60 protein-coding genes, 4 pseudogenes and 2 riboswitches (2 of these 66 running past the window's edge) are annotated in these 57,671 nt (G+C 35.0%); of the genes and pseudogenes, 49 read left to right on the forward strand and 15 right to left on the reverse strand.

Annotation, left to right across the window (positions count from 1 at the left end):
- The 9 genes from potA to QRY57_RS08255 form a co-directional block, all read left to right on the forward strand.
- Positions 1-508 carry the 3' portion of a spermidine/putrescine ABC transporter ATP-binding protein PotA gene (gene potA / locus QRY57_RS08215; protein WP_098302167.1) on the forward strand. The gene continues 476 nt to the left of window position 1, outside the view, so only the last 508 of its 984 coding nucleotides appear in the window; its start codon lies beyond the left edge, outside the window; its stop codon occupies positions 506-508.
- Complete coding sequence (locus QRY57_RS08220) at positions 505-1,350, forward strand: ABC transporter permease (protein WP_026591403.1); 846 nt, start codon at positions 505-507, stop codon at positions 1,348-1,350. The genes potA and QRY57_RS08220 overlap by 4 nt, the downstream gene beginning before the upstream one ends.
- 6 nt (positions 1,351-1,356) lie before the next feature.
- Positions 1,357-2,157, forward strand: a complete 801-nt coding sequence (gene potC / locus QRY57_RS08225; RefSeq protein ID WP_208016725.1) for a spermidine/putrescine ABC transporter permease PotC — start codon at positions 1,357-1,359, stop codon at positions 2,155-2,157.
- 41 nt (positions 2,158-2,198) lie between these two features.
- Positions 2,199-3,248 carry a polyamine ABC transporter substrate-binding protein gene (locus tag QRY57_RS08230; protein ID WP_026591401.1) on the forward strand — a complete coding sequence of 350 codons (1,050 nt, stop codon included), beginning with the start codon at positions 2,199-2,201 and terminating at the stop codon, positions 3,246-3,248.
- Between the two features lie 59 nt (positions 3,249-3,307).
- A complete protein-coding gene (locus QRY57_RS08235) occupies positions 3,308-3,955 on the forward strand; it encodes a phosphatase PAP2 family protein (protein WP_286017169.1) in 648 nt (215 codons plus the stop codon).
- 223 nt (positions 3,956-4,178) lie between these two features.
- Positions 4,179-6,374: an MMPL family transporter gene (locus tag QRY57_RS08240; protein ID WP_286017170.1), complete on the forward strand. Its 2,196-nt coding sequence runs from the start codon at positions 4,179-4,181 to the stop codon at positions 6,372-6,374.
- Between the two features lie 345 nt (positions 6,375-6,719).
- On the forward strand, positions 6,720-7,136 hold the full coding sequence (locus QRY57_RS08245; protein WP_026591398.1) for a YodN-related protein: 417 nt from the start codon (positions 6,720-6,722) through the stop codon (positions 7,134-7,136).
- A gap of 100 nt (positions 7,137-7,236) precedes the next feature.
- Positions 7,237-8,151, forward strand: a complete 915-nt coding sequence (locus QRY57_RS08250; protein WP_208016728.1) for an RluA family pseudouridine synthase — start codon at positions 7,237-7,239, stop codon at positions 8,149-8,151.
- A gap of 99 nt (positions 8,152-8,250) precedes the next feature.
- Complete coding sequence (locus QRY57_RS08255) at positions 8,251-8,856, forward strand: DUF1648 domain-containing protein (RefSeq protein WP_208016729.1); 606 nt, start codon at positions 8,251-8,253, stop codon at positions 8,854-8,856.
- Between the two features lie 210 nt (positions 8,857-9,066).
- Here the strand turns inward: QRY57_RS08255 and QRY57_RS08260 are convergent, their stop codons facing one another.
- Positions 9,067-9,867 carry a CAP domain-containing protein gene (locus QRY57_RS08260; RefSeq protein ID WP_026591395.1) on the reverse strand — a complete coding sequence of 267 codons (801 nt, stop codon included), beginning with the start codon at positions 9,865-9,867 and terminating at the stop codon, positions 9,067-9,069.
- A gap of 458 nt (positions 9,868-10,325) precedes the next feature.
- A pseudogene (locus QRY57_RS27110) lies at positions 10,326-10,460 on the reverse strand (glycolate oxidase); the annotation flags it as partial.
- Between the two features lie 373 nt (positions 10,461-10,833).
- Here QRY57_RS27110 and QRY57_RS08270 point away from each other — a divergent pair.
- The 9 genes from QRY57_RS08270 (at position 10,834) to QRY57_RS08310 (ending at position 19,130) form a co-directional block, all read left to right on the forward strand.
- Positions 10,834-11,805 carry a lipoprotein gene (locus QRY57_RS08270; protein ID WP_286017171.1) on the forward strand — a complete coding sequence of 324 codons (972 nt, stop codon included), beginning with the start codon at positions 10,834-10,836 and terminating at the stop codon, positions 11,803-11,805.
- A complete protein-coding gene (locus QRY57_RS08275; protein ID WP_026591393.1) occupies positions 11,802-12,473 on the forward strand; it encodes a response regulator transcription factor in 672 nt (223 codons plus the stop codon). Before QRY57_RS08270 ends, QRY57_RS08275 begins: the two co-directional genes overlap by 4 nt.
- Before the next feature lies 1 nt (position 12,474).
- Positions 12,475-13,875 (forward strand): sensor histidine kinase, encoded by a 1,401-nt coding sequence (locus QRY57_RS08280; RefSeq protein WP_286017172.1) that lies wholly within the window; start codon positions 12,475-12,477, stop codon positions 13,873-13,875.
- A gap of 325 nt (positions 13,876-14,200) precedes the next feature.
- Positions 14,201-14,890 carry a FadR/GntR family transcriptional regulator gene (locus QRY57_RS08285; protein ID WP_255259962.1) on the forward strand — a complete coding sequence of 230 codons (690 nt, stop codon included), beginning with the start codon at positions 14,201-14,203 and terminating at the stop codon, positions 14,888-14,890.
- Between the two features lie 170 nt (positions 14,891-15,060).
- Positions 15,061-15,780 carry a (Fe-S)-binding protein gene (locus QRY57_RS08290; protein ID WP_026591390.1) on the forward strand — a complete coding sequence of 240 codons (720 nt, stop codon included), beginning with the start codon at positions 15,061-15,063 and terminating at the stop codon, positions 15,778-15,780.
- Between the two features lie 16 nt (positions 15,781-15,796).
- Positions 15,797-17,218 (forward strand): LutB/LldF family L-lactate oxidation iron-sulfur protein, encoded by a 1,422-nt coding sequence (locus tag QRY57_RS08295; protein ID WP_286017173.1) that lies wholly within the window; start codon positions 15,797-15,799, stop codon positions 17,216-17,218.
- Positions 17,218-17,928 (forward strand): LutC/YkgG family protein, encoded by a 711-nt coding sequence (locus tag QRY57_RS08300; protein ID WP_286017174.1) that lies wholly within the window; start codon positions 17,218-17,220, stop codon positions 17,926-17,928. The genes QRY57_RS08295 and QRY57_RS08300 overlap by 1 nt, the downstream gene beginning before the upstream one ends.
- 114 nt (positions 17,929-18,042) lie before the next feature.
- Positions 18,043-18,765: a prepilin peptidase gene (locus tag QRY57_RS08305; protein WP_286017175.1), complete on the forward strand. Its 723-nt coding sequence runs from the start codon at positions 18,043-18,045 to the stop codon at positions 18,763-18,765.
- A 53-nt stretch (positions 18,766-18,818) separates the two neighbouring features.
- Entirely contained in the window at positions 18,819-19,130 is a 312-nt protein-coding gene (locus tag QRY57_RS08310; protein WP_208016735.1) for a cyclic-phosphate processing receiver domain-containing protein, read from the forward strand.
- A gap of 32 nt (positions 19,131-19,162) precedes the next feature.
- Here QRY57_RS08310 and QRY57_RS08315 read toward each other — a convergent pair whose 3' ends face one another.
- The 7 genes from QRY57_RS08315 to phaQ form a co-directional block, all read right to left on the reverse strand.
- Positions 19,163-20,014: a formate/nitrite transporter family protein gene (locus tag QRY57_RS08315; RefSeq protein ID WP_090690862.1), complete on the reverse strand. Its 852-nt coding sequence runs from the start codon at positions 20,012-20,014 to the stop codon at positions 19,163-19,165.
- Positions 20,015-20,306: 292 nt separating this feature from the next.
- A complete protein-coding gene (locus QRY57_RS08320; RefSeq protein ID WP_286017176.1) occupies positions 20,307-21,104 on the reverse strand; it encodes a TerC family protein in 798 nt (265 codons plus the stop codon).
- 82 nt (positions 21,105-21,186) lie between these two features.
- Positions 21,187-21,360: riboswitch (yybP-ykoY riboswitch) on the reverse strand.
- A 38-nt stretch (positions 21,361-21,398) separates the two neighbouring features.
- Positions 21,399-22,718 (reverse strand): TrkH family potassium uptake protein, encoded by a 1,320-nt coding sequence (locus tag QRY57_RS08325; RefSeq protein WP_286017177.1) that lies wholly within the window; start codon positions 22,716-22,718, stop codon positions 21,399-21,401.
- Positions 22,719-22,833: 115 nt separating this feature from the next.
- Complete coding sequence (locus tag QRY57_RS08330) at positions 22,834-23,019, reverse strand: alpha/beta-type small acid-soluble spore protein (protein WP_000241213.1); 186 nt, start codon at positions 23,017-23,019, stop codon at positions 22,834-22,836.
- Between the two features lie 171 nt (positions 23,020-23,190).
- Positions 23,191-23,634, reverse strand: coding sequence for a MaoC family dehydratase (locus QRY57_RS08335; RefSeq protein WP_026591382.1), 444 nt, complete (start codon positions 23,632-23,634; stop codon positions 23,191-23,193).
- Between the two features lie 101 nt (positions 23,635-23,735).
- Positions 23,736-24,260: a polyhydroxyalkanoic acid inclusion protein PhaP gene (gene phaP, locus QRY57_RS08340; protein WP_026591381.1), complete on the reverse strand. Its 525-nt coding sequence runs from the start codon at positions 24,258-24,260 to the stop codon at positions 23,736-23,738.
- Between the two features lie 42 nt (positions 24,261-24,302).
- Entirely contained in the window at positions 24,303-24,755 is a 453-nt protein-coding gene (phaQ, locus tag QRY57_RS08345; RefSeq protein ID WP_026591380.1) for a poly-beta-hydroxybutyrate-responsive repressor, read from the reverse strand.
- A gap of 197 nt (positions 24,756-24,952) precedes the next feature.
- On the opposite strand from phaQ, the gene phaR reads away from it, so the two are divergent.
- The 5 genes from phaR to QRY57_RS08370 all read left to right on the forward strand — a co-directional run bounded on the left by phaR (position 24,953) and on the right by QRY57_RS08370 (position 30,191).
- Positions 24,953-25,423, forward strand: a complete 471-nt coding sequence (gene phaR / locus QRY57_RS08350) for a polyhydroxyalkanoic acid synthase subunit PhaR (RefSeq protein ID WP_026591379.1) — start codon at positions 24,953-24,955, stop codon at positions 25,421-25,423.
- Positions 25,424-25,578: 155 nt separating this feature from the next.
- A complete protein-coding gene (locus QRY57_RS08355) occupies positions 25,579-26,322 on the forward strand; it encodes an acetoacetyl-CoA reductase (RefSeq protein ID WP_017152700.1) in 744 nt (247 codons plus the stop codon).
- An 83-nt stretch (positions 26,323-26,405) separates the two neighbouring features.
- Positions 26,406-27,491, forward strand: a complete 1,086-nt coding sequence (phaC, locus tag QRY57_RS08360; protein ID WP_026591377.1) for a class III poly(R)-hydroxyalkanoic acid synthase subunit PhaC — start codon at positions 26,406-26,408, stop codon at positions 27,489-27,491.
- Positions 27,492-27,626: 135 nt separating this feature from the next.
- Positions 27,627-28,820, forward strand: a complete 1,194-nt coding sequence (locus QRY57_RS08365) for an NAD(P)/FAD-dependent oxidoreductase (RefSeq protein WP_286017178.1) — start codon at positions 27,627-27,629, stop codon at positions 28,818-28,820.
- Between the two features lie 21 nt (positions 28,821-28,841).
- Positions 28,842-30,191 carry a TrkH family potassium uptake protein gene (locus QRY57_RS08370; RefSeq protein ID WP_026591375.1) on the forward strand — a complete coding sequence of 450 codons (1,350 nt, stop codon included), beginning with the start codon at positions 28,842-28,844 and terminating at the stop codon, positions 30,189-30,191.
- A 37-nt stretch (positions 30,192-30,228) separates the two neighbouring features.
- Here QRY57_RS08370 and QRY57_RS08375 read toward each other — a convergent pair whose 3' ends face one another.
- The gene (locus QRY57_RS08375) at positions 30,229-30,564 is read right to left on the reverse strand and encodes a DUF3905 domain-containing protein (RefSeq protein WP_026591374.1); all 336 of its coding nucleotides are present in this window, start codon (positions 30,562-30,564) and stop codon (positions 30,229-30,231) included.
- A gap of 173 nt (positions 30,565-30,737) precedes the next feature.
- Here QRY57_RS08375 and QRY57_RS08380 point away from each other — a divergent pair, with 173 nt between their 5' ends.
- From QRY57_RS08380 to cbpA, 4 genes are all read left to right on the forward strand, one after another.
- Positions 30,738-30,890, forward strand: coding sequence for a protein YkzP (locus tag QRY57_RS08380; RefSeq protein WP_026591373.1), 153 nt, complete (start codon positions 30,738-30,740; stop codon positions 30,888-30,890).
- Between the two features lie 434 nt (positions 30,891-31,324).
- Complete coding sequence (locus QRY57_RS08385) at positions 31,325-32,107, forward strand: DeoR/GlpR family DNA-binding transcription regulator (RefSeq protein ID WP_286017179.1); 783 nt, start codon at positions 31,325-31,327, stop codon at positions 32,105-32,107.
- Positions 32,108-32,800: 693 nt separating this feature from the next.
- Positions 32,801-33,430 (forward strand): class II aldolase/adducin family protein, encoded by a 630-nt coding sequence (locus QRY57_RS08390; protein ID WP_208016740.1) that lies wholly within the window; start codon positions 32,801-32,803, stop codon positions 33,428-33,430.
- A 123-nt stretch (positions 33,431-33,553) separates the two neighbouring features.
- The gene (cbpA, locus tag QRY57_RS08395; RefSeq protein WP_208016741.1) at positions 33,554-34,177 is read left to right on the forward strand and encodes a cyclic di-AMP binding protein CbpA; all 624 of its coding nucleotides are present in this window, start codon (positions 33,554-33,556) and stop codon (positions 34,175-34,177) included.
- A 62-nt stretch (positions 34,178-34,239) separates the two neighbouring features.
- Here cbpA and QRY57_RS08400 read toward each other — a convergent pair whose 3' ends face one another.
- A complete protein-coding gene (locus QRY57_RS08400; RefSeq protein ID WP_208016742.1) occupies positions 34,240-35,007 on the reverse strand; it encodes a divergent polysaccharide deacetylase family protein in 768 nt (255 codons plus the stop codon).
- A gap of 530 nt (positions 35,008-35,537) precedes the next feature.
- Between QRY57_RS08400 and QRY57_RS08405 the strand changes: the two genes are divergently transcribed.
- Positions 35,538-35,819 (forward strand): aspartyl-phosphate phosphatase Spo0E family protein, encoded by a 282-nt coding sequence (locus QRY57_RS08405; RefSeq protein WP_026591368.1) that lies wholly within the window; start codon positions 35,538-35,540, stop codon positions 35,817-35,819.
- A 29-nt stretch (positions 35,820-35,848) separates the two neighbouring features.
- Here QRY57_RS08405 and QRY57_RS08410 read toward each other — a convergent pair.
- A pseudogene (locus QRY57_RS08410) lies at positions 35,849-36,868 on the reverse strand (ATP-binding protein).
- A 231-nt stretch (positions 36,869-37,099) separates the two neighbouring features.
- Between QRY57_RS08410 and QRY57_RS08415 the strand changes: the two are divergent.
- The 4 genes from QRY57_RS08415 (at position 37,100) to QRY57_RS08430 (ending at position 40,764) form a co-directional block, all read left to right on the forward strand.
- Complete coding sequence (locus tag QRY57_RS08415) at positions 37,100-37,546, forward strand: MarR family winged helix-turn-helix transcriptional regulator (protein WP_026591364.1); 447 nt, start codon at positions 37,100-37,102, stop codon at positions 37,544-37,546.
- A gap of 470 nt (positions 37,547-38,016) precedes the next feature.
- Positions 38,017-39,711, forward strand: a complete 1,695-nt coding sequence (locus QRY57_RS08420; RefSeq protein WP_286017180.1) for a M3 family oligoendopeptidase — start codon at positions 38,017-38,019, stop codon at positions 39,709-39,711.
- A gap of 140 nt (positions 39,712-39,851) precedes the next feature.
- Positions 39,852-40,385 (forward strand): DinB family protein, encoded by a 534-nt coding sequence (locus tag QRY57_RS08425; protein ID WP_090690889.1) that lies wholly within the window; start codon positions 39,852-39,854, stop codon positions 40,383-40,385.
- Between the two features lie 262 nt (positions 40,386-40,647).
- Entirely contained in the window at positions 40,648-40,764 is a 117-nt protein-coding gene (locus QRY57_RS08430) for a DUF6254 family protein (RefSeq protein ID WP_026591361.1), read from the forward strand.
- Between the two features lie 8 nt (positions 40,765-40,772).
- Here QRY57_RS08430 and QRY57_RS08435 read toward each other — a convergent pair whose 3' ends face one another.
- On the reverse strand, positions 40,773-41,981 hold the full coding sequence (locus QRY57_RS08435) for an ATP-binding protein (RefSeq protein WP_286017824.1): 1,209 nt from the start codon (positions 41,979-41,981) through the stop codon (positions 40,773-40,775).
- A gap of 233 nt (positions 41,982-42,214) precedes the next feature.
- A riboswitch (PreQ1 riboswitch) is annotated at positions 42,215-42,258 on the forward strand.
- Positions 42,259-42,351: 93 nt separating this feature from the next.
- On the opposite strand from QRY57_RS08435, the gene queC reads away from it, so the two are divergent.
- The 4 genes from queC to queF are packed head-to-tail and all read left to right on the forward strand — an operon-like array spanning position 42,352 to position 44,758.
- The gene (queC, locus tag QRY57_RS08440; RefSeq protein ID WP_026591359.1) at positions 42,352-43,014 is read left to right on the forward strand and encodes a 7-cyano-7-deazaguanine synthase QueC; all 663 of its coding nucleotides are present in this window, start codon (positions 42,352-42,354) and stop codon (positions 43,012-43,014) included.
- A complete protein-coding gene (gene queD / locus QRY57_RS08445; protein WP_286017181.1) occupies positions 43,014-43,508 on the forward strand; it encodes a 6-carboxytetrahydropterin synthase QueD in 495 nt (164 codons plus the stop codon). The genes queC and queD overlap by 1 nt, the downstream gene beginning before the upstream one ends.
- Positions 43,501-44,217, forward strand: coding sequence for a 7-carboxy-7-deazaguanine synthase QueE (queE, locus tag QRY57_RS08450; RefSeq protein WP_098302179.1), 717 nt, complete (start codon positions 43,501-43,503; stop codon positions 44,215-44,217). The genes queD and queE overlap by 8 nt, the downstream gene beginning before the upstream one ends.
- 43 nt (positions 44,218-44,260) lie before the next feature.
- Positions 44,261-44,758 carry a preQ(1) synthase gene (gene queF / locus QRY57_RS08455; protein ID WP_026591356.1) on the forward strand — a complete coding sequence of 166 codons (498 nt, stop codon included), beginning with the start codon at positions 44,261-44,263 and terminating at the stop codon, positions 44,756-44,758.
- Positions 44,759-44,806: 48 nt separating this feature from the next.
- Here queF and QRY57_RS08460 read toward each other — a convergent pair whose 3' ends face one another.
- Positions 44,807-44,992 (reverse strand): YkvS family protein, encoded by a 186-nt coding sequence (locus QRY57_RS08460; RefSeq protein WP_026591355.1) that lies wholly within the window; start codon positions 44,990-44,992, stop codon positions 44,807-44,809.
- Positions 44,993-45,229: 237 nt separating this feature from the next.
- Here QRY57_RS08460 and QRY57_RS08465 point away from each other — a divergent pair, with 237 nt between their 5' ends.
- Together QRY57_RS08465 and QRY57_RS08470 are read left to right on the forward strand one after the other, a co-directional pair.
- Positions 45,230-45,388, forward strand: coding sequence for a hypothetical protein (locus QRY57_RS08465; protein ID WP_090690892.1), 159 nt, complete (start codon positions 45,230-45,232; stop codon positions 45,386-45,388).
- A 94-nt stretch (positions 45,389-45,482) separates the two neighbouring features.
- A complete protein-coding gene (locus tag QRY57_RS08470; protein WP_286017182.1) occupies positions 45,483-46,085 on the forward strand; it encodes a histidine phosphatase family protein in 603 nt (200 codons plus the stop codon).
- A gap of 36 nt (positions 46,086-46,121) precedes the next feature.
- Here QRY57_RS08470 and QRY57_RS08475 read toward each other — a convergent pair whose 3' ends face one another.
- A complete protein-coding gene (locus QRY57_RS08475) occupies positions 46,122-46,700 on the reverse strand; it encodes a GNAT family N-acetyltransferase (RefSeq protein ID WP_090690899.1) in 579 nt (192 codons plus the stop codon).
- Positions 46,701-46,917: 217 nt separating this feature from the next.
- On the opposite strand from QRY57_RS08475, the gene ykzS reads away from it, so the two are divergent.
- From ykzS to QRY57_RS08530, 11 genes and pseudogenes are all read left to right on the forward strand, one after another.
- Positions 46,918-47,112 carry a protein YkzS gene (gene ykzS / locus QRY57_RS08480; RefSeq protein ID WP_026591351.1) on the forward strand — a complete coding sequence of 65 codons (195 nt, stop codon included), beginning with the start codon at positions 46,918-46,920 and terminating at the stop codon, positions 47,110-47,112.
- A gap of 24 nt (positions 47,113-47,136) precedes the next feature.
- Entirely contained in the window at positions 47,137-47,454 is a 318-nt protein-coding gene (locus QRY57_RS08485) for a hypothetical protein (protein WP_286017183.1), read from the forward strand.
- A gap of 545 nt (positions 47,455-47,999) precedes the next feature.
- On the forward strand, positions 48,000-48,359 hold the full coding sequence (gene nrdI, locus QRY57_RS08490; RefSeq protein ID WP_026591349.1) for a class Ib ribonucleoside-diphosphate reductase assembly flavoprotein NrdI: 360 nt from the start codon (positions 48,000-48,002) through the stop codon (positions 48,357-48,359).
- Positions 48,346-49,044: pseudogene (locus QRY57_RS08495) on the forward strand (ribonucleotide reductase barrel domain-containing protein); the annotation flags it as partial. The gene nrdI and the pseudogene QRY57_RS08495, both read left to right, overlap by 14 nt.
- A 289-nt stretch (positions 49,045-49,333) precedes the next feature.
- Positions 49,334-50,752, forward strand: a pseudogene (locus tag QRY57_RS08500) (ribonucleoside-diphosphate reductase subunit alpha); the annotation flags it as partial.
- A 172-nt stretch (positions 50,753-50,924) separates the two neighbouring features.
- A complete protein-coding gene (gene nrdF / locus QRY57_RS08505; RefSeq protein ID WP_026591348.1) occupies positions 50,925-51,893 on the forward strand; it encodes a class 1b ribonucleoside-diphosphate reductase subunit beta in 969 nt (322 codons plus the stop codon).
- Between the two features lie 415 nt (positions 51,894-52,308).
- Positions 52,309-53,658 (forward strand): APC family permease, encoded by a 1,350-nt coding sequence (locus QRY57_RS08510; protein ID WP_026591347.1) that lies wholly within the window; start codon positions 52,309-52,311, stop codon positions 53,656-53,658.
- A gap of 208 nt (positions 53,659-53,866) precedes the next feature.
- Positions 53,867-55,165 carry a Glu/Leu/Phe/Val family dehydrogenase gene (locus tag QRY57_RS08515; protein ID WP_432804066.1) on the forward strand — a complete coding sequence of 433 codons (1,299 nt, stop codon included), beginning with the start codon at positions 53,867-53,869 and terminating at the stop codon, positions 55,163-55,165.
- 18 nt (positions 55,166-55,183) lie between these two features.
- On the forward strand, positions 55,184-55,474 hold the full coding sequence (locus QRY57_RS08520) for an SAV0927 family protein (protein WP_026591345.1): 291 nt from the start codon (positions 55,184-55,186) through the stop codon (positions 55,472-55,474).
- Positions 55,475-55,501: 27 nt separating this feature from the next.
- Complete coding sequence (locus tag QRY57_RS08525) at positions 55,502-55,750, forward strand: biotin/lipoyl attachment domain-containing protein (protein ID WP_026591344.1); 249 nt, start codon at positions 55,502-55,504, stop codon at positions 55,748-55,750.
- 137 nt (positions 55,751-55,887) lie between these two features.
- Positions 55,888-57,671, forward strand: the 5' portion of a protein-coding gene (locus QRY57_RS08530) for a sigma 54-interacting transcriptional regulator (RefSeq protein WP_286017184.1). The gene runs 346 nt beyond the window's last position; the window shows 1,784 of its 2,130 coding nt (coding positions 1-1,784); it begins with the start codon at positions 55,888-55,890; its stop codon lies off the right edge, out of view.

Consider the following 57,671-nt stretch of genomic DNA (forward strand, 5'->3'; position numbering starts at 1 on the left):
TGAGCCACTTGGAGCACTTGATTTTAAGTTAAGAAAAGATTTACAACGTGAGTTGAAAAACTTACAGCGTAATTTAGGAATTACGTTTATATATGTAACGCACGATCAAGAAGAAGCAATGAGCATGAGTGATCGTATTGTCGTTATGAATAAAGGGCATATCGAGCAGATCGGAACGCCAAAGGAAATTTATAAAGCGCCAAAAACAATGTTTGTCGCGACATTCATTGGTGAAAATAATATTATAAAGAATGGGGAAAACTACGTAGCAGTTCGCCCTGAAAATGTGAAAATACGTTCGGTTGAAGAACCAATTTTAAAAGAATACCATCTTGGACATATTGAAGATATCGAGTTTGTTGGAAATATGGAGAAGCTTTATGTACGTGATGAAAAAACAGCAGAACTATTAATGGCATACCAAACTGCAGAGGGAGCAGCGCAGTGGAGTATTGGGGATAATGTATACGTAGGCTGGGAGCAAGAGGATGAGGTGACCTTAAATTGAAAAAAGGGAAACTACTCGCATTACCTACAGTTACATGGTTACTAATCTTCTTTTTAATTCCGCTTGTATTCGTATTAGCATTTGCGTTCTTGCAGCGCGGGGCATATGGAACAGTGGAGATGCAATTTACGTTAGATAATATATCTCGTGTGTTTGATCCCTTGTATATGAACACATTATGGGAAACAGTGAAAATTGCAGTGATCACCACAGTACTTTGCTTACTCATTGGTTACCCGTTTGCATATACAATTACAATTGTTGATCGTAAATATCGTTCGATTTTACTATTATTAGCAACGATTCCGTTCTGGATTAACTTTCTTGTGCGCTCGTATGCATGGATTGTTATTTTACGTTCACAAGGGCTTGTAAATACAGTATTACTAAAGTTAGGCGTTATTAATGAGCCACTAAATTTACTGTATAATACACCATCTGTAGTATTAGGAATGGTATATTCTTTACTGCCATTTATGATTTTACCAGTGTACGCAGCAATTGAGCAGCTAGATAAACGTAAATTAGAAGCAGCATATGATTTAGGAGCAACACCGATGAAAGCGTTTTGGAATGTAACATTACCAATGACAATGTCAGGAGTTGCTACTGGTTCGATTTTAGTATTTGTTTCATCTATTGGAATGTTTGTTGTATCAGACGTTATGGGTGGATCAAAGGTAGCGTTAATCGGAAACGTTATTCAAAACCAATTCTTAGGTGCACGTGATTGGCCATTTGGATCAGCGTTATCCATTATTGTCGTTCTGTTCTCTGTTCTGTTAATTTACTTATATTATCGTGCAACGAAAGTATATAAATACGGAAACGGAGGGGAATAGACAAAGATGAAGAAGTTTTTAGTCTCTTATTCTTGGTTAATTTTATTGTTCTTGTATTTTCCAATGATGGTTCTCATGGTATATTCTTTTAACGATTCTCGTATTAACGCGGAATGGGAAGGATTTACGTTCCATTGGTATACTGATTTATTTCAAAAGCAAGATGTTATTGATGCATTTGTAAATAGTATTACAATCGCGATTGTGACGACAATTGTGACAACGGTTCTTGGTGTGATTTTCGCTGTTGCATTACATCGTTATAAATATCGTTTTGAAGGGGCAATTAACGGTCTCGTATATTTACCAATTCTAATTCCTGATATTTTAATGGGATTATCTTTACTTATTTTATTTAGTCAAATTGGCATTGAACTTGGACAAGTAACCATTATTATTGCCCATATTACATTTAGTATTTCATTCGTTGTTGTCATTTTAGCAGCACGTCTTTCTGGAATGGGCCGCGATTTAGAAGAAGCAGCGAATGATTTAGGAGCAACTCCGTGGCAAACGTTTCGTTATATTACGCTTCCTGGAATTGCACCGGGTATTATTTCAGCGGCATTATTAACATTCACACTATCAATCGATGATTTTGTGATTAGTTTCTTCGTATCCGGTCCAGGATCAACAACATTGCCATTATACATTTATAGTATGGTGAAGCGCGGAATATCACCTGAAATTAATGCTCTTTCTACAATTTTAATTGTTGTAATTGTTGGATTAATGGTTGCATCAGAAATCTTCCGTAAAAAAGGTGCAGATGGTGAAGAAAACTCCGGAGGACATCTTCCGCTATAACATAGAGAACAAATTATAAAGAAAGAGGAGGTAATTCATCAATGAAATGGATGAAAACAGTAGCTGGTGCAGCGATTAGCTTCAGCCTTGTTGCCGGCCTATTAGCTGGGTGTGGTGAGAAGAAGGAAGAGCTAAACATTTATAGCTGGGCTGATAATTTTGATGAAGAAGTAATAAAAGATTTTGAAAAGAAATATAACGTCAAAGTTAATTATGATAAATACGCAAGTAACGAAGAAATGCTTGCGAAATTACAAGCTGGCGGTGCAAAATATGATTTGATTCAACCGTCAGACTACATGGTTAAAACGATGGCAAAAATGGATTTACTAGAGCCATTGGATAAAAAGAACATTCCAAATGTGAAAAATCTTGTTTCAAACTTTAAAACACCTCCATTTGATCCAGAGAATAAGTACTCGCTTGTATACACTTGGGGTGTAACAGGAATTGCTTACAATAAAAAGCACGTAAAAGAAGCACCAACAAGTTGGAATGACCTATGGAATGAGAAATATAAAGGCCATGTTACTTTATTAAATGATTCTCGTGAAGTATTAGGAATGGGTCTGAAAAAGAATGGATTTTCAAATAGCACACAAAATGATGCTGAATTGAAGACAGCAGCTACTGATCTGCAAAAGTTACTTCCTAACTTACTTGCGTTTGATACAGATAATATTAAACAAAAATTTATTACAGAGGACGCTTGGATTGGGACAGTCTGGTCTGGAGATGCAGCGTTCATTGCAAAAGATAATAAAGATATAGAGTATGTCGTTCCAAAAGAAGGCGGTACAATTTGGGCGGATACATTAGCAATTCCAAAAGGCGCGAAACATAAAGAACTTGCAGAGAAGTTTATGAACTACTTAATGGATGAAAAAGTAAGTGTGAAAAACTATGAATCCATTGGATATAGTAATCCAAATGAAAAAGCATGGGAACTTCACAGTAAAGAGTATCGTAATAACCACATGATTTTCTTATCGAAAGACGAGTTGGCTCGTACAGAGTGGCTTGTTGATGTAGATAATAAATTAAAAGAGTATGATCGTTACTGGACGGAGTTAAAAACAAAAGGCGAATAAGTATCAAAAATGCGGTTTCTGAATAGAAATCGCATTTTTTCATAATAGGAGGAAAAGGTTTGAAAAGAAAATTACATCGATATGAGCTTGCTTGTATCATCTTGTTGTTGGTTGCATTTGCTCTCATTGCTTGGAGGGTACAAGCAGGTGGTGTGACAACAATTGATTCATATGTGAAAGGGCTTGTAAGAGGATTACAAACAGAAAGTTCACTTTTATTTTTTTCATATTTTACAAAATTGGGATCTGCAATTGGAATTATAGGTACGCTTACGCTTAGTCTTTTCGTTTTTTGGAAGAAGCGCTATTATGTGGCGATGGTTGTTTATCCTATGGCTGTGCTAATCACACATCTTGTGAATAAAGGAATAAAAGAAATAGTGAAAAGAGATCGTCCGAGTTTAAATGAAGCGTTTGATGCCCTTGGATATAGTTTTCCAAGCGGACATGCAATGCTATCAATGGTTACGTATGGGTTTCTCGCTTATATCATTGCTGCAAACGTAAAAAATGTGGCTGGGAAAGTTGTTATTACGATTGCGATGGCATTGCTAATCATATGGATTGGATTAAGCAGAATTATTTTATCTGTACATTATCCGACTGATATTTTAGCTGGTTATTGTTTAAGCGGTATATTATTAATTATTGCTATTTATTTTCATCGTTTGCTTTCTGAGCGATTTGGGGCGAATCAAGAAAGATAAGAAACACCCGGGAATTCCTAGAGTACTGGAATTTTTGGGTGTTTTTTTATTCAGCTATTTGTGGGCAGTAAAAGCTCGATTGATAAGGGCTAATAATCAGTGGGGAATGAAGAAAAAAACTACTGATTAAAGTTTCACTTTATATTATGTGATGCCATTGATTATGGTAAGATGTGCTAAAATATAGTGGGATTCACTAATTATATAAAGTAGGTGAAGATGTGTGAAGACAAATGTACATAAAATAGATAACTGGGGGAAACTAGGTGCTTTTTTTTATCGATTTCGTTATACAGTCATTGCCTCATTAGTCGTGTTAGCAATAGCACTCGGTATTTTCGCACCAAAACTTCCAGGGGTATTAGGAGGCGATGGTTTTCAAACAAAAGGAGACTATCAAACGACAAAAGCAATTTTAGATAAGGATTTTAAACAGTCTCAAGATGCGCTCCTTCTCGTTTTTCAGAAGAATAAAGGAGTTTCAAACGGGGATTTTCAAAAACGAATAGAAGAAATTATAACAAAAATTCAAAAGAAAGAAACATATGATTCATTCCATCATCCATTAGAAAATAAAGAAATGTTACAAGATGATATTGCGTATGCGACGATTTTATTTTCCGGGAAAACAAGTAAAGAACGGAATGAAAAGACATTACAATTTGCAAAAGAAATAAAAAAGGAAAGTAACGATACGTTGAAAGTATCACCAACAGGTTTTCCAAAGATTAATGAAGAAATTAATGAACGCACACAAAATGATTTGAAAGTAGCAGAAATGATTGGACTGCCAATTGCTTTTCTTGTATTACTATTTTCATTTGGTAGCTTGCTCGCTTCCATCTTGCCGATTTTAAATGGGGCACTTAGTGTTATTAGTACAATGGGAATTTTATATTTTATCGGTGTAGATAAAGAATTATCTATTTTTGTATTAAATGTTGCACCTATGATTGGGCTTGCTTTATCAATTGATTTTGCATTGTTATTTGTGAATCGGTTTCGTGAGGAAGTGGCACATCGTACAGTAAAAGAGGCAATAGCTGTTACGTATCAAACAGCGGGTCGTGCGATTGTATTTTCAGGATTATGTGTATTTGTAGGTTTATCCGGTTTATTTTTCTTTGAAATTGATTATATTCAGTCTGTTGCGATTAGCGGGATGATTGTTGTTGTGATGAGTATTTTATTTTCACTTACACTTCTTCCAGCCTTGCTATCGTTAATAGGAAAGCGATTACTGAAAAAGAAACAAACTGCACCTCGCACTTCCAATATGTGGCGTAAGTTTGCTCAATTTGTAATGAAGCATCCTATTATGATGATTGTCGTTGTTACAATGTTTATTCTCATCTGTTTGTTACCGCTTCGTACTGCCAATCTTCAATTTCCTGGTGTAGAAGCATTGCCAGAGAAAAGCGATACGCGAATGGCATATGAGAGATATGAAGAGGCATTTAATAAAATTGTGAAAACGCATGCTGATGTTACCTTGGTACTAGAGACGAAGCAGAAAGTAACTGAGAAAGATAGTCTACAAAAGATAGAAGGTATTATACAGAAGCTGGAAAAAGATAAGCATGTATACAAAGTAAAGAGTTTGTATAGTGAGCTAAATGGAATGACAGCGGAACAGATTGCTACATTATTACAATCACCTCAGCGAACACAAATAACACCTGTATTTGATGCTTATACAAAAGGAAATAAAACAACCATTCAAATTTTCTTAGACACAAAGCCTAAAGCGGAGACTGCGAAGCAATGGGTTCGTGATTTTAAAGACACCTATAAAGATGATGGTATTACATATTATTTAGGTGGTATGACAACATTTCAACAAGAGCTAGAGGATGAAATTAAAGATAAAGTTGTGATTGGTATGTCTGTCATATTCGGCTCTACTTTCTGTATTTTATTATTTGCATTCCGTTCTATACTCATTCCAATTAAGGCGATTGTGATGAATATACTTAGTTTAAGTGCAACAATTGGAATTGTGATTTGGCTATTTGAAGGTGGACATTTTGGATTAGAAGCAAGCTCAGTTTTATTTGTGCTACCGATTTTTATATTCGGTCTTGTATTCGGCTTAAGCATGGATTATGAAGTATTTCTTATTTCTCGTATCCATGAATTGTATGAAGAGACAGGAGATAATGATGTGGCAACGTTAGAAGGGCTTGTATCAACAAGCCGTATTATTACATCAGCTGCTCTTATTATGATTGTTGTAACAGGAGCATTCGCCTTTACTGATATTTTACCAGTAAAGCAGATGGGGCTTGGTGTAGCACTTGCTATTTTTCTTGATGCAACGATTATTCGGCTTATGCTTGTGCCAAGTTTAATGAAAATGTTCGGAGATTGGAACTGGTGGCTGCCGTTTCGAAAGAAAAAAGTAAAATCATTAGATTGAAAAAAATGTTCATCTTGCAGAAAGGTCACTGGAAAACGAAAGTTTTTCAGTGGCCTTTTGTTGATCTATAAGACTTTCCGTATATACTTATTTTAATTTACTGGTATATCAATCGCGGCTAGGAATACAAAAGCAGATCGCTTCGCATTTCCTACCGTTGTTCTCACAAGGTATGGAGCGAAAAAAGGCAATAACCGCCTCTACATGATCGGATACTCTCCCATCCAAAAAGAAAAGTTTTTAGCAGTTTCTCTTATAGATGAGTGCTTTTTTTATGAATAGCATTGTCCACTTTTTGCAAATAGTATGTGGTAAGGACAATACATATAAAAGCAGGTGAAGACAATGTTTCGTTATTTTAAATTTAAGTTAAATGATACTGTACAGTTTGCAGAAAATGATGGGCACATGTATCGCATTGTCGGCTATAGACTCGAAAAAGGATTTTACCCAAAAGATGAATGGACTCATATTATTTATGAATTACTGAGAGAATTTGATGGGTATACAATGGATGCTGAAGAAGAAGAACTTGTGAAAGTCATTCAAGTAGAGGAAGAATATTATAAAATACATGAGATGTCCGGTTATCGATATCCAGTGAAAATGAAATCGAAGCCAAAAGTTTCTAAGGAAGAAACAATAGATAATTTACTGGATGCTTACAACGACTATAGGCGATTAGCAGACTTTTTTAAAGATTTATCTTATGAGCAAAAAGCAGAAGAAATGTTACAAGAAATTAAGAAATTACGTGCTTAGAGGGCAGTCTATTATGTAGACTGTCTTTTGTTTTAAACAATGCATTATCAATCATTTTCCGTTACAATAATAGAATCAATAGAAATAAGGTGGATAAAGCATGGAAATGAAAAGAAAGGGAGAATGGTGTGAAATTACCGTTCCAACTAAATGGAGCGGTATGAGCATTGATTCCTTGTTAAAAGAAGAGTGGAGCGTCCCAAAAAAGCTATTACATCAACTTCGTATGGAAAAAGGCATTATCGTCAATGGAGAACGAAAAGGATGGAGTGAATCTTTACAAGAAGGGGATAAATTGCAAGTTCATATGTTTATCCAGGAGGAGTATGGTGTCCAGCCAGAGTTCGGTGATTTAGAAGTGATATTTGAAGACGATCATGTATTAATTGTAAATAAACCTGCGCACATGGATACGCATCCTTCTAGCAAAGGTGGAACAGGAACACTTGCAAATCTTGTTGCTTTTCATTTGCAAATGCAAGGTGTAGAGACGAAAGTACGTCATATTCATCGATTAGATAAAGATACAACGGGTGGTGTTGTATTTGCGAAACACGCGATAGCGGGTGCTATTATGGATCGATTATTAATGGAACGTAAAATTAAAAGAACATATTTGGCATTGGTAGAAGGAAAAGTAAAAAAGAAGAAAGGAATGATTGACGCAGCGATTGGAAGAGATCGACATCATGCAACGAGGCGCCGTGTGTCTCCAAATGGTGATCATGCGGTAACACATTATAAGGTAGAGGAATATTTTAAAAACAAAGATGTGACGCTTGTAACATTACAATTAGAGACAGGAAGAACTCATCAAATTCGCGTTCATATGAGTCATAGTGGTCATCCGTTAATTGGTGATACGTTGTATGGTGGACAATCCACATATATGTCAAGTCAAGCCTTACATGCTATGCGGATTGCTTTTTTACATCCTATTACAAAAGAAGAGATCACCGTAGAAGTTCCGCTTCCAAATCATTTAAATAGCATTCTGAAATCTTTCCAAAAATAGAACAAGTAAAGTTTTTCTGTTTAGTTGAGAAAGATATTTTTTGCAGGAAATTTTTTGTGAAAATAGAAGCCGTAAATAGAAAAGAGAGGTGAAAATTACTTGGTAAGATATAAATATATGATAGGTATATTTCTTGCTTGTTTTCTATTTACGTTGTTTCTATCTCCATATTTACCGAATTATCTAGCGGTGCACTGGAATCAGGATGGTGAACCAAATGAATATGCAAGGAAACAAGTTGTTATGTTATTTATTCCCTGCCTTATTATTTGTCTTCATGGCCTGTTGTATATCATTTCACATTACGTATATAAGTTCAATGAGAATGATCGCAATATTGTGATGAGATTTAAAGAGAATGTATCTCTATTTTTATTATTTATTCATATGCTTATTCTTGTCATTGGTATCGGAATCGATATACCATTTCAAATTGGCCTTATAATAGGAATTAGTGCGTTTCTTTTTATGGTTAGTAAAGGATTTAAAAAAGGAAGAAAAAAAGAAGAGGAGCCGATTGGGTTACAGAAAATACGTTTGTTTAGTCAACGTATATTTCAATATATGTCGCTTATCATATTAATTTGTTTGTTTTTGAAACTACAATGGGGATTTTATCTACTAATTGGTGTGATTAGCTGTGGATCTATTTCTTTTATGTTTTGTATTTTGTATTCATATATACTAGAAAATTATGAAATATAAAAGGAGTCTTCCGTAACAGGAGATTCCTTTTATATAAATCTATTTTGACTTATCTTTTAACATATTAGTTGTGGCTATGAAGCACACAAGGAGCCCTGCATTCATTGTCTCCTTGCGATTTCACATGACATGAGACAACAAAAAAGGATCCGACCGCTTCTATGTGCAGTCGAATCCTCTCCCCTCTAAAAAGAAAGGTTTTTATTTATATTACTTCGTAATAAATTGTTGTGTCCAGTAGTTTCCGCTTTCCACATAGCCAACACCGATGTGAGTGAAACCGCTATTTAAAATATTTGCACGGTGACCTTCACTATTCATCCAAGCTTGTACAACTTCTTCAGGTGTACGTTGACCTTGCGCGATGTTTTCACCAGCAGATTTATAAGAAATACCAAACTTCTTCATCATATCGAATGGAGATCCGTATGTTGGGCTATTATGATCGAAGTAGTTATTTTTTTGCATATCTTCAGATTTGATACGTGCAACTTTGCTTAATTCAGCGTCAACTTTTAATGCTGGTAAACCTTGTTTTGCACGCTCAGCATTTGTTAAATCAACAACGCGTTGTTCAAATTCGCTTAAAGAACCTTTTGCTTCTTCAGCAGGCTTGTTTTCAGCCGGTTTTTGTGTTTCGTTGTTGTTTGTATTGTTGTTATTTTCAGCAGGCTTTTGAGCCTCTGGTTTTGTTGTTTCTTCAGCAGGTTTGTTTTCAGCTGGTTTTTGTTCTACAGGTTTAGTAGTTTCAATTGGTTGCTGACCAGGAATGAAGCAGTTCCCTTGCTGGAATTGTACTTGATTCCATTGTGCTAGAGACTTAATTCCCATAGATTGTAAGAAAGATTGTAATTCTTGTTGATTCATATGTTGCATAACAACTTTAGTTTGCTGAACATTTTGAACCTTCATTGTAGATGGTTGCATTGTTGCTGCTTCCGCACTAAGAGTAGATGCTCCGAATGTGAATGCAGTTGCTGCTGCGACAGATAATAAAACACGTTTTTTCATGACATGTGTCCCCCTATATAAAAGTTTTGTAACTGTTCTTACACAGATTTGTTTTTAACAGCCTGTCTGACTGACAAATTCATCGTAGCATACAAATTGCCGGAAAAAAGATGGAAAAAAATACATAGACTATAAAATTTCCTATTTTATCCTAGATTTAAATATGGGGTGAACTGAGAGAAAACTAGATTGTAAAAGGAATTTTCAGCATTTTCAGCCTCAGTTATAAATGCATTATTTTGGGTATAATTACCTTTTGAAGAAAGAGAGAAACCATTCCCATCAAGGGTTTTAGTATTTTTTTGAGGAATATAATGGATGCTTTTTAACAAAGCTGTAATCTTTTTGTTGTTCTTTTTTTATATACGGTAACATATTTTTAATCTTGTAGCGCATAAAAAAGCGGCTATCTCTTTACATAGAAGAAGGAGATAGCCGTTTTCATATTGTTACATATATTACGAATTGTATTCAATTGCTTCTAATAATAAGTCTACAATGTAAATGCCTCTCATTTTATGCGAGAGTTTCCCCTGTTCAATACCGAGTTTCATTTGTAGTAATCATCCTGGATTTGCAGTGACAATTGTTGCCCCGTTTTGCAAGTTCTTTTGCGCCACTTTTTCCCCGGTATGATCGTGCAGTGCTCCGTAACAACTTTTCTCTTTGGGAATTACTGGAGGAGTTTCATCGTAGCGTTCTTTGTTTCCAAAAATATCGTATTCATTAAACAACTAGTAATGGTACCTTGTATATTAATAATGATACTATTTTCAGTAATTAGTCTTCAAACCTCACGGACAATTTTGTTTGCTAAGTCAGGAAAAGCATAATTTCCACACCTTTATTTTTATTTGTTGTACATTATATATACAGTTTCATAAAATAGGAAGATTTCACACTTTCCTCACAAATATTTGCTATTTTACAATTATAACGAAATCATTTATAGATGGAGGGAATCTTTTGAAGAAATACTTTTTTCTGCTATGTTCTTTGTTTCTATTAGCAGGATGTCAGGAGAATTCATATACACCGATTGCTAAAAATAAAAATATCATCATAACAACAAATATTAAAGAAGGTAGCGTTAGTTTTATTGATGAAAAGTCGAAAAAGACATTAACAACATGGGAATTAAAAGAACCTATTACAGGAATTGCAATGCTTCCAGGCGGAGACGAGATGCTTGTGTATGGTAAACAATTAGAAGATATATATGTCTACTCGTTAGCAGAAGGAAAGCAAATTAGAAAATGGAAAACTGGGAAAGGGATTACAAATGTTTTAGTATCAAATGATGGAAAACAATTATTTATGGCTGATCAAAATGAACAAAAAGTACGTTTCTTTACGGTAAATGGAAAAGAGACCGGGAGTGTTTCTGTAGGGAAAGGTCCACTAACAATGGTGCAAAATGATAAACAGCTACATGTATTAAATTTTTATGACACACAGCTATCTACAATCGATTTAGAAAAAAAGAAGGTTATACAATCTTTTATGGTACCACCAGCATCAACAGGGGCAATGGTTAGTAGCGATGGAAAGGAGATCTGGATTGGTGGACATGGTGATGGAAAACAAGTGAATGAGAAAGTCTTAGTTTATTCATTAAGTAATGGAGAGATGATTCGTTCTTTACATGCACCATTTATGCCGGTTAGTCTTGTAGGGGATGAAAAGTTTGTATATACATTAAGTCATGGATCAAATACCTTAAGAAAATTTGATACACAAACTTATCAAGAAGTAGGAGCTCTTGAGGTAGGAGCTAATCCGTTTTCTTTTTTGAAGAGTAAGAAAGAGGGATATGTAGCTAGCTATGATAGTAATGAAGTGTATGTAATTGATATTCAAAAAATGAAGGTGAAACAAACGATTGCAGTTGGCAAGGGACCGTTTCAACTAACGCAGCGAGAAGGGGGAGGAAAATGAATAAACATAAGGTGTTACTTGTAGATGATGAAAGTGATATGAGACAACTTGTTGGCATGTATTTAGATAATTTCGGATATGAATGGGGAGAAGCAGAGAATGGAAAAGATGCCCTTCATATGCTTGATACAGAGCATTATGACTTTGTCATTTTAGATATTATGATGCCGGAGATGGATGGTATTTCAGTCTGTAAAGAAATCCGAAAATCATCGGATGTACCGATTATTTTTTTAACAGCAAAAGGTGAAGAATGGAATCGTGTCAATGGTTTACGGATGGGGGCAGACGATTATATTGTGAAGCCGTTTAGTCCAGGTGAACTCATTGCTCGTATGGAAGCTGTATTAAGACGATATACGAAACGTGAACAACAAGAAGAACTTCAATTCGGCCCAATCGTTATTAATGAAAAAAGCCGGCGGATTGAGACGGAAGGGGAATCTATTTCTCTGACTGTAAAAGAGTTTGATTTACTTTATTTTCTTTGTCAGCATAGTGGACAAGTGTTTAGCCGTGAGCAATTGCTTGAAAAAGTATGGGGATATGATTATGCAGGAAGTACGAGAACGGTAGATACACATGTGAAAACGATGCGTTTAAAACTTGGAGAAAGTGGAAACTACATTCAAACGGTATGGGGTGTAGGTTATAAATTTGAGGTGTAACATGTTTACGATGGTACAAAAGCTTTGGCTTACGGTAGTATGTGCAGTATGTGTAACAGTTTCTTTTCTTTATTTCGTGTCCTTATATTCATATGAAAAGTTATATGTTCAAAACATTGAAGATTCATTAGTAATGGAAGGAAAAAGACTTGTATCTCAATATAAAAAGGACGAAGGTACGTTAGCGTTTGGAGAAAAAGTTCAAGCATTTGATCATATTTCGAGTGCGGATGTACTTTTTGTGAGCAATCCTCGTGATTTAAGTGCTTGTTTACCTTTTGATGTACATCATCATTCTCTTATTAGTGAGAATGATAGACAAACATTGTTAGATGGAAAGACAGTTACAAAAGTTGGATATGAAGAGCATTTTGATCGGAATATTATGGGGGTTGTCATTCCGGTTTTAGAAGGTAAGAAATTAGTTGGTATTGTGTACTCATATATTCCATTAAAGAGTATTAAAGATTTAATATACGATATGGGACTGATTTTAGCTCCATTAGCTTTCGTTATGATTTTACTTACAGTTTGGATTGGTAGAAAAATTATTATTACGATTACAAAGCCTCTTTCACAAATGGAACGAGTTGCGAATCATATGGCAACGGGAGATTTTTCTGAACGTATTACTATTTCGTCGGAAGATGAAATAGGTCGTTTAGGAAAAGCATTTAATAAAATGGCAAATTCATTGGAAATGGAAGATACAAAGCGCAAGGAATTTTTAGCAAATGTTTCTCATGAACTGCGGACGCCGCTCAGTTATATTAAGGGGTATAGTGAAGCGATATTGGATGGCGTTGCAAAGGGACAACAACAATCAAAATTTACACAGCTCATTCATAAAGAAGCTGGTCGTATGCAACGTCTTGTTCATGATTTGCTAGATTTGGCGCAACTTGAAGGAGATCATTTTCCATTAAAAAAACAACCGATTGTGTTTGCGCAGCTTATTGAAGATGTGTTAGAAACGTATGAATTAAAATGTATAGAAAAACGGTTGTATATTTCAAAGGATCTTGATCCTGATATTATTGTGATGATCGATGAAGACAGAATGCAACAAGTACTTCATAACTTGCTGGACAATGCGATTCGATATACAAATCAAGATGGTAGCATCTCTATACAATTGAAGAAAAAAGATAGGCAGTGTGAATTGAAAATACAAGATACCGGAATCGGTATTGATGCTGAACATTTAGAGCAGCTTGGCGGACGTTTCTATCGGGTGGATAAAGCGAGAAGTCGTCAGCATGGCGGGACGGGCCTTGGCCTTGCGATTGTCAAACAAATTGTGCATATCCATGGTGGAGAGTGGCGAGTTGAAAGTGAAAAAGGAAAAGGAACGACAGTTATTATAAACTTATATGTAAATGAAGAAGGAAGTATGTTTTAAGTAAAGCATGCTTCTTTTTTATCAAGTTATTTGTGAGTAGTGGAGTTTCTACTGACGATAGTCTACTTTATTTAGATGCTATATAAATAGGAAATAAAGGCGAATCATATAGGAGAAATACCAGATATAAACTATTACTGGTTGAAATATCCATTAATTGGATCCCTATAACAAAAATTTGGCGATTTTATGAACAAAACATTTGTACTTCTTACTAATTCGTTCTAAAATAGTTATGGATGCTATCTTATTTAAGCGTTTGAATTGTTGTTTGGATGATACTGAGGTGATTTAACTGGAGTACAAATCTATCAAACCGAAAAAAATTTACGAAGAGGTATCTGAAGCCATTTTAACAATGATAAAAAATGGTACATTAAAACCTGGTGACAAACTTCTTCCTGTTCATCAATTAGCTGAGCAGTTTCAAGTTGGCAGATCTGCGATTCGTGAAGCATTAAGTGCTTTGCGAGCGATGGGCTTAATTGAGATGAAACAAGGAGAAGGAACATATGTGAAGAACTTCGATTCTTCTGCATTAACAAAACCTTTAAATAACATGTTGTTAATGAAGAAGGAAGATATTTTAAATTTATTGGAAGTGCGAAAAGTGCTTGAAGTAGGGGCAGTTCGAGCGGCAGCAACAAAACGTACAGAAGATAATTTAAAAAATATGAAGCATTGGTTAGATGAAATGGAAAAAAGTATTGGGAATGAAAGAGCTGGTGAAAAAGCGGACTTTCATTTTCATATGGAAATTGCAAAGTCTTCAGATAACAACATCTTGCTCGAACTTATGAATCATGTTTCGGAAATGATTGCTGAGACGATTGGTGAATCGAGACGAATTATTTTATATGGTGAACAAACAACAGCAGAACGACTTTTAGAAGAGCATCAAGTTATTTACGATGCGGTATTGAAACAAGATGTAGAATCTGCACAACAAGCAATGCTGGATCATTTAACAAATGTAGAGCATATTGTCACAGGTAAACAAGATATAAATTCGTGATTTAGTCTTTCGAAATTTCATTTTTCTGATAAAATAGAGGAAGATTGAGTAAGCGTTTTCTTTTAGGGAGAGGGTCAGGTAGGTCGATTATGCCTAGCTTCTTCTTTCTATCAAGTCATCTGATGACCATATGATTGTTAATGAAGTTGTAATGAGGGGGAATTATAATTATGAAAGTTACTTTGTTTGTTACTTGCTTAGTCGATATGTTTGAAACAAATGTCGGTAAAGCAACAGTTGAATTGTTGGAGCGTTTAGGTTGTGAAATTGAATTTCCAGAAGCTCAAGTTTGCTGTGGACAACCAGCTTATAATAGTGGTCATGTAGAAGCAGCAAAAGAAGCGATGAAGCACATGATTGAGACTTTCGAAGATGCAGAGTATATCGTAACTCCATCTGGTTCTTGTGCGACAATGTTTCATGAGTATCCACACGTTTTTAAAGATGATCCAAAATGGGCACCTCGTGCACAAAAAGTAGCAGATCATACATATGAATTAACACAATTTATTGTAGATGTGTTAAAAGTTACAGATGTTGGAGCTAGCTTAGAAGGAACAGCAACTGTTCATAAATCTTGCCATATGACACGCATGCTTGGAGTAAAGGAAGCACCAGGAATTTTACTATCAAATGTAAAAGGATTAACTGTAAAAGAATTACCAAACGCACAAAATTGTTGTGGTTTTGGGGGAACGTTTTCAGTTAAGATGACACCAATTTCTGAGCAAATGGTAGATGAGAAAGTGAATAGTGTAATGGAAACGGGTGCTGATTATTTAATCGGTGCTGACTGTGGGTGTTTGTTAAACATTGGCGGACGTATTGAGCGCTTAGGTAAGGAAGTAAAAGTAATGCATATTGCTGAGGTATTGAATAGTCGCTCATAAAGGGGGAACATAAGCTATGTCTATGAAAATCAGTGAGAAAAAATTTAATGATCGCGTTGGCGATGGAATTCAAGATTCATTTATGCGCGGGGCAGTATCTTCTGCACAAACGCGTCTATATACAAATCGATTAAAAGCAGCCGATGAATTAGGAAACTGGGAAGAATGGCGTGAACTTGGTGAACAAATTCGTCAGCATACGTTAGAAAATCTAGACTACTACTTAATGCAACTAAGTGAAAATGTATCTAAAAGAGGTGGTCATGTTTTCTTTGCGAAAACAAAAGAAGAAGCAGCCAAGTACATTCAAGAGGTAGCAAAACAGAAACAAGCAAAAAAAATTGTAAAATCAAAGTCGATGGTAACAGAAGAAATTAGTATGAACCATGCGCTTGAAGAGATTGGTTGTGAAGTGTTAGAGAGTGACTTAGGTGAGTACATTCTGCAAGTGGATAACGATCCACCATCTCATATCATCGCACCGGCACTTCATAAAAACAGAACGCAAATTCGTGATGTATTTAAAGAGAAGCTTGGATATGAAAATTCTGATGATCCATATGAAATGACAAAGTTTGTTCGTAAACAACTTCGTGAAAAATTTATGGATGCTGAAATTGGAGTAACGGGATGTAACTTTGCAGTTGCAAATACAGGTTCTCTTTGTTTAGTAACAAACGAAGGAAATGCTGACCTTGTTATGTCTATTCCAAAAACACAAATTGCAGTAATGGGTATGGAACGTATGGTTCCAACTATGGAAGAACTAGATGTTCTTGTTGGTTTACTATGCCGCAGTGCAGTTGGGCAAAAATTAACAAGTTATGTAACGGTAGCAGGACCAATTCAAGAAGAAGAAGTAGACGGGCCAGAGGAGTTCCATTTAGTTGTTGTAGATAATGGACGATCTCAAATTCTTGGGTCTGAATTCCGTCAAGTCTTGCAATGTATTCGTTGTGCAGCTTGCGTAAACGTATGTCCTGTATATCGTCATGTTGGTGGGCATTCTTATGGATCCATCTATTCTGGTCCAATTGGAGCGGTATTAACACCACTTTTAGGTGGCTATGACGATTATAAAGAACTTCCGTATGCTTCTAGTTTATGTGGGGCATGTACAGAAGCTTGTCCAGTAAAAATTCCATTGCATGACTTGTTATTAAAACATCGCCAAGTCATTGTTGAGAAAGAAGGACGAGCACCACTTGCAGAAAAACTAGCAATGAAGATGTTTAGTATGGGTGCCTCTTCAGCAGCTTTATATAAAATGGGATCGAAAATGGCTCCGACAGCAATGAGTCCATTTACGGCTGGTAATCGTGTAACGAAGGGTGTAGGGCCGTTGAAAAACTGGACGGATATTCGTGAGTTCCCAGCTCCAAGTAAGGAAAGATTCCGAGATTGGTATAAAGATCACAAGAAAGGCGGGAACGACTGATGGCAGGGACAATTCAAAACCGTGATTCTTTTTTAGAGAACATTGCAAAAGAACTTGGACGTGCGCGTAAAACAGAAGGCGTACAGCGTCCAGTGTGGAAAAATAATGTGAACGTAGAAACGTTGAAAGATTATTCAGAGGAAGAATTGCTAGAAGTATTCAAAAAACAATGTACAAACATTCATACGACTGTAATTGAAACAACAAAAGATGAACTAAGTACAGCGATTCAAAAGATAATTGTGGAAAACGGCGGTGGACCTATTTTATTATCGCAGGACGAACGTTTTGCTACGTACGGTTTGAACTCTTTATTTTCTACGGAGCTCCCAAATCAACATATGGAAGTAAACATTTGGGATCCGGAGAAAAAAGAGGAAAATATTCGTTTGGCTGAAAAAGCAAATATCGGTATTGCCTTTAGTGATTACACATTGGCGGAATCTGGTACAATTGTTGTGCAAAGTCATAAAGGTCAAGGTCGTTCTTTACATTTCTTACCTACGGTTTATTTTGCGATTATCCCACGTGAAACAATCGTACCACGTATTACACAAGTAGTTCAGGATATGAACACGCGTGTAGAGAATGGGGAAGCAGTAGCTTCTTGTATCAACTTCATTACAGGTCCAAGTAACTCAGCTGATATTGAAATGAATCTTGTTGTAGGTGTACACGGACCATTAAAAGCATATTATTTTGTAGTGTAAAATGGAGGAAAGCAGGCTAAGAAATGGCCTGCTTTTTTATTGGAACAAAGATAATGTGAAATGGAAGTATCGTACTCTTTCTGTTATATTTTTTGGGGGAAAGGGGAGGCTGATATGACATTTTATTTATATGCTTTTTTAATTGGAACGGTGCTCGGTTCTTTTTATACGGTTGTAGCAGTGCGTATTCCTATTGGACAATCGATTATTGCTCCTCGTTCTTATTGTCACTATTGTCACCATACGCTAGGGGCGAAAGAACTTATTCCAATTATTTCATTTTGTTTGCAAAGAGGTTGCTGCTTTCATTGTAAAATGAAAATACCCTTTACGTATACATTGTTTGAGGGGATAACAGGGGTAGCATTTCTTTTTTCTGCGTGCGTAATTGGAATGGATGAAGAACTAATTCTTATATGGACGTTACTTTCTTTACTTATTATTATTACGATGACAGATTTATTCTATATGTTGATTCCAGATGTGGTTTTAGTCTGTTTTACGTGTTTATTTTTAATAGAGCATATTTTTATTTCGCTCGTTCCTTGGTGGGATAGCTTAATAGGCGGAGGAACGATATTTATTGTATTATATTTCGTTCAAATCATATTTCCGAATGGACTTGGAGGAGGCGATGTGAAATTACTTTCGCTACTTGGATTTATAATAGGGGCGAAGGCAATTTGTATTACGCTTTGTTTTGCTTCTATTTTAAGCCTTTGCTTTTTTGGAATGGGTATCTTGCTAAAGCGTATAACACCAAGACAGCCATTGCCATTTGGACCGTTTATTGCACTTGGAACAGTATGTTATTTGGCTATGATATATTGGAGATAAAGTGAAAACGTAATCAGCGGGGTATAAATAGCGGGTGAAAGGAGAAGGAGAAAATGAACGTGTATATGGATGATCAAAGACCTAGTCCTTTCGGGTATGTTTTAGTAACAACGGTAGAAGCTGCTTTGAAAATTGTTAGAGAATATGATGTGAGCCTTTTATCTCTCGACTACAATATGGGATGGCGTCAGAAAAATGGTTTGGATTTTTTAGAAGTTTTTTGCATGGAAGGTCTTCATGTAAAGGAAATTCATTTACATACAAATGATTCAATTGGTATGCAGTACATGTTAGAGCGGATAAATAAAGGAAAAGAAGCGGGAGATATTTCTTCAAGTATACAAGTGAAATGTACTGGAAGTTAAAAAGTTCCAAGGAAACCCGAGGAACTTTTTTCTTAATGTTTCATATGTGCTTGTAAAGGAAGGATCTCTTCTTGTTGAACTGTTTCTAGGTTGTCTTCTACTATGTTAGGTTCTGGATTTTTTTGAGTTAAATAATGATATACCATACCAACGAATACAGATCCACCAACAATGTTACCGATTGTAACTGGAATTAAGTTATGGATAGCACCAGCGAAAGAAATTGTATCTGGATGTGGTGATACTAAAGATAATGCGAATAATGATAAGTTTGCGATGCTATGTTCATAACCAGATAAGAAGAAAGTAAAGACAAGAAACATTATCATAAGTATTTTTGCTGTATCCCCTTTTACTTGAGAAGGAAGAAAACATGCAAGGCACACAAGCCAGTTACATAAAATCGCTTTGAAAAATAATTGCATTGTAGGTGTTCCCATTTTTCCTGCAACGACTGTACTCATCAAATGTCCATGATCGATTGATTGGAAAATACCAGTTGCATAAAATAACAATGCAAAAAATACTGCACCTACTAAGTTACCTGCATAACAAGCAACCCAATTACGAAGTGTATCGCGAATTGTTGTTTTTTTTCGTAGAGTTGAGACTGTAAAATACATTGTATTTCCTGTGAATAATTCAGCTCCACCATATATAATTAATATAAGTGCAATTCCAAAAAACATAGAAGATGTTAAATATGTTGCGGGTGAATGTACAACATTGAAGAAATTTCCTAATTTAAAACATAGTACAATAATAAAACCAATATAGACGCCAGCTAGTGCAGCACGAATGAAATATTGCATAGGATTTACATCCAACATTTGTTTCTTTTTCTGCGCAAGTTGTACAACGTAAGCTAATCCTTGTTCTAGCATAAGTAATACGCTCCTTTAGTGCATTGTCTGTAAGTACTCTTCATATGAATAAGGTACACGTATTTACGCTTAGTTTCAATAAGTTTGTTCAATGTTTCACAAAAAGGACATACCTTCCAAATGAAAGCGCTAACAAATTATAGTATAATATCATATGTTTGTAAAAATAGAGGGGGAATGGAAAATTTTTATCATTGGAGTTTTACTTTTCAAAGATGGCCGATGGATTAGTTGTCCTCCATCTATTTTTTGGGAGTCTATTTCGTGTGAGATAAATGAAAAAGCGCTGTTGTTACAGCGCTTTTTCATCCAAATTCTTTTGTGTAGTTTGGACACTCGTATCTTTTGAGAAAAACCAACCGCCAGCTGCGATTCCGATTAATACAACCCAGAAACCTAATTTCCATGGGGTAGACTCTGGAAAACTATGTGGAATAACACCTAAAGCAGGGTGAGCTAATGTATAAACAGCTAATTTAACACCAACCCAACCAACGATTAAGAAAGCTGCAGTTTCTAAGCCAGGTTTGCGTTTTAATAATTGTACGAAAGCTGATGCTGCAAATCGCATAATGATTAAACCAATGAGCCCACCTGTAAAAATAACAAGGAATTGTCCTGTATCAAGGCTACCAATTGTACCAAGACCTGTTTTTGGTAAAGTCACCGCTAACGCAACAGCGGCTAAAATAGAGTCAACTGCAAATGCAATGTCAGCCACTTCAACTTTAAATACCGTCCACCAAAAGTTTTCTTGTTTTTTCTTTGTTTCTTTTTCTTGTGTTTCTTCATGTGTATTCTTTTTGACATACGTTTTAAATAAATGGTTACCAGCGATAAACATTAAGTAAATCGCACCGATTGCTTGTACTTGCCATACGTCGACTAAGAAAGAAATCATAAACAATGATCCAAAACGGAACACGAAAGCTCCTGCTAATCCGTAAAATAATGCTTTTTTTCGTTTTTCTTCTGGTAAATGTTTTACCATGATGGCAAGAACTAGTGCATTATCAGCAGCTAAAATTCCTTCTAGTACAATTAAAATAAGCAATACCCAACCATACTCCAATAATAATGATACATCCATGTACATTCTCCTCTCATTTGTATAAATCCTAAACAAGTGAAGAAATTCCCCATTGTTTAGTTTCCCCATACTCCCACCTATCAACGGTAGAAGAATCTGGAAAAAATGCAAAAAAGACCTCTGCCGCTAATAGGCAAAGGTCTTGCTAGACATATGTAATGAAAATGCCAACAAAGCCGGAAGAACTAAGTTCTACGTAATGACGACTTTGTTTCCAAGAATAAGTTCTTGGACGCTACTCCCCTTTGGAGATATGCTATTATATTTTTATTATATGGATGATGTAAATGTTTGTCAACCTGTTAAAATGTCTTCGTTTGGATATTTTATCTTTTTTTGGTTTTTACGTGCAAAAGAAAATGCTAATGTTAAAGGGCCCATTTTCCCAAAAAACATCATAAAAATTATAGTTAGTTTCCCTATTATTGTAAGTTTTGAGGTGAGCCCCATACTCAGACCAACAGTCCCAAATGCTGAAAATACTTCAAAGGCACTCATTAAGAGAGGAACTTGTTCGGTGATACTTAAAATTAATATGGCAAAGAAAATACATGAGATTGAAATGACTACAATGGCGAGTGATTTTACAATCAAAGCATCTTTGATTGATTTTTTAAAGATGACAATGTCATCTTGCTCTTGTAAAAATTTAAGAACTCCTAATAACATAATTAAAAAGGTTGTTAATTTAATTCCTCCGCCTGTTGAAGCACTGCCAGCTCCAATGAACATGAGTAACATCATCAATAAAAGAGATGGTTTTGTTAATTGCGCTATGTCTACAGTATTAAATCCAGCTGTGCGCGTGGAAACAGCTTGGAAATAGGCTGCTAGTCCTTCTTCAAACGGTGTAAATCCTTTCATAGAATTTGGATTATGAAATTCAAATATAAAAATTAAAATTGTAGCAGCTACATTTATAATAAGAGTAGATGAGAGCATAAGTTTAGAGTGTAACGTAAGGTTTTTAAAGTTTCGTTTTCGCTTTATATCCACTATGACTGTGAAACCGATTCCTCCTAAAATAATGAGAGAAGAAATTACTATGTTCACGAGTATACTATGAGAGTGAGACATTAAATTATCAGTCCAAATAGAAAATCCGGCGTTGTTAAATGCCGAAATAGCATGAAAAAAGCTATAATATAGCCCGTAAAACAATCCGTATTTTGGAATCCATTCAAAAGCAAGAAGAAGGGTAGCAAAACATTCAACTGTAAAAGAAAATAAAAACAATGATTTCGCGAGACGGATCACTCCTCCAATGTTTGTTTGGTTTAATGCTTGTTGTAGTAAAATTCGATTTTGGAGGCCGATTTTTCTTCCGAGCATAATGGCGATTAATATGGCAAAGCTCATAATGCCAAGGCCGCCAACTTGTATGAGTGTTAAAATGACAAGTTGACCAAACAAGGTGAATACTTTTCCGGTGTCAACAACGCCGAGCCCTGTAACTGTAAACGCAGAAACAGTTGTAAATAAGGCATCTAGCCAAGAAATTGAAGTTGTAGTGGAAATAGGTAGCTTTAATAGGCATGTTCCGATAATGGATAGTGCAATAAATGATAACGTAAGTACACGGGGAGGACTCATTTTAATATTAATCCGCTTCATATCATATACCTTTCCTTTCGGCTTTCTCTTTGTAGTATGTCAAAAAGGATTAGAATGTATGTTGAAAAGGAAAAGAGGCAGAATATATCTGCCTCTAAATCAATGTTATATAGAATTATCCACGTAATTGCTGTTGTGCTAAGGAAACGAGACGTTTTGTTACTTCGCCACCAACAGATCCATTAGAACGAGATGCTGTATTAGAACCTAAACTTACACCGAATTCTTGAGCAATTTCATATTTAAATTGTTCTAATGCTTGCTCAGCACCAGGAACAAGTAATTTATTTGTTTTAACCATCAATAACACATCCTAACTTATATTCCAGTTTATTTGTTAAGGACTATTTTTCTGATACAAGCCTACTGTATAAACTGGTATCGTTAGTGTATGTGTTATGGGTTTGGACATACACGGAAGTAATCGGTGCGATTAGAAGTTATTGGATATGAAAAAAGAGTAGCGTATTTGCTACTCTTTTTTCATTATGGTTGCTGTACCTTCGACAACTATGTCATTCAATTGATTATATACATTTGTTTGCAATGTAATAATTTTTTTATCATCACGTTTTTTGATCACTTCTGCGACTACGCGTAAGGTATCACCAATTTTTACAGGTGCACGAAATGATACATTTTGTGATAAATAAATTGTATTTTTTCCTGGTAACTTTGTTCCAAGAACGGTAGAGATATACCCTGAAACAAGCATGCCGTGTGCAATTCTTTCTTTAAACATTGTCGTCTTTGCAAAAGAGTCCAGAATATGAATGGGATTTACATCACCGGTCAATTTTGCAAAATTAATAATGTCTTCATCGGTAATCGTTGTTACTAATGATGCTTGATCGCCAACTTGAATCTCATCATAATGAAGCTCTGGAACAGACTGCGCTTCTTGAAATGGATTCATTTTTTCCTCCTTCTTTTCCATACCGAAAAATGTAAGCCATCTTGATGTAATGGGAGGAAGAAAGAGTTTGGTTTGTTCTGCGGTAAGCTTCCACATTTTCCTTACTTGATGGAAGTAAATAGATTTTTTGAGTTTTCCTCGAACTTTTTTACGAGTTCCAGTTGAGTAGATTTGAACTCCTCCAAAAAACCTTCTAATTGTTTTTGAACCTCATCACGTTGAAGTTGTTGTTGTTCAATGAATTGTTTTGTTGTTTCTTCAAACTGGCCGCTTGTTTGAGTAAGAATTGACAAAGATGTTTTTGTTGGGGACACAGTAAGTTGGTGAATATGATTAGAAAGTTCATTCCATTTTTCTTGCCATTCGTTAATTTGTTCATTTAAGGAGTTACCTGTGAATTGTTTCACATATTCTGTATATTGACTATTATATTGAGTAGTGAATTGTTGTAGTTCTTTTTCAAGTTCATCTACTCCTGCTGTTAATTTATGCAAAGCATCCTGCTGTTGTTTTAACGTTTCTAAAGTAAGTTGCTCTAATTGTTTCCCTGCTGAAGAGAAAAGGGAAAGAGAATGCGACCAATTTTTCCAAAATGCATCGACCAGTTCGTAAGGTTTAGTTTCCATGGTTTGACCTCCAAATATTTTTTTGCATATTGTGAACGCAGATTATTCTGCTGTACCACCAGGTGAAGATGAAGATTTTTTTTCATCCTTTTCTGGAGAAGTAGAAAATGGAAAGAATGCATTGGTGTATAACGTGAAGAATGTTCGTAGCATATTCTGATAATGCTCAAAAGAGGTCGCGCATGTTGCTAAATATTGCTCTCCATATTCTGTTAAAGAATAGATTCGTTTTGCTGGCCCTCCGTCACTTGTATCCCAAGTAGAAGAAATAAGATTTTCTTTTTCTAACTTGCGTAAGGTTCGATAAACATTACCTTGGTCAACAGAAGAAAAGCCGATGTCCATTAACATTTGAATCAGTTTGTAGCCGTGAAGACTCCAGTCTTTTAGACAGAGAAGTAAGAAGGGAACTAAGAAGTTTTTTGGCATGGAGTTTGGTTGTTTCGCTTGGTTTTTTTCCAAATTTTCTTGTTGTTCTGGTTCATTATGTAGCATGATTGTGCATCACCTCATGAATCAGTTAGATGGAATTTTTTGCTTATAAGTGCAATTTACACCTATCTGTTTTTAATGTCAATACATTTGTTGGAAGGTATAAAAAATAAAATACAGACTTGAAGTTTTATTCAGAATATTAGAAAATAGTGAATAGGTTGAATTGTTTCAAAAACAAATAAAGGAGTGTAGGAGAAGTGATTGATCAAAAATTCGATCCACTACAAGCATGGAAAGAAGCTTATGAACAGACCGAAACATTTTGGGGAAAAGCGCTCAATGAAACAATCAAAACAGAAGAGTATTCTGCTTGGATGGGAAGCGTTCTAGATTTGAATTTGTTTTATCAGAAGATGTTAAATGATGCAACAAAGGGATATTTAGAAAAAGTGAACATACCAACCCAAGAAGATATAGCAAGAGTAGCTACGCTTGTTATTAACTTAGAAAATAAAGTTGATAACATTGAAGAGTTTTTGGAAGAAAAAGCAGAATCCATAGGACAATCTCCTACGTTAAAACGCGACGTAACAAAAGTGAAACAAGATATTCGTACATTGGAAAATAAAGTAGATAAGATTTTAGAATTACTTGAAAAACAAAATGAAGTATTAGCAAATTTACAAGAACCTGTGAAAGCGCCAGTGAAACCAGAAAATAAGAAGTGATGAATAAGCGCCTTGTTTACATGTTTCAAAAAGGGAAGGGAGAATCTCTTTTTGGGACAGTATAACGGCGAAAAAATATTATATATGGGACTTTTTCATATAAGTGCCAATTTGATTCATTCATTATCGTTCACAAATTTAAAGGGGGAAAAGAAATGACTCAATTAAATGGTAAAGTAGCGATCGTAACAGGTGGAGCAAAAGGGATTGGAAAAGCGATTACAGTAGCATTAGCAAAAGAGGGAGCAAAGGTTGTTATTAACTATAATAGCAGTAAAGAAGCGGCTGAAAATCTAGTGAATGAATTAGGAACAGAAGGTCATGATGTATACGCAGTTCAGGCGGATGTTTCTAAGCTAGAAGATGCGAAGCGTCTTGTAGATGAAGCTGTGAATCATTTTGGTAAGGTAGATATTCTTGTAAATAACGCTGGTATTACAAGAGATCGTACTTTCAAGAAGTTAAACCGTGAAGACTGGGATCGTGTAATTGATGTGAACCTAAGTAGTGTATTTAATACAACGAGTGCGGCACTTCCTTACATAACAGAGTCTGAAGAAGGAAGAATCATTAGTATTTCTTCTATTATTGGACAGGCCGGTGGATTTGGTCAAACAAACTACTCAGCAGCAAAAGCTGGTATGCTAGGATTCACAAAATCATTAGCACTAGAACTTGCGAAAACAAATGTAACGGTGAATGCGATTTGCCCAGGATTCATTGATACAGAAATGGTAGCAGAAGTACCAGAAGATGTTCGCCAAAAAATCGTTTCTAAGATTCCAAAGAAACGTTTTGGACAAGCTGATGAAATTGCAAAAGGTGTTGTATACCTGTGCCGTGATGGAGCGTATATCACTGGTCAACAGTTAAATATTAACGGCGGATTATATATGTAATGAAGAAAGAGGAGAGTGCATATCCATAGCAGGAGTGCACTTCTTTCTTGAAGAAGGAAATCTATCAAAAAGGAGATAGGAAAATGACTACATTCGTAACAGAATGGGAAAAGCAATTGGAACTATACCCAGAAGAATACCGAAAAGCATATCGTCGTTTTAAAAGAGCGAGTGAAGTTTTACTACGTGAACCAGAGCCACAAGTTGGTTTAACTCCAAAAGAGGTTATTTGGACGAAAAATAAAACGAAGCTGTATCGTTACATTCCAAAGCAGGAAAAAACACATTCTGTTCCTATTTTATTAATTTATGCGCTAATTAATAAACCATATATTATGGATTTAACACCAGGAAATAGCTTGGTAGAATATTTAGTAGATCGTGGTTTTGACGTGTATATGCTTGACTGGGGTACATTTGGGTTAGAAGACAGTCATTTGAAATTTGATGATTTCGTGTTCGATTATATTGCAAAAGCGGTTAAAAAGGTAATGAGAACTGCAAAATCGGACGAGATTTCTTTACTTGGTTATTGCATGGGTGGTACGCTAACATCCATTTATGCGGCGCTTCATCCACATATGCCGATCCGGAACTTAATTTTTATGACAAGTCCGTTTGATTTCTCTGAAACAGGATTATATGGTCCATTATTAGATGAAAAGTATTTTAACTTAGATAAAGCGGTAGATACATTCGGAAATATTCCACCGGAAATGATTGATTTTGGAAATAAAATGTTAAAGCCGATTACAAATTTTGTTGGTCCATATGTCGCTTTACTTGATCGCTCAGAAAATGAACGCTTTGTAGAAAGCTGGAAGCTCGTTCAAAAATGGGTTGGAGATGGTATCCCGTTCCCAGGCGAATCATACCGACAATGGATTCGTGATTTTTATCAAAATAATAAATTGGTTAAAGGTGAGCTCGTAATTCGGGGACAAAAAGTACAACTTGAAAATATTAAGGCAAATGTCTTAAATATTTCTGCAAAACGCGATCATATTGCGTTGCCATGTCAAGTAGAGGCGCTCTTAGACCATATTTCTAGTACAGATAAGCAATATGTGTGCTTACCGACAGGACATATGTCAATCGTATACGGTGGAACGGCTGTAAAACAAACGTATCCTACAGTTGGAGATTGGCTTGAGGAACGCTCTAATTAAAGTGGTACGCTATAGTGGATGTATGAAGTACCTTTTCGATGCATTCAATAGGAATTCCAACTAGTGTAATCTAGTTGGAATTTTTTTTTTGAAATGATGAAAAATAGGAAAAACATTCGCTTTAGGAGTATAGTGATGAAACTAACATTAGGGAAGTTGTTTTGGAATGAAGGGGTTTGTATGCCTTGTTATCCACTATTAGAAAATGATATGATATGTGATGTGTTGATTGTGGGAAGCGGTGAAACGGGTGCTCATATTGCGTATTTTTTAACATTGTTAGGTATGGATGTTGTACTCATTGATAAACGAAAAATTGCAAATGGAAGTACACTTGCGAATACAGGTCTGCTTCAATTTAGCCATGATAAGTCATTAACTTCTATGATTCATACGTTTGGCGAAGCAAAAGGAGTACGTGCGTATCAACTTTGTTATGAGGCGCTGAAAACTTTAGAACAAGTTGTTCCAAAGCTAGAGATGGATCCGTGTTTCATTCCAAAAAGTAGCTTATATTACGCAAGTCAAAATAAAGATATTTCATTTTTACAAGAAGAGTATGAAACATTAAAACGTTATGGATTTCCCGTTGATTATTTTACAGAACGTGACGTTAAGAAACATTATTCATTTACAAAACCAGCGGCTTTATATACATACGAGGATGCAGAAGTGAACCCTTATATATTAACGCAAGGTCTTATACATAAAGCAAATCAACTAGGGGCTTCTATTTTTGAAGATACAGAGCTTATGCATATTAAGCCTGTTGAAAAAGATTTAGTTTCCTATACAAAAACAGGTAAGAGAATTATAGCGAAAGCAGTAATTATGGCTACGGGATATGAAACATTATTTGGGAAAAAAGAAGCAAATACAACAGTAGAAACAACTTATGCAATTGTTACAAATGAACAAGAGCATTTTAATGGGTGGCATGAACAATCCTTAATTTGGGAAACGGCTCGTCCGTATTTATATTTTCGCACGTATAAGAATCGAATTATTGCAGGCGGATTAGATGAACCGATGCTACTTCAGAAGTTTGGTGATACGAAGTTATTGCATAAACGAGAATTACTTACTAAAATTATACAAGAGATGTTTCCTAATCTTTCAAATGTAAGAGCTGAATATTATTGGGCTGCTGCATTCGGGGGAAGTCATGATGGCCTTCCTATTTTTAAAGAAGATGGAAAAATCTCCAATCTATATTATGCATTACCGTATGGGGGAAATGGGACTGTATATGGAATGGTATTCGCAAAACTATTTCAGCAGTTATTTACAAAGAAAGAAAATGGTGATTTTTCTTTGTTTAATCGATAAAAAAGGTAGCGAAGTGATGGGATGAGAGATATAAAGAAATTTTTGCAAAAATTGCGTCCGGTACAGCTTATCGTTTTATTTTATTTTATAGCCGTAATTGTTTCGGTGATTTTATTAAGTTTACCATTTTTCATTAAACCAGGTGTAAAGTGGACGTTTATAGATGCTTTATTTACATCTGTTAGTGCTGTAAGCGTTACAGGACTTTCCGTCGTTTCTATTCCAGATACGTTTAATACAGCGGGCATTATCGCCTTGGCTCTTGTATTACAATTAGGCGGTTTAGGAATTATGGCACTTGGTACATTTGTTTGGATGTTAACAGGTAAGAAAATAGGTTTGCAGCGAAGACGATTAATTATGGCAGACCATAACCAAGGGAATTTATCAGGGCTTGTTGAACTTATGCGGTCTATTTTAATTTTGATTGTTTCAATAGAAGTGATTGGGGCACTCCTCTTGGGTACAAGGTTTTTACTCTATTTTCCAACCTGGCAGGAAGCGTATTTTCATGGTTTTTTTGCCGCTGTTAGCGCGACGACGAATGGCGGATTTGATTTAACAGGTCAGTCGCTTATTCCATATAAAAATGACTATATTGTACAAATTATTCATATGCTGCTTATTATTTTAGGAGCAATTGGATTTCCTGTGCTAATGGAAGTAAAACAGTATTTGAGTAAGGAAAAACATCAATTGTTTCGTTTTTCATTATTTACAAAGCTAACTACCACAACATTTTTCTCGCTTGTTATTGTTGGAACAATCGTTATTTTTTTATTGGAACGAAATCAATTTTTAGTAGGGAAGTCTTGGCATGAAACGGTGTTTTATACACTGTTTCAATCCGTTACAACGAGGAGTGGCGGATTAGCAACAATGGATATACGGGACTTGTCACAGCCGACACTTTTATTTATGAGTGTTTTAATGTTTATCGGTGCTTCTCCAAGTTCAGTTGGGGGAGGGATACGTACGACAACATTTGCTGTGAATATGCTTTCCTTATATACGTTCGCGAAAGGTGATAGAACGGTACGAATTTTCAAACGACAATTGCATGAGGAAGACGTTTTAAAAGCGTCCGTTGTTATGACTATGGGGATTTTATTATGTGCTTCGGCGTTATTTATTTTGTCTATGACTGAAAATGTACCATTTATGAGTTTAATTGTTGAAGTGTGCTCTGCATTTGGAACGACTGGATTATCAACAGGCATAACTTCTGATTTAACAACGGTCGGAAAACTTGTGTTAATTGTTCTTATGTTTATTGGTCGTGTTGGTATTTTAACATTTATTTTAGCCAGTGGTGGAAGGGAACAACCGCCTCGCTATAAATATCCGAAAGAGAGAATTATTATTGGATAACATGAAACCATTCTACCTATGAGGGTAGAATGGTTTTTTAATCGTTAATGCCAAATTGAGGATGCATAAATGAATCTTCGGTTCTGTCTGTTTCGTTCTGTAACAAGTCTTGATTTTCTTCTGAAATCCATCCGATATCATTTGTGGGATGAATCCATTCCTTACCAGCCATAATGGCCGGATCAACTTCATCGCTCCAATTATTAAGTGGGCTATTTTTAGAATTGTATTTACTGTCTCCAATTACAACATCATATTGATTAATAAAGGGTTGTTGCATTTGTTTTCCAGTTCCTTTAAAGGATGGAAAATTCATTTGGTGCGGAAGTGTCTCATCTAAAATGGGTGAATCAATTTGTTGTTTTTTCTTCAAAGTAATCGTTCCTTTTTTATTATAGTAGGCGATATAAATTCCCTGTTTAAGTATAGTGTTTCCCTATATAAGTTACTTTGTACTTGTTAACACTTCCCATCAATAATTTTTGAAAGTTTTCTCAAACTAAGATAGAAAGTGATAGGTCATTACAGTGAAGGAAGGTATTGTTGATGGTAAAGCGAAAAGTAAAACAACATGCAGCAATGAATCATAATAAAACTCCAAAAGAAAGTCTGCCAGATGCAGAATTTGCGGTAGAGTATGAAAATGAAAACCCAGCGAAATATGCAAATCGTAATTCGAAAAAAAGTAAGCAAAAATGAGGCGTTTTTTACAAACGCCTCATTTTTTTGTGGGATTTTTAATCTTTTTTTAATTTCTTGTAAATTTTATGTTTTTTATTGGCAGAAAAATTTGAAAAAACATTGAAGTAGCAACGTATTACACAAAAATAAACAACAAACAAAAGATTAATGTTGGTTTAATATTGCTTTTACACTGGGTGTTTATATTGAAGTTGTACATAAGAAAAATAAAAGGAGAGAGAAACAGTGAAGAAGTTTTCCGAAATTCAAAAATCATTTTGATGAGTTAGAAAAACGAGGCATCCGTATTTACGAAGAGATTTGTCTAGTAGAAGAAAACTATGATTTTGTATAAATGAAACTTTCATTCGTCCATTCCTATATGCATTCCATTCCAAAATCTTGAGCTGGGATTTGGTTACCTATATAAGCGAGATAAATGAGGTGAAATTATGTCTGTTGTTGGAGAAGAGAGAAAGCGTAGTATTCTTGAAAAAGTAGAGTTTAAGGGAAAAGTGAAGGTTTCAGAGTTAGCAAGTGAGTTTTCAGTATCAACGGAAACCATTCGAAGATATTTAGAAGAGCTTGATCGGGAAAAGAAATTGAAGAAAGTATATGGGGGAGCGGTCCAACTTCCAGGAGCTGGTATCGAACCACCTATGCTAGAAAGAGAAATGCTACATATTGAAGAAAAGAAAAGAATCGGCTATAAAGCAGCAACTTTTGTAGAAGATGGTGATGTAATTGTTATCGATGATGGAAGTACGCCACTCCAAATGGTTCCTTATCTCGTTCATCGGAAAAACTTAACTGTCGTGACGAGCTCATTTCCTGTTGCAACTCAATTAATTTCTTCTATAAATAAAAAAATGTTTGATGGTGAAGTATTGTTTATTGGAGGAAAGGTGTCTCCAAAACATTGTCGTGTATCAGGTTCTATTTCGCAGCAAGTCATTCGTCAGTTTCATTTTCATAAGGCATTTATTTCAAGTGATGGATTGTTACCTAGCTTTGGGGTCTCGAGTTTTGAATTGGAAAAAGCTAAGTTATCAGAAGCGATGATTCAATTAGCGGAGAAGACATTTATTTTATGTGATCATACAAAACTTGGGGTAAAAGGAAATTATCGAATTGCTGGTTTGTCTAATATAGAGCACATAATTTGCGATAAAAAAATGCCGCATAGTTTTGAAGAATTTATTACAAAAAATAATATTTGTTGGACGATTAGTTAAATATAGGTTTGTCGTTCTAGAAGGGTATATAAAGTGAAACTTTAATCAGTGGGAGTTTTCTTCATCCCCATCGATTATTAACACGACCAATCGAGCTCTTCCTGTCCATTCATGCGGGATAAATTCAAATTAAAAAACTGACATTCCTCCTTCTTTTAGGTGTGAGAGAGGGTTCAGCTATGCATAGAAGCGTTTTTTAGCCCCATGCCAGGTGAGCGATCACTTTTTTGTTCCTCATAGCAGTGACTTATATGTTGAAGAAGCAAAATGGATGTATATAGTTGTGAAAGAGAATTTAAAAAGTTTTGTATCAGTGCAAAAAATGGACACATTTTTCAATTTCCTTCATATAATTTACCAATAGAAAGAAAGTTGACTGAAGGAAAGAAGGGGAAGAGGTGTCGGAACGCTTGCATAATAAACTTATATTGTATGCGAATATATTACAAAAGCTCGGCGTTATTACTGAACGGGAAAAGAGTGAGATGCTTCAAATAGTGAACAAAAAAGCTCTGTGAAAGAGCTTTTTTGTCGTGTAATCTGCGCCTAATTTTCAAGTGGAATGGAGAAATCATATTGACAAAAAGAGTTTCTCATGTGATAATTCAATTAAATTTTTGGAATAATCAAAAAATACTTTTTTACATAGAAGTGGTTGAACCACTAAAGTGATATTCTCATGGGGGTGACGAAATGTTATTTTTTTTAAAGAAGTGGAAAGAGTTGAGAGATGTTAAAATGGAATTAGCTCTTCGTGATTGGTTTTATGGTACAAAAATTAGTTTATCTATGCGGACATCACAAGAACCATTGACATTTTTAGTAAATATTGAAGGAAGAGATAAAGGGTTATTTGCAGAAGAAGATTTTATTGTAGTAAATAGTATGTGCGAGCCTGTATTTGCAAATGATGAAAAACCAGCAGTTGAATCGTTTATGCATGCGGATATTTATAAAAAAGGTAATGCGGAGTGTATTTTGCAAGTTCAAACTGTAGATAGTCATTTAATGTCAGAGTTATATGGAAAAGACGGAGAAGTGACATTTGAAAAACGTACTGTAGAACGTGTTTTTGGAAAAGAAGGAATTAAAGAGATTACAATTCCAATTGTAGAAAATGAAAAGAAGTTTGCTGATTTATTAGAGAATCATGTCCCTAATTTTATAGAAGGTGGCGGTGCTGTACTTGTTCATAACTATGGAATGATTGTATGGGGAAACTCACCAGAAGAGACGAAAAAGTGGCTAGAGGGGTTAGAGTATTTAATGAATTATCATGTGAAATTATTGATGATTAAAGGAAATAAGAGTTCAGTTATATAAAAAGAACAATTCGTTACGCGAAAACCTATAAATGAAAGCGTTTTAAAAATTAATTTCACTCATAAAATATGGGTCTCCTTATTATATATAGATTACATGTCGTCATGTGAGGAGGAACGTATTTTGCGAGTTAAATATCATTTTCTGCTGAAACAACAGGTGACATTTTGTAAGGAAAATGATTCAGGGGAACAGGCGTTAAACATTATGAACGAGCAGGGATATAGAGCGATTCCTGTGCTTGCAGAAGATGAGAAGAAATTTAAAGGAATCATTTATAAAGTAGATATTTTAGAACGTAAATGTAATGAAGGATTAGACGATATATATGTGAAAGATATCGTGGAAAATAAATCTGCATTTATTTTTGAAAGGGATTCTTTTTTTCGAGCTTTTTATGTAATTAGGCGTCTTCCATTTTTAGCTGTATTGAATGAGTACAATGAATTTGTTGGCATTTTAACACATTCTAATATATTTGATGTCATTGAAGATTCATTTGGGATGCAAACAGGCGGTTATATAATAACAATCGCGACGCAAGATTGTAAGGGGACAATTAAGGAGTTAGGAACACTCTTCAAGTCTTATCATATTGGTGGGTTATTTACATTAGACAATGGTGATCGATATATACGCCGTGTAATTGTAAATATTACAGACGATTTAAGCGACAAAGCACTAGAAACATTAATTGCAAAAATAGAGAAAAAAGGATTTCGCGTTAGTCATGTCGATTGTATATAAGATTTATGACACATGGAGGTCAGAGCAGTATGAAAAATAGAGAGCAGCTATATAGCTGCTCTCTATTTTTGTTTGGAAACAGGTGGTGGTGAGAGTACAAGGTCGGATAAGAAAATAAAGTCTGCATGTTCACGTACTTTTGGAATGGAGGATTCAATAACACGAGAAGTAATTTCCCCAGGAGGACCGACATGTCCAATTGCAACTACTACGGGTTTTTCTTTAATTCTTTGTATAAGTAACTGTGCTTGTTTTGTAATGTGAGATGCTGTATAAACATCATCAAAGAATAGTTGATTTTCTACAATAGGAACGCCTAATTCTTTACCGATTTTTGGTACTACGCTATTAGGATTGGTTTTACTATCCAAATAAAAAAGTCCGTGCTTTTTACATACTGATAGTATGATTCGCATGATTCGTTCATCAGCTGTTACTTTAGAGCCCATATGATTGTTCATCCCAATTGCATGTGGTATTTCCTTGATTGCTTGTTCAATCCGATTTTCAATTTCACGATCACTTAAATTAGTTGTAATGGCATTAGGGCCGAGCCATTCTTTCTTTCCTTTGATAGGCTCCATTGGCATATGAATAATAACTTCATGTCCTTTTTGGTGTGCGGCTACCGCATCTTGTTTTGAAGATGGAAGAAAAGGCATAACGGCTACAGTAAGTGGTATGGGAAGTGATAGCATTCTTTCCGTTCCCTTCATATTATTTCCAAAGTCATCGATGACAATGGCAACTTTATTAGTATGAGCATATGTTTGAAGAGGAAATATGACAATAGATAATGAAATGAAAAAAATAATGATTTGTTTGCGCATATAAGAAATTCCTTTCTGATTGAGTGATTTGTTATAAATAAAGCTCCATTAGGTTTCTAGTTAGTGAAACCTAATGAATTGGCAGTAAAAGCTCCATTAGTAAGGGTTAATCATCGGCGGAGGATGAAGAAAATCTCACTGATTAAAGTTTCACTTTATTGTTTTCTAATAAAATAAGGTTGCTGTTTTATTTGTGAAGATGGGAACGCAAATCTATAATTATGATTTGCGTTTTCTATATAAATTAAACGAGAAAAATGTCGAAGTAATGTGAAATAAAAATTTAAAAGTCGAGTTTATCTGTTGATTATAAAAAATAACATAAAAAAAATGTCTATTATTGCGAATGTATTTACAAAGATAGAATAATTTGTAATAATTCTCAAAGTGAGGATAAAGATTTGTAAATTACAGGGAGAAAATGTTAAAATTTCTGAGTATTCCAATTCAAATGCAATATACATTTGTAGATTAAATGCATGGAGTAAAAATGAAGTAGAGAGTATGGAAGAATAATGAGGGGGATATGGATGTTTACAGCAAAACGGAAGTACACAATGGAAAAACTTTCGCGTGATATTCGTATGAAACGTGAAGAAATGATTCATTTAGGTTTAACAAACGGATTAAACAGTACCGAAACAATTCAAGTGAGTCAAGAATTGGACAAGCTTATTTTGCAGTATCAACGCTATAAAGAACAACAAACACCAAGATGGTTAACATTTATGAAGATACCCTTTTTTCAAATAGAATATGAAGGGAAATCAAGTGCTTTTTGGAGAATGTTTGTGACTGCTTTTATGAAATAAACATAATTATCCTCTGTAGAGAAGGTTAATTATGCTGAAACTAATGGGAGCTTTATATGGACAGTTGTTCCTTTATTTTCTTTGCTATCAAGCACAATTTGTCCATTATACATTTCTATAATTCGTTTGCATATGACAAGACCAAGACCTGTTCTGGTATCTTTATTGGTAAAGAACGGATGAAAGAGGTGTTTTTGAATATGCTTTGGAATACCTTTTCCTGTGTCAATAATGTGTAATTGTGCGTGCTCTTTATTACTGGTTACCTGAATTGTTAATGTACCACCAGATGACATAGCTTCAATTGCATTTTTTGTAATATTTAAAACCACTTGTTTCATATGATCTTTTGAACAACGGATATGAACAGGATAATCTGGTAACTGCAAGATAAATATAATATTATGTAAATTCGCTTCCAACTGAATAATAAGTGCTATCTCTTTGATAATATCTCGTACATCATACTTTTTTAATAATCGCTGTTGGTTTGCCGAGAATCATAAATTCGCTAACAATTTCATTAATACATTCTATTTCTTGTCCAATAACAAAATAATAAAATTGGTCTTGTTCTTGCGTATATTTTTCCTTTAAAAGTGTTACAAGATCTTTCATTCCGGTAAGAGGATTACGGATTTTGTGAGCTGTACTAGCTGCGAAAATACCAACTAATTCAACTTTTTGTATTTCATTTTGTTGTCTCTCCAATTTTGTTTGTCGTTTCAGCAAAATATATTGAACAAGTAAAAATAATATAGTCCAGAAAAATGCTTGTCTTTTTCATCGGTGTCGTGTAATATCTGCTGAATTTCGTTCGTATTTTCTGTTTCTATATTTACGACTATAGCAAGCATCTCTAATGCGGAAATAGCTTTACCAATATGATCTAAGTAGCCTCTATATAAAAATAAAGCAGTATGAGCAGCTTGTTTGTTTTCTTTTTGCATTTGGTAGGTGTGGTAAGCATAGAAAGCCGCACTGATTCCCAACGTTGGTAATATAACAAGTAGTATATAAAAAGCTATGCTACGTAAATTCCCGTTCAAAGTTGTTACTTCTTCTTTTTTATTATCATTATATATAAACTGTGTTAAAATTGTCATGTTTTTATTTAATGTGTGATTGTTAGTATGGAGGAAGAGTAAAACTGAGAAGTGATTGAGCGATCACTGGGAGATAAAGGGGAAATATCGCCACCAATTTTGCTTTCGGGGTAACCTTTTTATTCAATAGATCGTCTCGAATTCTTGTGAATTTAAGTGAAGGGTTGAAATCGTATGAAATCGAATGATGAGCGAGAAGATATTTCTCAATCTTTAAAATTGTTTATTGCACTATCGCGTGTGCACCGTTTTGTTATGGATACTACAAATAAATCAATACAAAGTAACGGACTAAATCCAACTGAGTTTGCCGTATTGGAATTGCTCTATCATAAAGGAAGCCAGCCACTTCAACAAATTGGAGAGCGTATCTTAATTGCAAGTGGTAGTATTACTTATGTTGTCGATAAATTAGAAAAAAAGGGGCTTGTAAAACGAATTCCATGCCCGAATGATCGCCGTGTTATATATGCGCAGTTAACAGAAGAAGGAGAAGCATTTATCGCTTCTATTTTTCCGAATCATGAAAAAGTTATACATCATTCCTTTGAAATGTTAACAAATGAGGAGCAGGATGAATTGTTATCTTTACTTAAAAAAGTTGGGAAATATGAAAGATGATATATGTAAGTACAAATGAAAAACTAACAGAAAATTGTTCTTTTTTGATGAGAGAGAGTGTCCAACCATGCGTAGAAGGAGCTCCATGCCAAGTGAAAACAAAAGGGAAAAATGAATGCAGGTCATCCTTTGTTATGCGAGGCAGGGAAATTATATGTTGAAAAATCAAAATGAATGTATATAACATGTTAAAAAAGTTTTTGATGTAAAATGATCAAAGGCTTTTTTGTTTGTCGTGCTATTTACGGACGGAGAGAAGGGAAGAAGATAGGGGGGGGAATTCCCACGAATAGAGAAGTTTTACTCTATTTTGTATCTATATAGGTAGTAATAGAGTTGAGTTGCTGTTCTACAAAAAGTATGGAAAGCATGGTACAGTTTCTAACGGCTTTTGTTGAAGAATAAAAGGAGATTTAGAAAAGGAAATGGAATTATAGTAAAGGTATATATAATTGAGAGGAGACTTATTCATGTCATTTAAGAATTATGAATATAAACGCCCAAATACAGAAGAATTACAAGAAAAATTTACTGCAGCTTTAAAACGATTTGAAGATGCAAAAACACTAGAAGCGCAAAAGCAAGTTATTCATGATATTAATGAGATTCGCAATGACTTTGGTACAATGGGAAATATTTGTTACATTCGTCACTCTGTTGATACAACAGATACTTTTTATAAGGAAGAACAAGATTTCTTTGATGAATATTCTCCGATTGTACAAGGCTATACAACGAAATACTATAAAGCATTGATAAATTCCCCGTTACGCGATGAATTAGAGGCTTATTATGGAAAACAGTTATTTGCTTTGGCAGAATGTGATTTGAAAACATATTCAGATGAAATTGTGAAAGATTTGCAATTGGAAAATAAATTATCTTCGCAATATACACAACTTTTAGCAGCTGCAAAAATTGATTTTGAAGGAGAAGAGAGAACGCTATCACAGCTTGGACCTTTTATGCAACATACAAATAGGGATATGCGTAAAAGAGCAAGTGAAGCTTATTATGGCTTTTTAGCTGATTACGAAGAAGAGTTAGATCGTATTTACGATGACCTTGTAAAAGTAAGAACGAAGATTGCCAAAATACTTGGTTTTCAAAACTTTGTTGAACTTGGTTACGCAAGAATGTATCGTACAGACTATAATGCGGAAATGGTGGCAAATTATCGTAAACAAGTATTAGATTACATCGTTCCAGTTGCAACAGAATTACGAAATAGACAAAAGGCACGCATCGGTGTCGAAAAGCTAGCTTACTATGATGAGAATTTTGAATATGCAACAGGCAATCCGACTCCAAAGGGAGATGCAGAATGGATTATTAATCATGGAAAAACGATGTACAAAGAATTATCAAATGAAACTGATGAATTCTTTAACTTCATGTTAGATAATGAATTATTAGATTTAGTCGCGAAAAAAGGAAAAGCTGGCGGCGGTTATTGTACATACATTGAAAATTATAAAGCTCCGTTTATTTTCTCGAATTTTAATGGAACATCAGGTGATATTGATGTGCTAACACACGAAGCGGGTCATGCATTTCAAGTATATGAGAGCCGTAAGTTTGAAATCCCAGAGTATAATTGGCCAACGTATGAAGCGTGTGAAATTCATTCCATGAGTATGGAATTTTTTACATGGCCATGGATGAAACTGTTCTTTAAGGAAGATGCGGATAAATATTATTTCTCTCATTTAAGTTCAGCTCTTCTATTTTTACCATACGGTGTATCGGTTGATGAATATCAACATTATGTATATGAAAATCCAGAAGCATCTCCAGAAGAGCGTAAAACGGCATGGCGTAATATTGAAAGAAAGTACTTACCACACCGGGACTATGAAGATAATGACTATTTAGAACGTGGTGGCTTCTGGCAACGCCAAGGGCATATTTATAACTCACCTTTTTATTATATTGATTATACATTGGCTCAAATTTGTGCGCTGCAATTTTGGAAGCGAGCAAGAGACAATAGACAAGAAGCATGGGAAGACTATGTGAACCTTTGTCAGCAAGGAGGAAGTAAATCTTTCCTAGATTTAGTGGAGGTAGCAAATTTAACATCGCCATTTGCTGATGGATGTGTTCAGGGAGTAATCAATGAGATTCAAGCGTGGTTACATGCTGTAGATGACACAAAATTGTAAAAATAACCCTTCGTTTTTGCCTATTTTGTAATCGACACATTTACAAAATAATGAGATAATATAAGAAAATTCAGAATTATACAAAGAGGTGTTTCTAAAGTAGAAGCGCCTCTTTTTACCAAAAAAGAGGGGGGAGAATTATGCTTCAATCTAATATGAATATTGGTTTGGAAACTTTACTGCAATCTTTACAATCTACAAGAAACACACTCTTATCAGAAATCGAGATGTTAAATGACACGGAAGTGAATGTAAAACCGCGCCGTGATAAATGGAGTATCATTCAAATTTTGCATCATCTACATTTAGTTGAACAATCCGTTACATCATCCCTTGTGTATGCTTTGCAGAAAAAAGACAAAAAAGTAGTGCCGCTTAAAGATCTCCAACTTACTCTTGATCGAACACACAAACGAGAAGCTCCTCAACAAATGCAACCAACAGAAACATTAGTGAAAAAACAACAAGGAATTCAGCTGCTTGAACATTCACGAGCAGATTTATTGCATACACTGCATAGTATTGTAGACGAAAAAGAATTGTTTGAAAATTCATTGAAACATCCTGTGTTTCAGGAGCTTAATCTATATCAATGGGTTCAGTTCCTTGATTTACATGAACAGCGCCACCTTACACAGTTAAAAGAAGCAAAATATGCGATTTTGCAAAGATAAAGAAAAATTGCCATTCATATGGGAACTATATTTAATAAACAAAGGAAGCGAGGCAGTAGTTAACTCGCTTCTTTTATTTCGTTATTCGTGAGCAATAATCTTCCCTCAAGATTCAGGAAAAGAAGCTAGCGGGAGATAATCATTCATATAATCCAGATTTGTGAGGAGTAATTATCAGTGGAAGATGAAACTAGATTGATGCATATTTTTATCTCTGGTTTTGGAATAATACATAAAGAGAGCATTTAAAGGAGTTGAAAGCATGTCACACAAAAAGAAAGAGCAAGAGCGTAGTTGGAAGGCACGAAAAGAAAATCAAAAACCACATGGGAAAGTAAAGACTTTCGCAGAACTTGTGGATGAAGCGGAAAAAACGTGATGAGATCATCACGTTTTTTGTATGAGTGGGAAAGTTAATAGGAAACTTGTACCAATGTCTTTTTCACTTGTAATATCGATTTTTCCACCCATTGCTTTTACGATGCTGAATACGACCATCATGCCGAGTCCAGTTCCTTTTTCTTTCGTTGAATAGAAAGGGGCACCAAGACGTTTTATTTGTTCTGGATTCATGCCAACACCGGTATCTTTTATGGATAATTGTATCTGTTTATTGTTAGGGGTTAAGGTGAGAATAAGATCCCCTCCCTTTGGCATGGCTTCAATACAATTTTTTAAAATGTTTAACAAGCATTGATTAAATTTCTGTTTTTCGCCAGCAATATGAAATACCTTGCTTTGTTTTGTATAGGCTATTCGGACATTTGTTAGATTAGCGAGCGGAGTAATGAGAGATACTGCATGAAGTAATTCATCTTCTATTTGTAAAATTTGTTCTTTTTCAATACTTGGTTTTGCAAATGTTAGGTAATCTGTAAGTACGTGATTTGCTTGTTCAATACCATGTATGGCAATTTCTATATACAATTTTCGATCTTTTTCCGAGTATTCTTCGGATTGTAGGAGCTGTAAAAAACCTTTTGTTGAAGTTAAAGGATTGCGAACCTCATGAGAGATAGAGGCAGCCATTTCTCCAATAAGGTGAAATTTTTCAGCGTTAATCAGCTCTTCTTGTAAGCGAATTTGTAATTGTAGTACGTTTAGTAAATAAAGAATAAGAATGGTACCAATAATGGTACATAGTTCATACACAATAATATGAGGAAGGTAATACTCAGCGTTAGGAACTTCGGCAAGAAAAAAAGGAATCCAACTAAATACATATACAGAACTATATAAAATAGCGAGTATTACTTTTACCTGATTACTTCCTCTCCGAAAGAGTTTGTATGTAGCAAGGAGAATAATATATAGGAAAATAGAAGCGATAATGGATGGGAAAACCCCAAGGCCTCCTAATAAGAAACGGTATAGGTTTAATACGGCTAAAATTGATCCTCCAGCAATAGGTCCTCCTGTTAATGTGCCAACAATTAATACAATATGACGCATATCAAATTGAAATCCATTGTCCATTTTTGCTGCAAATGAAATACAAAGAATGGTAGCTGAGCTACAAAATAATATAAATACCGTTGAATTTAATTTAGGTGAATGTTTCCCTTTCTGGTTCCAAAATAAGTGATACATGAGCATCATAACGAGAATCGATAGTATATTTAAAAAGAGGTAAATAATAAAAAGTTTCAGGATTGTGCCTCCTTTCGATTTTCATATGTACGGTGTTAATTAAGTATAATCATACTATTAAAATACAAGAAAATGAATCTTAATTTCGCCAAAAAACAGAAAAATCAGAAGTTTTCCCGAGAGAGATACAGTATGTTACAATATGTGTTGTCAATGAAAGAAGAAATTCCATGTATAACATGGGAGAGGTTCGCGAACTCCCTCTATAAAAAACTATGGAAACAACAATATCCTTAGGTATTGTTTTGTTTTTTTATTGTGACAGTTCAAGAACGTTCTTTCTTCTTATACGTATTAGAGAAGGAGAATGAGTGAGATGAAAAAGGAAAAAGCAGTTGTCGTTTTTAGCGGTGGCCAGGATAGTACAACATGTTTATTTTGGGCAATGCAGCAGTTCGCAGAAGTGGAAGCTGTGACGTTTAATTATAACCAGCGTCATAAGTTGGAAATTGATTGTGCAGCTGATATTGCGAAAGAACTCGGAATTAAACATACAGTACTTGATATGAGCCTATTAAATCAACTTGCTCCAAATGCGTTAACGAGAACGGATATGGAGATTACACATGAAGATGGTGAATTACCATCAACATTTGTAGATGGACGAAATTTATTATTCTTATCATTTGCAGCTGTGTTAGCAAAGCAAGTTGGAGCACGTCATATTGTAACTGGCGTATGTGAAACAGATTTTAGCGGTTATCCTGATTGCCGTGATGTATTTGTGAAATCGTTAAACGTTACTTTGAATTTATCTATGGATTATCCATTTGTTATTCATACACCACTTATGTGGATTGATAAAGCGGAAACATGGAAGTTATCAGATGAACTTGGTGCATTCGAGTTTGTTAGAGAAAAAACATTAACATGTTATAACGGAATAATCGGTGATGGTTGCGGTGAATGTCCAGCTTGTAAACTTCGTAAAGCAGGTTTAGATACGTACCTACAAGAACGCGAAGGAGCGAATGTATAATGGAGCAGAATTTTTTTGGATTTCGCATCGTAGAAAATTTACAAAAAATAGATAAGGACATTCAGCGTGAACAACTGAAATATCATAATAAACGAGTGATGGTAAGTAAGGAATTTACATTTGATGCAGCGCATCATCTGCACTGTTATGAAGGGAAATGTAAAAATTTACACGGTCACACATACAAAGTTGTTTTTGGAATTAGCGGTTATGTAAATGAGATTGGACTTGCTATTGACTTTGGAGATATAAAAGAAATTTGGAAAAATGAAATAGAAATTTATTTGGATCATCGTTATTTAAATGAAACTTTACCATCGATGAATACGACGGCTGAAAACATGGTCGTTTGGATTTATGAAAAGATGGAAGAAGCACTAAAAAAAGAGGAACGCGCCCGTGAATATAAGGGAGCACGTGTTGAATTTGTTCGTCTATTTGAAACGCCAACAAGTTATGCAGAAGTAAGACGGGAGTGGATGATCGGTGAGTAAAATTCCTGTTTTGGAAATTTTCGGACCGACCATTCAAGGCGAAGGAATGGTTGTCGGGCAGAAGACGATGTTTATTCGTACAGCAGGTTGTGACTATAGCTGCACGTGGTGTGATTCCTCTTTTACATGGGATGGATCCGCAAAAGAGCAAATTAGACAAATGACTCCAGAAGAAATTTGGAGTGAACTTGTTGAAATTGGTGGAGAAAATTTTTCACATGTAACCATTTCAGGTGGGAATCCAGTCCTATTGAAAAATTTAGCTGGTTTTCTGTCTTTATTACAAGAAAAGAAAATTCGCACCGCTATTGAAACACAAGGAAGTAAGTGGCAGGAATGGTTGCTTCACATTGATGAAATAACCATCTCACCAAAACCGCCAAGCTCACAGATGAAAACAGATTTTATCATGTTAGATTCTGTTATTGAAAGATTAGCAGGAAAAGATTTTAGTTTAAAAGTCGTTGTGTTTGATGATCATGATTTTGAATATGCGATAAAGGTACATGAGCGTTACCCTCACGTACCATTTTTCTTACAAGTTGGAAATAATGATACTAAAACAGTGGACGATGCGATGCTTATTAGGAATTTATTACAAAAATATGAATGGCTCATCGAAAAAGCTGTTCAATGTAAAGAGATGAATGATGCAAAAGTATTACCTCAGCTTCATGCGTTAGTATGGGGAAATAAGCGTGGCGTATAAGAAACTCTTACGAATCTAATTGAATTGAAGGGACGTATAAATAATGGCAGGAAGATTAGACGAAGATTTAAAAGATGTAACGTTACTTGGAAATCAAAATACAAAATATTTATTTGAATATAGTCCGGACATTTTAGAGACATTTGATAACAATCATCCAAACCGTGATTATTTTGTAAAATTCAATTGTCCTGAATTTACAAGCTTATGTCCAAAAACAGGACAACCAGATTTCGCAACGATTTATATTAGTTATATTCCAGAACAAAAAATGGTTGAAAGTAAATCTTTAAAGTTATATTTATTTAGTTTCCGTAATCATGGTGATTTTCATGAAGATTGTATGAATGTTATTATGAATGATTTAATTAAATTAATGGACCCACGTTATATTGAAGTGTGGGGGAAATTTACACCACGTGGTGGTATCTCAATTGATCCATATTGCAACTACGGTCGCCCTGGTACGAAATATGAGCAAATGGCTGAATATCGTATGATGAATCATGATCTATACCCTGAAACAATCGATAATCGCTAATGAAAAAAGGATCTGTATGTATCGTACGGATCCTTTTTTTCTATTATATTATGCATGTTGATTAATAACTTTATAGTTTTTATGATTTACAACTGTAAGAGGTTCCATATCTAGTTCTCTAAAATTCTCCATGATTGTTATATCGACAATAACGGAGTTTTTATTCACTTTTTGAACACGGCCTTGCATTCCACCTTTAAATTCGATAAGATCTCCAGCTTTTGCGATTTCCATTTCCATAAGCAACTCTCCTTGTTACAGTTTTGCCAAAAAAAGAACAAGTTCGTTCTTTTTTATTTCCCTTTATTTTGAACTATATTCCCCTGTTTGTAAATGTTTCCATGAAATAATTTCAAAAAATAGTAATTTTTTTGTAAGATTTGTATGAATCTTTTTCCATATTTTATGTTATCCATTGGTGGAAGGTGATTATATTACAATATAAGGGTATAATAGGTGAGGGGCGGTAAAATGGTATTTGAAATTGTCGGAAGTTTTATAGCATTTTTGTTATTTTTATTCTCACATAAACAATTAAAGATGATACGTATGCATGAGACACGTACATATTTTGATGGGTTAGATGGTGTGCATGCTTCCATTACTCATGAGAGCGGTACAGATATGTAAGGAAGTATGCCTTTCTCTTTCTCCATGGTATGATGACAATAAGAAAAAGCACATAATAATATAGGTGATGAGCGGTGAATGGAGAGTGGAGAAGATGCGAATTTCTTTTATTCGTCACGGTCGCTTAAACAATGTTACAGAATTAATGACAGTATCATCGTTTCGCAAATGGATGGAGCGCTACGATTTAGCTAGTATGGAAAAAAGTACGGACATACCAATTGATACAATTGAAGCAATTGAATCTGCAAAGCTTATTGTAACGAGTGATCAAAAACGTGCGGTACAGTCAGCTGCAGAATTAACGAATTCTCTTTCTTTTATACAAAGTGCTCTTTTTCGAGAGGCAGAAGTACCATCTAGCTTCTATATTCCGAAATGGGTGAAGTGCAAACCCGCAGTGTGGATATTCATTGGGCGCACAGTATGGATAGTTGGATATTCTAAAGGTGTGGAGTCTTATCGTGAAGCGCAAGAAAGAGCAAGACAAGCAGCTGATACATTAGTTGGATATGCGTTAGTACATGGGCATATCGCACTTGTAGGGCATAGTTATTTTAATGCGATGATTGGGTATGAATTACGTACTAGAGGATGGTCTGGTCCTCCTGTTTTTCATAGGAAGCCATGGAGTTGTACAGAATATACATTTCGTGAAGCGATGAATGGAAATATATTAAGTACCAATTTAACATAAAAGCACACGATTACAATAAAGAATCGTGTGCTTTTTTTAAGAAACGAAAGCTTTTTTATATAATGGCTTCACTAAATGAGCATATGGCTCTCCAACAAGCATAACTGTTTTATCCTCTTGGTAACCAAGTCTTTTATATAAAGAGAAAGCTCGCTCGTTTTCTAAATTTACAAGTAATGCGATTTTCTCATAACCTTTTTCATAGGCATCATTTTCTACTGCTTGAATCAACCTTGAACCTATTCCTCTTCCACTATATGTGCTTGAAACGGACAAAGTGTCAATATAATATTCATCGAGTTCTGCTTCTTTTTCTAGCGTAATCGTTGAATCTTGATGGATTTTTCGTAAGTGTTTTACAATTGGAGTATCTAGTTGCTTGGCATGACTGCCGTGATAGGCTACGATGATTCCAACTGCTTGTCCATTTTGTTCTTCAACGAAACAGTTCTCGTAGCTAAGTCGATTTTCTTTTTTTGAAAACCAAGTTTCAAGCCCTGTCAAGACTTCTGTTTCTGTTCTCCCACCTGTGATTTTTTCAGCAATTTCATGCAGAGCGTTATACAATAAAGAAGATATTGCCTTCGCATCTGTCTTTTTTGCTTTCCGAATCATATTATCCCTCCTAGTTGTCATTCTTATTGTAACATAAAATAAAGTTTCAATCAGTGATTCAATAATTTCTTGAATTTTATAGGATAAGCTTGAATATCGAATGGATTCAGAAAAGGGGAACCGTTATGGTAGTATATGATGTTTGCTGTGAATGTAAGAAATTTAACATTGTCGACTTGTGGAAGATAGGATAAAATATTGCAGAGAGGTGAAATACATGGATAAACAATTAGCAAATACAATTTTAGATCAACTGAAAAATGGAGAGATAGAAGAGTATATTGTAACTAAGGATGTATTTTATACGTTTCGTGAGGTTGTAGTAAATCGAGAGGATTTTAAACATTTCAGTGGGAATGCACAACGCGGCGGGAAAATTATTTATACATATATAGAAACACCGCGTTCTTAATAGAAGGAAAAGGAGAGGGGAATTATGGGAGAGTTTAAACAAGGTATTTTACCGCACTGGGACTATATGTGGAAAGATAGCGCTGGAAACCGGCTTGTAGGAATGGTTATGTTTCCAGAGAAACGGAAACGTACAAAAGAAGTTATAGAGAAATTGAAAGTAGCATATGAGCAAGAAACCAAAATTCGAGCAACTGTGAAACTCCTGCATATGAATCAATATGTGGAGGGAATGGTTGTATATTTTGATGAAGAAGCACCAGTGTTTACAATGCAAGATAAAGACGAGAATTTTCATCATTTATTCATAAAGGATATTTTACGTATTGAACATTGCGAATGAGTGATGCTCTGTTTGCAGTCTTTTTTAAATTCTCATTACACTAACAAATAAATTGGAGTGCCATCATAATTATCCTTTTCATTATAATGATATTTTTTATTGTGTAACAAAAAAGAAAGTATATGTATTTAAATAAATAACTGTTTAATCCACAAGGAGGAGAATTTCTTATTTGTGTGATCTAAATAATGTGTAACCGGTTTCGAGCAGATTACAATTTAAAGTCTGTTCTTTTTTGTGTGATGCTGGAGAAATATATTTCTCCAGCATTTACTGTTTTTTGACAAAACAGATTGATAACATTTTTGTAAATATGGTTAAATTCGTTGACAACTTTTTTGAAAAGCACTTTATTGACATGAGTTTTAGAATGTTGTTTCATAGTCTTTGTATTGAAAAAAACGGCTCGTGATGTCGAAAAGTAAAAGTTAAAAAAAGAAAGAATTTATACATATATCTTGTGTCTTGTTTCGAAACATAATACAATATATAGGGAAAACATGAATCGGCATCAAGATATAAAAGGAAGAAAGGGAGGGTCGGAGATGTTAATTGCATATGATTCTATGACAGGAAACGTGAAGCGTTTCATTCACAAATTAAATATGCCGGCCGTTCAAATTAATGAGGATCTAGTATTAGACGAAGATTTTGTTCTTATTACTTATACAACAGGTTTTGGAAATGTGCCGGAACGTGTTTTAGAATTTTTAGAACGCAATAATGCAAATTTAAAAGGCGTATCTGCAAGTGGCAATCGCAACTGGGGAGATATGTTCGGAGCAAGTGCAGATAAAATCTCAACCAGATACGAAGTACCTATTGTATCAAAATTCGAGTTATCTGGAACAAATAATGATGTAGAATATTTTAAGGAAAGGGTGCGGGAGATTGCGACACATTGAACTGAATAATGAAATCACGCAAATGCAAGACGGTTTCTATCAGCTTCATAAAGATAAAGAAGCATTAGAAGTTTTTATGGAAGAAGCGAGAGCGAATACCGTTCATTTTGATAGCGTGGCAGAGCGAATCGAGTATATGAATGAACATGATTACTATTACAACGTTCTGGACGAGTATAAGTTGGAGGAAGTCGAAGAAGTATACAACGTTGCATACGGTGAGAACTTCAAATTCCAATCTTATATGGCGGCATCTAAGTTTTATAAGGACTATGCGTTAAAAACAAATGATCAAAAACAATACTTAGAAAGCTACGAAGATCGCGTATCAATTGTGTCATTATACTTAGGACGTGGTGATGTTAATAAAGCGAAACAATTTGCAAGCATGATCGTAAAACAAAACTATCAACCAGCGACACCAACCTTTTTAAATGCGGGAAGAAGCAGAAGAGGAGAAATGGTGTCTTGTTTCTTGTTAGAGATGGATGATAGCTTAAATTCGATCGGATTTAATATTAATACAGCGATGCAGTTATCGAAAATTGGCGGAGGAGTAGCTTTAAACTTGTCCAAACTACGCGCACGCGGAGAACAAATTAAAGGTATCGAGAACGCAGCAAGCGGTGTGGTACCAGTTATGAAATTGCTTGAAGATTCGTTTTCGTATGCGAATCAGTTGGGTTAACTTATGGCTCAACTATAAAACCGGGTCAATTGCTGGAACGCCTGAGTATATCGAGGTAGGATACTACGAAGAAATTACGTAGCGCCCCCTAAAAATCCAAGATTGCAGGAAATCAGCAGCCGAGCTCCTAAGTCTATTAGATAGGGAGAAGGTTCAACGACCAAGTGGCTATGTAGGTGACTATATAGCTCGAACCTGGCTTCTCAAACTAAGGTTGTAGGAAAGAGAAGAAGATATGGTCTGAACTCTATAGCGATATAGAGAGGGTAGCAGAAATGACTATCCCCCATATGTTTTAAAGGTATGGAGTAACAATATGCAAAGAAAAGGTGCCGGAGCAGTATATTTAAACATTTTCCATTGGGATATTATTGAATTCCTTGATACAAAAAAAATAAATGCTGACGAGAAGAGCCGTATTCAGTCTCTATCAATCGGTATTATCGTTCCGAGTAAGTTCTTTGAGCTTGCAGAGAAGAATGAACCATTCCATGTTTTTGCGCCATTTACAGTATATAAAGAGTACGGAAAACATTTAGATGATATAGATATCGACGAAATGTACGATGAACTGATGAGCAATCCAAATGTGAAGAAGAAGCCACTTGATATTAGTGCACGTGATATGCTTATTAAGATTGCAATGATTCAGCTTGAGTCTGGTTATCCATACTTAATGTTTAAATCAAATGCGAACAAACAACATCCGTTAAAGGATATTGGAACTGTGAAGATGTCAAACCTTTGTACGGAAATCTTCCAGCTACAAGAAACATCCGAAATTAACGACTACGGTACAGATGACATTATCCGTCGTGATATTAACTGTAACTTAGGATCACTAAATATTGTAAACGTTATGGAAAATAAAGAAATCCGTGAAGCGGTTCATGCAGGAATGGAAGCTTTAACAGCTGTTTCTGATATGACTATTATTCCAAACGCACCAACTGTGAAAAAAGCAAATGATGAGCTGCATTCAGTTGGACTTGGTGCAATGAACTTGCATGGATATTTAGCGAAAAATAAAATTGCTTATGAAAGTGCAGAAGCGAAAGAGTTTGTTCGTACATTCTTTATGATGTTAAACTACTACTCCATTGAAAAGAGTATGGGGATTGCAAAAGAAAAGGGCGAAACATTTAAAGACTTCGATAAGTCTGATTATGCAAACGGCACATACTTTGAAAAGTATGAAACAACAGAATATAGCCCTGTAACAGAGAAAGTACAACAGTTATTTGAAGGGATTTATATTCCAACAAAAGAAGATTGGACAAGTCTAAAAGAACAAGTTCAGGAGCATGGTCTATACAATTCATATCGTTTAGCTATTGCGCCAACACAATCCATTAGTTACGTTCAAAATGCAACTTCAAGCGTAATGCCAATCGTAAGTCAAATCGAATCAAGAACGTATGCAAATGCGACAACATATTATCCAATGCCGTATTTATCAAAAGATACATTCTGGTATTATAAATCTTCTTACGATATGAATCAGTTTAAACTAATTGATTTGATTGCAGAAATTCAAGAGCATATTGACCAAGGAATTAGTACAATTTTGTATGTAAATAGTGATATTTCTACGCGTGAGTTAGCACGTTATTATATCTATGCACATAAAAAAGGTCTGAAGAGCTTGTATTATACAAGAACACGTAAACTAAGCGTGGAAGAGTGTGTAGCTTGTACGGTTTGATGTAAAATAAGATTGAATGATAGAGTAAGACAGCATGAGCAGGGTTTTTCTGACCCTGCTCATGCTTAGTTATAAAATTTAAGACGTGTCTAACATGCGGTTAAGTTTTCATTACAAACTGAAAGCTTTACCGCATGTTAGAAGAGCTTATTGATAGAGAAGGGGCGATTCAATGCGCGCGGTAAACTGGAACAAAAAAGAAGACGATTTTAGTTTAATGTTTTGGAAGCAAAACATCGCTCAGTTTTGGACAGAAGAAGAAATCGCAGTATCTTCTGACAAAAATACTTGGGTGCAATTATCAAAAGAAGAGCAAATTGCTTATAAACGTGTATTAGGTGGTTTAACACTTTTAGATACAAAGCAAGGTGGCGAAGGGATGCCACTTGTACTTGTTCATCTTGAGAATTTACAAGCGAAAAGTGTACTAGCTTTCATGGGTGCTATGGAAGAAGTTCATGCGAAGAGCTATAGTCATATTTTCACGACACTGGCAACAGAAGAAGAAATTGATGACATCTTTGAATGGGTAGATAGTCATCCATTACTTGAGAAAAAAGCAGGTATTATTACAGGGTATTATCGCAAGTTATTAAAGCCACAAGTAACGAAAAAAGAATTATATATGGCTATGGTAGCGAGTGTATTCTTAGAAAGTTATTTATTCTATAGTGGATTCTTCTATCCGCTATACTTAGCAGGACAAGGAAAGTTGACTGCAAGTGGTGAAATTATTAACTTAATCATTCGTGATGAGTCAATTCACGGCGTATTCGTCGGTATTTTAGCACAACAAATCTTCGCAGAACTTTCTGCAGAAGAGCAACAAGAAGTACAAAAAGAAACACAAGAACTATTAATGGAACTGTATGAAATTGAAACTGCATATACAGAAGAAATTTATACGTCTATTGGTCTTGTTGAAGATGTAAACCGTTTTGTTCGTTACAATGCGAATAAAGGGCTTATGAACTTGGGATTAGAGCCACGCTTTGAAGAAGAAGAAATTAACCCAATCGTATTAAATGGTTTACGTACAGATACGAAAAACCATGATTTCTTCTCTGTAAAAGGGAATGGCTATGTAAAGGCAACAAATGTTGAAAAGTTATCAGATGATGATTTCGTATTTGATTTTTAATAAATAGTATTGGAAAAGCTGTCTTTCATGTGAAGGCAGCTTTTTTTGTTAGATATAGTTTACATAATGTTATTATTTCGTGATAAGTTTTTTATTTTCCGACCGATTAAAATTCTGCTTCATTTGCATGTAGTGGTATGAGGGATTGAATAAGTTATGTCAAAATGAATAGAAAATCAAACAAAACTTTAGAAAAATGATTCCACCTGTTATTTCTTTGGAGCAGGAAAAAATAGAGCTGCTCTATTAATTTTTCATCGAAGACAATGTTGGCTTAAAAATTGCATGAATATTTAAAAATAAAAGGAGGTTTTTGTGATAGGACGTATAACATGCAACGTTCATTGAAAGCGTTTTCTAGTTGACTATCAATTTTTAGATGGAAATTAGAGAGAGAAAGTAGGAGGAATGATAGGTGGGAAAAGAGGTTGGTTTAAAACGTTCATTGGGACTTTGGTCAATTGTTATGCTAGGCGTCGGGTATATGACACCGATGGTGGGGTTTGATACATTTGGAATTGTTTCCGAGAAAACGGGCGGGCATGTTCCAGGGGCTTATCTGATTGCGTTAGCGGGGATGTTATTTACAGCTGCAAGCTACGGCAAAATGGTAAAGGTTTTTCCTACTGCAGGATCTGCTTATACGTATACACAAAAAACAATTAGTGCAAGGCTGGGATTTCTCGTTGGATGGTCATCGTTATTGGATTATTTGTTTTTACCAATGGTGAACGCATTATTAACGAGAATTTATATGTCGGCACTTTTTCCGAGTGTTCCAGATTGGGCATGGGTCATTGGCTTTGTTCTACTGATTACGCTTATAAATATTATTAGTGTAAATGTTACTGCAAATTTCAACACGTTCTTAGTAACATTTCAAGTGCTAGTAATGGTTGTGTTTGTTTTTCTTGTTATAAAAGGTTTAATAGCAGGAGAAGGAACCGGAGAAGTTTTTTCCATTCAGCCGTTTTTTGAATCAGATATACAAATATCACCGTTAGTTGCAGGGGCTACAATTCTTTGTTTTTCATTTTTAGGTTTTGATGCAGTAACTACCTTTTCTGAAGAAACGCCAAACGCAAAGAAGACAATTCCCCGAGCTATTTTTCTTACTGCTTTAATTGGCGGAATTTTATTCATTGTCACTACCTACTTTACACAATCCTTTTTCCCAGATGCATCCGTATTTAAAGATCAAGAATCAGCAGCTCCAGAAATTGCACTATATGTCGGAGGGAAATTGTTTCAAACTTTCTTTTTAGTAGGAACATTTATGGGTACAATCGCTTCTGGTTTAGCGTCTCATACAAGTGTATCGCGATTATTGTATGTAATGGGGCGAGATAATGTAATCCCGCAAAAGATATTTGGATACATTCATCCTCGCTGGCGAACGCCAGTATATAACATTGTTATTGTAGGAATTATTGCACTCTCAGCTATGTTTATTGATTTAGAAACAGCAGCCTCTCTCATTAACTTCGGAGCACTTATTGCTTTTACATTTGTTAATTTATCAGTTATTTCTTATTATGTGATTAAGCAAAAACGATATAAAACTGTTAAAGACTTTTTTAATTTCTTAGTTATGCCTATTTTGGGAGCTGGTACAGTAGCAGTACTCTGGTTTAACCTCAATATTCATTCGCTTATTCTTGGAATTAGCTGGGCTGCTATTGGAATCGGTTATCTTTTATATATTACGAACATGTTTCGTTCAGCACCTCCGCAAATGCATTTTGAAGAAGTACAGGAAATGTAAAATAACAAAAACATCGGGATGTATCCGGTGTTTTTTATTTTGGAGGTTTTAAAGTCATGCAAGTTTGCATAAATCATTCAACTATTCATAAGGAAGGAAAGAAAAAGTATAAGTGAGAAGGCTGAAACGGCAGGATCATCCTTCTCTTATCACTTGGCACGATTATTGCTTCCTAATACTAGTAAAAATAAATAAATGAGGTGTTATCGTGGTAATTCAATCAGAGAAGGAAGATATAACACAATCTATTCAAGAAAAAGTTGAGGTAGAAAATCCTTTAGAGGAATTTCAGGCCATATTAAAAGAAGCACTCCGGGCTTTACGTTATCCAGAGGAAGTATTCGATTTTCTTAAAAAACCGATGCGTTTTTTAGAAGTAAGTATTCCTGTTCGGATGGATGATGGAAGAACCAAAGTATTTCAAGGGTATCGTGCTCAGCATAATGATGCAGCAGGACCGACAAAAGGTGGCATTCGGTTTCATCCAGATGTTACACCAGAGGAAGTAAAGGCGCTTGCTGGTTGGATGAGTTTGAAATGTGGAGTGACGGGGCTTCCATATGGAGGCGCGAAGGGCGGAATTATTTGTAATCCACAAGAGATGAGTTTCAGAGAACTAGAGCTACTTAGCCGTGGCTATGTAAGAGCGGTAAGCCAAATTGTTGGACCTACTAAAGATATTCCAGCGCCTGATATGTATACAAATGCGCAAATTATGGCTTGGATGCTGGATGAATATGATCATATTAGAGAATTTGATTCTCCAGGTTTTATTACTGGAAAGCCGTTAATGTTAGGAGGATCACAAGGGCGAGAAACAGCAACGTCTAAAGGAGTGTTCTATACGCTTCAATTAGTCAGTGAGCTAAAACATATTCCGCTTCAAAATATGCGAGTAATCATTCAAGGATTTGGAAACGTTGGAAGCTATTTAGCAAAATATTTATATGATGCTGGCGTGAAAGTGGTAGGAGTGTCTGATGCTTTAGGTGGTATTTATAACCCAGACGGTTTAGATGTTCCTTATTTACTAGAAAATCGAGATTCTTTTGGCGTTGTATCGAACCTCTTTAGTAAAACAATCTCTAACCAAGAGTTGTTAGAAAAAGAATGTGATGTACTCATTCCAGCCGCAATTGGAGGGGTAATTACGAAACATAATGCGGAAAAGCTTGGATGTAAGATTGTAATTGAAGCTGCAAATGGCCCAACAACAAAAGAGGCGATAACAATGTTAGAAGAGAAAGACATTTTAGTTGTTCCAGATATTTTAGCGAACTCTGGAGGAGTTATTGTTTCATATTTTGAGTGGTGTCAAAATAACCAAGGATACTATTGGACAGAGCAATATGTTGATCAATGTTTAAAAGAGAAAATTACATCTAGCTTTTTTGATGTATTCAATACTTCAAAGCGTTTCGGGGTAAATATGAAAATTGCTGCGTATATAGAAGGGATCCGTAAGATTGTAGAAGCATCACGCCTTCGAGGTTGGTTACATTTTTAATATAAAGGGAGGGAACATATGAAACTTGATATTTTACTAGAACAAATTGAAAAACAACCCATTGGTTATTACTGTATTGTGTCGAATCATCATCGATACGATATAGCAGTTGCATATTCACAGCAGTTTTTTGGAAAAGCAATGGTTACTTCTATTCAAAATGGAAGAATGATTTTATTAAGCCAAGAGGATATTGGAGAGGAGCAATACTGGGCCCCTAAGCTAGGGATTGAAGTGGAAGATGTAGAAGATTTTCAAAGCTTTTTTCATATGATTCTTCAGGAACAAATGTTGGCAGAACAATATTAATAGAATAAAAGAAGGGAATGATTTATTTTGTATTATGAGATAGTTACGAGCCCATGTTATGGAACAATTGAGAAGGTAGTTATTGATAGAGACTCCCGAATTTACGAATGGGAACCGCTGTTTTCAATAAAAAATGCGAATGGAAAAGTGGAAGTAATTAAAATAGGGTGTAGCGGGGAAGTGCAGTCTTTAGAAGTAGAAGAAGGAGATAAAGTAATTCCAGGTATGGTATTAGCATATATTCAGGAAGATATTTTAATTAGTGGGAGTGATTGATTTTAGGAGGAAGATGGAACTATTCATCTTCCTTTTTTTATTAAAGTAAGTAAAAAATGTGTATTGTCAGATTAATTAAAAAAATCCGATTTTAATGATACAATACAAGTTAAGCAGTTTAAAGGAGGAGTAACAGAATGTTTTCCATTGCTCATAACAAAATTAGACCTATTGTTTCCATGTCAATCGACCAATCTGAAAAGGAATGGAATATAGATGTTGAAAATATGAAAGAATCTTTTCTGTTTCTAAAAAGGGAAGATCAATTATTTGCATACGTCCATGTTAAGGAGCTGCTATCGAGAAAGGAGCGCTTAACCACTCAAACGTTACTTTTAAATGCTGTTTCACTAGATACAATATGTCATCTTAGCAAAAATATTTCCTTAACAGCTCTCTTTCAAATTATTGGGGCACCCATTGCGATAGTGAAAAATGAAAGAGGAGAGTTAACGGGATACATAAGAAGAGAAGATGTTTTTGCAGAACTATTTAAACAAGAAAATAAAAGTGTAGATATACTGAAAATTATTTTAACTTCCATTCCAATGGGGATTTTTGTAGTAGACCGTGAAAAGAAAATTGTAAATTGTAATGAATCTGGTTTGAAGATGATTAAATCTATTCCTGAAAAAGTAATGAATGTACCAGCAGAACAGATTTTTAATGGGGAACATATAAATAATGCATTTGCAACAGGAAAAACGATTTTAAATCAATTACAAATAACGAATGAGATGGGAGTATTAGTTGACTACAGTCCTATACCAAGCTTCGATCAAAGCATCGAAGGAATGGTTATTATTGTGCAAGATTTACCGATGGTCGAGGATATGGCTATGGAAATTGAATATATAAAGGATTTAAATAAAGACTTACATGCAATCTTATCTAGCATTTATGATGAAATATTAGTGGTCAATCATAAAGGGGAATTAATCCGTTATAGTGAAACCGTTGTTAATGATTTTTGGGGAAGAGATTTGAAGGATCTTTTAGGAAAAAATCTTTTAGATTTAGAGAAACAAGGGTTATTTAGTCCATCTGTTACGCGATTAGTGTTAGAACAAAAGAAGAAGGTATCGATTGTACAAGAAACAAAAAGTGGCAGGAAGATATTAGCAGTTGGAAATCCTGTGTTTAATGAAAATGGGGAGCTTCACCGCATTATTATTGCCTCAAGGGATATTACAGAAGCAACAAGATTAAAGACGGAATTACATGAGATAAAAAAGATATCTGAACAATATAAGAAAGAGTTAGACAGCTTTAAAAGTAAAGATCGTTTTTTGAAGAAACTTATTTATTGTAGTCCGAAAATGGAGCAAATTATTAATCAAGCAAAAAAAATAGCTGACTTTTCTTCAAATGTGCTCATTACTGGAGAATCGGGTGTTGGAAAGGAAGTGATTGCACAAGCGATTCACCAACTTGGAAACAGATCTTCAAAGCCATTTTTAAAATTAAATTGCGGTGCGATCCCAGAGACATTATTAGAAAGTGAACTGTTCGGTTATACGAAGGGTGCTTTTACCGGTGCTGATAAAAATGGAAAAGAAGGATATTTTAAGCGAGCGGATCAAGGGATTTTATTTTTGGATGAGATTGGAGAAATGCCTTTACATCTGCAAGTGAAATTACTCAGAGTATTGCAAGAACAAGAGGTAATTCCGATTGGTAGCACAATACCTACGAAAATCAATGTTCAAATTATTGCCGCGACGAATAAACGTCTTGAAAAAATGGTGGAGGCTGGCACGTTTAGGGAAGATTTATTTTATCGCTTAAACGTCATTCCACTGCAAGTTCCACCGCTAAGAGAACGGATGGAAGATGTTCCGCTACTCGCGTTTCATTTTTTACAAGAGTTGAATGAGAGATATAACAAGAACTATCATTTAACTCCTGATGCACTGAATTT

Origin of the sequence: Bacillus arachidis (genome assembly GCF_030285945.1) — a bacterium.
GTDB lineage: Bacteria > Bacillota > Bacilli > Bacillales > Bacillaceae_G > Bacillus_A > Bacillus_A arachidis.

Excerpts from the sequence above, each read along its gene's own strand:
- potC (WP_208016725.1), top strand. The coding sequence starts at position 1,357 with ATGAAGAAGTTTTTAGTCTCTTATTCTTGGTTAATTTTATTGTTCTTG.
- QRY57_RS08230 (WP_026591401.1), top strand. The coding sequence starts at position 2,199 with ATGAAATGGATGAAAACAGTAGCTGGTGCAGCGATTAGCTTCAGCCTT.
- QRY57_RS08245 (WP_026591398.1), top strand. The coding sequence starts at position 6,720 with ATGTTTCGTTATTTTAAATTTAAGTTAAATGATACTGTACAGTTTGCA.
- QRY57_RS08250 (WP_208016728.1), top strand. The coding sequence starts at position 7,237 with ATGGAAATGAAAAGAAAGGGAGAATGGTGTGAAATTACCGTTCCAACT.
- QRY57_RS08260 (WP_026591395.1), bottom strand. The coding sequence starts at position 9,867 with ATGAAAAAACGTGTTTTATTATCTGTCGCAGCAGCAACTGCATTCACA.
- QRY57_RS08275 (WP_026591393.1), top strand. The coding sequence starts at position 11,802 with ATGAATAAACATAAGGTGTTACTTGTAGATGATGAAAGTGATATGAGA.
- QRY57_RS08280 (WP_286017172.1), top strand. The coding sequence starts at position 12,475 with ATGTTTACGATGGTACAAAAGCTTTGGCTTACGGTAGTATGTGCAGTA.
- QRY57_RS08290 (WP_026591390.1), top strand. The coding sequence starts at position 15,061 with ATGAAAGTTACTTTGTTTGTTACTTGCTTAGTCGATATGTTTGAAACA.
- QRY57_RS08295 (WP_286017173.1), top strand. The coding sequence starts at position 15,797 with ATGTCTATGAAAATCAGTGAGAAAAAATTTAATGATCGCGTTGGCGAT.
- QRY57_RS08300 (WP_286017174.1), top strand. The coding sequence starts at position 17,218 with ATGGCAGGGACAATTCAAAACCGTGATTCTTTTTTAGAGAACATTGCA.
- QRY57_RS08305 (WP_286017175.1), top strand. The coding sequence starts at position 18,043 with ATGACATTTTATTTATATGCTTTTTTAATTGGAACGGTGCTCGGTTCT.
- QRY57_RS08310 (WP_208016735.1), top strand. The coding sequence starts at position 18,819 with ATGAACGTGTATATGGATGATCAAAGACCTAGTCCTTTCGGGTATGTT.
- QRY57_RS08315 (WP_090690862.1), bottom strand. The coding sequence starts at position 20,014 with ATGCTAGAACAAGGATTAGCTTACGTTGTACAACTTGCGCAGAAAAAG.
- QRY57_RS08320 (WP_286017176.1), bottom strand. The coding sequence starts at position 21,104 with ATGGATGTATCATTATTATTGGAGTATGGTTGGGTATTGCTTATTTTA.
- QRY57_RS08325 (WP_286017177.1), bottom strand. The coding sequence starts at position 22,718 with ATGAAGCGGATTAATATTAAAATGAGTCCTCCCCGTGTACTTACGTTA.
- QRY57_RS08330 (WP_000241213.1), bottom strand. The coding sequence starts at position 23,019 with ATGGTTAAAACAAATAAATTACTTGTTCCTGGTGCTGAGCAAGCATTA.
- QRY57_RS08335 (WP_026591382.1), bottom strand. The coding sequence starts at position 23,634 with ATGAATCCATTTCAAGAAGCGCAGTCTGTTCCAGAGCTTCATTATGAT.
- phaP (WP_026591381.1), bottom strand. The coding sequence starts at position 24,260 with ATGGAAACTAAACCTTACGAACTGGTCGATGCATTTTGGAAAAATTGG.
- phaQ (WP_026591380.1), bottom strand. The coding sequence starts at position 24,755 with ATGCTACATAATGAACCAGAACAACAAGAAAATTTGGAAAAAAACCAA.
- QRY57_RS08355 (WP_017152700.1), top strand. The coding sequence starts at position 25,579 with ATGACTCAATTAAATGGTAAAGTAGCGATCGTAACAGGTGGAGCAAAA.
- phaC (WP_026591377.1), top strand. The coding sequence starts at position 26,406 with ATGACTACATTCGTAACAGAATGGGAAAAGCAATTGGAACTATACCCA.
- QRY57_RS08365 (WP_286017178.1), top strand. The coding sequence starts at position 27,627 with ATGAAACTAACATTAGGGAAGTTGTTTTGGAATGAAGGGGTTTGTATG.
- QRY57_RS08370 (WP_026591375.1), top strand. The coding sequence starts at position 28,842 with ATGAGAGATATAAAGAAATTTTTGCAAAAATTGCGTCCGGTACAGCTT.
- QRY57_RS08380 (WP_026591373.1), top strand. The coding sequence starts at position 30,738 with ATGGTAAAGCGAAAAGTAAAACAACATGCAGCAATGAATCATAATAAA.
- QRY57_RS08385 (WP_286017179.1), top strand. The coding sequence starts at position 31,325 with ATGTCTGTTGTTGGAGAAGAGAGAAAGCGTAGTATTCTTGAAAAAGTA.
- QRY57_RS08390 (WP_208016740.1), top strand. The coding sequence starts at position 32,801 with ATGTTATTTTTTTTAAAGAAGTGGAAAGAGTTGAGAGATGTTAAAATG.
- QRY57_RS08400 (WP_208016742.1), bottom strand. The coding sequence starts at position 35,007 with ATGCGCAAACAAATCATTATTTTTTTCATTTCATTATCTATTGTCATA.
- QRY57_RS08405 (WP_026591368.1), top strand. The coding sequence starts at position 35,538 with ATGTTTACAGCAAAACGGAAGTACACAATGGAAAAACTTTCGCGTGAT.
- QRY57_RS08415 (WP_026591364.1), top strand. The coding sequence starts at position 37,100 with ATGAAATCGAATGATGAGCGAGAAGATATTTCTCAATCTTTAAAATTG.
- QRY57_RS08420 (WP_286017180.1), top strand. The coding sequence starts at position 38,017 with ATGTCATTTAAGAATTATGAATATAAACGCCCAAATACAGAAGAATTA.
- QRY57_RS08425 (WP_090690889.1), top strand. The coding sequence starts at position 39,852 with ATGCTTCAATCTAATATGAATATTGGTTTGGAAACTTTACTGCAATCT.
- QRY57_RS08430 (WP_026591361.1), top strand. The coding sequence starts at position 40,648 with ATGTCACACAAAAAGAAAGAGCAAGAGCGTAGTTGGAAGGCACGAAAA.
- QRY57_RS08435 (WP_286017824.1), bottom strand. The coding sequence starts at position 41,981 with ATGCTCATGTATCACTTATTTTGGAACCAGAAAGGGAAACATTCACCT.
- queC (WP_026591359.1), top strand. The coding sequence starts at position 42,352 with ATGAAAAAGGAAAAAGCAGTTGTCGTTTTTAGCGGTGGCCAGGATAGT.
- queD (WP_286017181.1), top strand. The coding sequence starts at position 43,014 with ATGGAGCAGAATTTTTTTGGATTTCGCATCGTAGAAAATTTACAAAAA.
- queF (WP_026591356.1), top strand. The coding sequence starts at position 44,261 with ATGGCAGGAAGATTAGACGAAGATTTAAAAGATGTAACGTTACTTGGA.
- QRY57_RS08460 (WP_026591355.1), bottom strand. The coding sequence starts at position 44,992 with ATGGAAATCGCAAAAGCTGGAGATCTTATCGAATTTAAAGGTGGAATG.
- QRY57_RS08465 (WP_090690892.1), top strand. The coding sequence starts at position 45,230 with ATGGTATTTGAAATTGTCGGAAGTTTTATAGCATTTTTGTTATTTTTA.
- QRY57_RS08470 (WP_286017182.1), top strand. The coding sequence starts at position 45,483 with ATGCGAATTTCTTTTATTCGTCACGGTCGCTTAAACAATGTTACAGAA.
- QRY57_RS08475 (WP_090690899.1), bottom strand. The coding sequence starts at position 46,700 with ATGATTCGGAAAGCAAAAAAGACAGATGCGAAGGCAATATCTTCTTTA.
- ykzS (WP_026591351.1), top strand. The coding sequence starts at position 46,918 with ATGGATAAACAATTAGCAAATACAATTTTAGATCAACTGAAAAATGGA.
- QRY57_RS08485 (WP_286017183.1), top strand. The coding sequence starts at position 47,137 with ATGGGAGAGTTTAAACAAGGTATTTTACCGCACTGGGACTATATGTGG.
- nrdI (WP_026591349.1), top strand. The coding sequence starts at position 48,000 with ATGTTAATTGCATATGATTCTATGACAGGAAACGTGAAGCGTTTCATT.
- nrdF (WP_026591348.1), top strand. The coding sequence starts at position 50,925 with ATGCGCGCGGTAAACTGGAACAAAAAAGAAGACGATTTTAGTTTAATG.
- QRY57_RS08520 (WP_026591345.1), top strand. The coding sequence starts at position 55,184 with ATGAAACTTGATATTTTACTAGAACAAATTGAAAAACAACCCATTGGT.